Origin of the sequence: Paenibacillus sp. FSL P2-0089, from assembly GCF_038595095.1 — a bacterium.
GTDB lineage: Bacteria > Bacillota > Bacilli > Paenibacillales > Paenibacillaceae > Paenibacillus_AQ > Paenibacillus_AQ silagei.
Genome location: NZ_CP152006.1, coordinates 7,552,112 through 7,609,782 on the forward strand (window position 1 = coordinate 7,552,112; position 57,671 = coordinate 7,609,782).

Genomic DNA, 57,671 nt, shown 5'->3' on the forward strand with positions numbered 1-57,671 from the left:
TAAGCGTGCTGTCGTTACTGGAGGAGAAGCTGAAATCAAGCGCCCATTCCATCAGCCGTGACGTATTCCGGGCCCCGTTCACGAGGAGGGATTCCGAATGATCGCCGATTTCCTCCAGCAGTGTCTTGGAAGATTGCCCATAGAGTAGTACGAAGGATACGCCTAAGACCAGAACGTTCGCACTGACAAAGTAAAAAATAAGCTTCATGTAGGTAGGGTGCCGCTTCAGCGAGGCGAAGAACGGTTGTCTGAATTTCATGGCTCTGGAACCTCCGTAATCATAACTGTCCGGCTCATTATAAGTAGATTTATTATAGCACACCGAATATTTTCGTCTGCCGAATCGTTTGTTTTCGGAAGAGTGTTGTTTTTGGGAAGGCGGTAAATCTGCACTTGCGGGAAGGATTGGCGTTTCTCGGAATTGCTCAGGGCGCAAGGGCTTGATAAGGTGAGCGCATAGATAACGGGACGCTCTTGGGGCGATGACCGGTCTTGAGGAAGGGGGGATGTACAAATGAACTACCCGCTTAACGCAGGTAAACGTTCAAAATGGAGGCATATCACGCAGAATCCTTTTCTGTATGTGATGGCTGTACCGGGGCTGTTGTTTTTCCTCGTGTTCAGTTATTTTCCTATATACGGGATTATGATTGCCTTCAAAGATTATGATTTTGCCAAGGGGATCACGGGGAGTGACTGGGTAGGGTTTAGAAATTTCGATTACTTTTTTACATCAGATGACTTCTGGACAATTCTGCGGAACACACTGCTACTCAACGTGCTGTTTATTGTGTTCACGACAGCGGCGGCCGTTCTGATTGCGCTCATGTTCAATGAGATCCGCAATAAGTATTTCAAACGGATATCGCAATCGCTTATTTTCCTGCCTTATTTCATGTCCTGGATTGTGATCGGGATGATTGTCCAATCCTTATTCGGCGGGGAAGAGCCCATGATTAATGTCTGGCTGCAAAATATCGGCATGGAGCCGGTCAACTGGATGTTTGAGTCAAGTCTCTGGCCTTATATTCTGACGGTGATCCGGGTGTGGCAAGGGGCCGGTTATCTCTCGATTATTTTCCTGGCCGCCATTACGGGCATATCGGAGGATCTATATGAGGCGGCCCGCATCGACGGAGCTTCTAAACTGCAGATTGTGACGCGCATTACGCTGCCGCTGCTGGTTCCGACGATCATGATCATGACGCTGCTGGCCGTGGGCAAAATTTTCAACGGGGACTTTGCGATGATCTATGCCATCATTGGAGACAACTCGATGCTGTATCCGACTACCGACGTCATTGATACCTTTGTCTTCCGCTCCATGCGGCAGCTGCACGATTTTGGCATGTCTTCGGCAGTGGGCCTGTTCCAGTCCATTATGGGTCTGATTTTCGTCATTGCTGCCAACTGGGTAACCCGCAGGGTATCCAAAGAATCTGCTTTATTCTAGGAGAGGTACTATGATACAGAAACATAGCGCAGCGGACCGCACCTTTACGGCATTCGCCCATACGTTCATTTTGCTGTTTACTTTATTTTGTCTGTTCCCTTTTCTGCTGATGATTGCCGGTTCCTTTACGGATGAGGAGGAGCTGATAGCACACGGCTATACCTTATTCCCGCAAAAATTATCGCTGGCCGCCTATAAGGCGGTTTTGCAATCAGATGTATTGTTGGGCGGCTATGGGGTTACCCTGTTCATCACGGTTGTCGGGGCCTTAAGCGCCCTGTGCATTTCCGCCATGCTCGGCTATTCACTGGCGAATAAACGGAATGTTCTGCAAACGCCATTTCTGTTTTTTTGCTACTTGCCGATGCTCTTCTCGGGAGGGATCATTCCGTTCTATATTGTAGTCAGCCAGTGGCTGCATTTGCAGAATACGATCTGGGTGCTCATACTGACGATGTTATGCCAGCCATTCCTCGTCTTCCTGCTCGTCAGCTTCTTCCGCACCATACCTGAGGAGCTGGAGGAAGCCGCCAGGATCGACGGAGCGAATGAGATGAGAGTGTTCTTCCAGATTATGATTCCGATCTCGAAGCCAATTCTGGCTTCTGTCGGCCTCTTCTATGCGCTGAGCTTCTGGAATGACTGGTTCATGGGACTGATGTTCATCGATAATGAGAAGTTATTCCCGCTGCAATTAATCCTGCGCCGGATGGTCTCCAATATGGAAGCGGCCAGGAACCTGATCCCTTCCGGTGCTGCGATTTCGGTCACTCCACCGACGTACGGGGTGCGGATGGCGACCACGGTACTGACCATCGGCCCGATTGTGCTGCTGTATCCGATGCTTCAGAAATATTTTGTCAAAGGTCTAACGGTTGGTGCTGTCAAAGGGTAAGCCATTCAGATTGTCCATAGATACAGGAGGGTAACGAGATGAGGTTAAAAAAATGGTTTGGCACGGCAACAACAGCGGTATTGGTATCATCACTGGTGCTGGCAGGCTGCGGGGGAAATGCGAAGAATGAAGGCAATACGGCGAATTCTACGAATTCCCCGTCCAGTTCAGAGGGGGCAGCATCTGCTGCCAAAGAAGTAGTGACGCTGAAGGCTTATTTCCCGGGAGATAAACCTGCGGGGTTCGATGCTGTGCTGCAGGCGGTCAACGACAAGCTGAAAAAGGATAATATCGGAGCCGCGCTGAATATCAACTTCATGCCTTGGACCGACTACGGGAATGCGGTATCCGTGAAGATGTCTGCCGGGGAAGAGTTCGATATGTATCTGGATGCCCCTTGGCTATCCATGAACCAGATGATCGAGAGTAAATCGTTGACGGAGCTGGATGCGGCAGTGGCTGCACGGCCTGAGCTGAAGGCGTCCATTCCGGAGGAAATGTGGGAGTATAACAAATTCGGCGGCAAAATTATGGGGATTCCGCTCGGCACCACCCAAGGCCAGCTGTATGGCGTACTGATCCGTAAGGATTTACGCGAGAAATACGGGCTTCCCGAGCTGAAGACCCTCGATGATCTGGAGAAATTCCTGTATGCAGTCAAGGAAAATGAGAAAGACATTAAGCCTTTTGTCATTAACGGAATTAAGGCCGATAAGCTGCCATTCATCCTGAGTAACTCCGCGAATCTGGCGCAGGATGAAGTACTGGAGATTGGGGTCAACATGTTCTCGTATTCGATCAAGGATAAGAAGGTCATTGGCCAATGGGAGAGCCCGACAATTGCCGATGCTTATGATCGCGTTACCAAATACTACAAGGATGGAATTATCTCCAAAAATATTGCCCAGGAGCAAAATGCCGAGACGCTGTTCAAGCAAGGTAAATATGCGGCGACCTACTATGCAGCCGATGGGGTCGAAGGGCTGAAATATTCGGAAATGCTGAAGGACGGCAGCGACAAGCTGGAGATTTTCATACCGAACGGGGAGCAGGCTAAGCCTTATACGGCTTATCAGCAATGGAACTTCCTGTGTATCCCGACGACCTCCAAGCATTCCGATGTCACTATGGATGTAGTGAACTGGCTGTCGATTAAGGAAAACCATGATCTGATGGAATACGGCATTCAAGGAAAGGACTGGGAGCCTGTCGGCGATTCGAGCTATAAGGCGCTGTCCGGCTATACCTTCCCTGGTTATGTGCTGACCTGGCGGCCGACGCTAAATCGTACACCTGACACCATGATGCAAGATGACAAGAAGTGGTTCGACTTCTCGACCAAGACGTCCAATTTCACGCTTAGTCCAATCGCAGGCTTCAACTTCAACGCCGAGAAGGTAAAGACGGAATATGCCAAAATCACGCCGCTGCACGATTCGATCTTCCTGCCGCTAAGCCAAGGCCTGATCCCTGCGGCAGAAGGAAAGAAAACGATGGAGGATAAAATGGCCAGTCTCGGCGGGCAAAAAGTGATTGATGAAATTCAGGCCCAGATTGATGCCGTTACCTCCGGGAAATAACAACCGTACTTCAAACACAGAAAGAGGTCACTCCAATGAAAATAACACGCAGCGCGCATAATCCGCTGATTGAAGCCGGGGATGTTCCCCCCTCCCGTCCCGATTTCCGGGTGCTGGGCGCGTTCAATGCAGGCGTTGCGCAGTTACAGGATGAGACGATCCTCTTACTGCGCGTGGCCGAAGCGCCAATATCAGACCGGGCGGACGAGGTACTTGTTCCCCGGCTGAATGAAGCAGGAACGGAGGTGCAGGTTCAGCGGTACGACAAGAACGATCCGGACTACGATTTCGCGGACTCGCGCTTTGTCGCCAAGGATGGACAGACGGTGATGCTCACCTCCTTGTCCCATCTCCGGGTAGCGCGGAGCCGGGATGGCATTCATTTCGAGGTGGAGCCGCAGCCGGCTCTGTTTCCGGAGCATCCGCTGGAAGCCTGGGGGATTGAAGATCCGCGGGTGACCCGGATCGGGGACATCTATTACATCACTTACAGCGCAGCCTCCGCGCGCGGTGTCGGTGTCGGGCTGGCGGAGACCCGCGACTTCCGGACCTTCAAGCGGCGCGGGATGATGCTGCCTCCCGAGAATAAGGATGTTATGATTTTCCCTGAGAAAATTGGCGGCAAATACTACGCCCTGCATCGTCCGGTACCGAAGTCCTTCGGCGCGCCCGAGATGTGGATCGCGGAATCGCCGGATCTCGACCATTGGGGGAACCACCGCTTCCTGATGGGACTCGGCGAGCAGGGCTGGGACTCCGCCCGCATGGGCGGCGGAGCGGTTCCGATCCGCACACCGCAGGGCTGGCTTGCGCTGTATCATGGCGCGGACAGCAGCCACCGCTATTGTATGGGGGCGGTACTCCTTGATCTGGAGGACCCGTCCCGGGTCATTGCGAGATCGCGCGTCCCCGTATTGGAGCCGGAAGCTTCCTATGAGGTGAACGGATTCTTCGGCAAGGTCGTGTTCTCCTGCGGCGCACTGCTGCTGGACCAGACAGTCCGCATGTATTACGGCGCGGCGGACGAAGTGATGGCTGTAGCGGACATCCCGCTCCAGGATATAATGAATACCCTTGTATAAGGGGAGGGAGGCAGTGTGAGCTGCCTTCTCTAATTCCTATATAGATTGAACTTGAAAACATACAGAAAGGGAAAAGTGGCGGAGGGGAATTTTGGAACTGTAGGAGCGAAAGCGTCCGCCTTTGTCCCCGGATTTCTACCGCTAGAAGCGGTTCAAAATCAAGAAATCTGGGGACAACAGCGGCCGGAGGGCCAAACATTCTCTGGAGCCACGGCTATCCCATAGCAAAAAATTACAAGTACATTCTATATAGTTTAGAAAGCGCTAACAAATATCTGCTAGATAGACAAAGGAGCGTGTACATGACTGGCAACATGCAAAGCAGGATCAAGAGATGGATATGTCTCGTGATGGTTGGTTTGATGATCTCGACCCTCGGGTTCCAATATCCTGTATCGGCGGCGGATAGCTCGTCGCAGGAGCTGGCTGAAATGAAGCTGATGAAGCAGCGGGCGGTGGATTTCTATATCTCCAAAGACATCATCAATGACGGAACGAACGGCCGGGTCGAATGGACCTTCAAATCACAGGCCGTGACCTACTTATCTAGTCAAAAGGCGAATGGAAGCTGGGGCGATGTAGATTATACCAGTACGGCTTCCAGTGCCAACGGGCGGGCGTGGTCGCCTTACCTTGCGCTGGACCGGATGCAATCGATGGCTCAGGCTTTTGCAGACCCGAAGGGGCCTTACTATCACAATGAAGCTATGTTAGCCGGGATTCAGAAGGCGCTGGATCACTGGTTCACGGTCAAGCCGACCTCCACCAATTGGTGGGAGACCGGCATCGGCAAGCAACTGCGGCTTAGCAAAATCGCGCTGCTGTGTGAAGGCTATCTGACTGCGGAGCAGGCTGCGAGTATTATCGATACGTTAGACAAAGAGCCCAACACTATCGATGGAGCCAACTCGTCCTGGTACAATCAGAATTATATGATCCGCGGCTTATTGCTGGAGGATGCCCAGAATGTCCGTAGCGCTGTAGAGGCGTTTAACGTGCTCTCGGCAGTGACGGTGACGCTAACGGGAATCCAGTCTGATATGTCCTTTTTCATGCATGGGAAGACGAATTATACCACGGGCTACGGAAGAAGCTTCGCGAGAGATATGTCCTTCTGGGCTTATGTCGCCTCGGGCACAAGCTTCGCCTACAGCCAGGCGGCGATTGACTCGTTGTCCTCTTATGTGCTGGATGGGACCAGGTATCTGGTCAGAGGCGATGTTGCCGATCTCGGCATGGGGATGAATGGACCGGAGTGGCCGGATTATGAGAGCTCTGCGCTGACCTTCTATGAAGATCCGCTGGAGTGGATGCAGGCGGCTAACCCGAAGCGGGCGGATGAGTTCGCCGTTTTCCTGGATAATATCCGGGGTATTGGCACAGTCTCGGGCAATGGACTGGACACGAACAATATGACGCAGTGGCAGACCCTGGTCTCCTCTCATATGCGGAAGGATTACGGAATTACAGTCAAAATGTCCTCCAGCACGGTCAAGGGCGGTGAATGGAGAACCATTAACCCAAGCGGATACAACCTGCTCTACTGGACTCCGCAAGGTGCCACTGCCATCCAGAGAACCGGGGATGAGTACAGAACCGTGTACCCGTTGATGGACTGGGCTCATGTGCCGGGAACAACAGCTCCCTATGTGCTCACGAAGGATGGGAACTTCAACAATCCGAAGACGTTCGTAGGCGGCGTCACCAATGAGCGGTACGGAGCCACGGCGTTTGATTTCAACAAGCTGAGTACCAGCGGGAAAAAGGGCTACTTTTTCTTCGATGATGAAATGGTAGCGCTGGGCGCAGGCATCACTTCGACGAATGCTGCACCGGTCCATACCACGCTGAATCAGAGTCTGGCAGTAGGCGATGTGCTCGTTGACGGCAAAGCCATTGAAGACGCAACGTCGAAGGTGAACGGACGCTGGGCCTATAACGATCATACCGGTTATGTGTTCCCGGATAAGACGGACTTCCAGGTGAAGCAGGAGACGAAGACCGGGAAATGGAGCGATGTGGTTACTGGCAGTGCACCAGAACCGATCACGAAGCCGGTGTTCTCGATGTGGCTCGATCATGGCGTGAAGCCGGTCAATGCCTCCTATCAATACATCGTATTGCCAGGTAAAAGCCCTGAAGAGGTTGGCAGCTACGCGGAAGCAAGCCCAATAAGTATTCTCGCGAATACACCATCTGTGCAGGCGGTCCGGCACCGTTCGCTGGGCATTGCCGAATTGCTGTTCTATCAGCCGGGTACAGTGACGCTAAGAGAAGGCCTCAGCGTAACCGTAGATAAACCGTCGATGGTGATCGTCGATGAATCCGCAGACCCTGTCCGCATCTCGGTGGCGAATCCTGAAACACCGGGGATTACAGTCAATGTAACGTTGAACCGGAACGGGGATCAGACTACAACCACGTACAGACTCGGTAAAGATACGTTTACCGGCCGGAGTACGACGCTGAGCGAGGGAGCTTCTATCGACGATAGAGGGTATGATCTGGCTTACAGCAAAGGTACGGTTGCTTCGTCCAGCGTGGGCAAGCAATTTGCGTCGGGTGCTACGGATCTCTACAGAACCTCCAATTGGAGTTCGAACGCTTCAGGCGATGAATGGATTTACGTTGATCTGCAGGATCAATATATGATTAATAAGGTTAGACTGCATTGGGAGCAGGCATACGGCAAAAGCTATAAAATTCAAGTATCCGATGATGCGGCCACCTGGAAGGACGTTTATGCGACCTCGATGGGAGATGGGGGAATCGATGACATTTCGTTCGGTAAAACCAGTGCCAGATTCGTCCGCATGCAGGGCGTTCAGCAGGGAACCGGAGAGGGCTACTCGCTTGCTGAATTTAACGTGTATGAAGCGGTTGCCCTGAACCTTGCGGAAGGCAAAACCGTGATTGCAAGCTCATCCAAAGCCGCCGATGTGGCAGTGGGGAATGCGGTAGACGGCTCATTGACGACCCGCTGGGGGTCCAACTATGCCGATCCGCAGTGGATTTATGTCGATCTTGGCGAAAGTCAGCCTATTGCTAAGGTCATGCTGCACTGGGAAAGTTCGTATGGAAAGGAATACCGGATCGATGTCTCCGATACGCTGGACGACTGGAAGACAGTATATAGTACATCCAGCGGAGATGGGGATATCGACGAGATCTCTATCGATTCGGTGAATGCCAGATATGTCCGGATGTACGGAACTCAGAGAGCAAGCAAATACGGCTACTCGCTCTGGGAATTCAAAGTGTTCGGACCAGAGACTGAGGCCAGCGTTCCCTCCCGGGTTGAGCTTGCAGCATCGCCATCTTCGGTGGTGCCTGGAGGCAAAGTATCCGTTATGGGGGCCGTCTACGCTGACGGTGATCTTCCGTTGTCCGGTGTAGACGTTGAACTCATAGCAGCCGATGGCAGCCTTGAACCTGCTAAAGTAACTACAGATGTGTACGGCAAGTTCAGTACGATCTATACTGCAGCATCGGTTCCCGGTAAGGTATCCATCTCAGCCGTACTGCCGGCAAGTCCATCCGTGACAGGGGCGGTTACCGTATCCGTTGAAGAAGAGGCTGTGCCTGTATCCGCCCGGATTGAACTGCAGGCCACACCGTCCTCCGTATCCGCTGGAGGCAAAGTGTCCGTTACGGGAACCGTCTATGACGGTGAAGATCTTCCGTTAGCCGGTGCTGCGGTTAGTCTCATGGCAGCCTCGGGTAGTTTCGAGCCTGCACTTGCCGTAACGGATGAGAACGGAAGGTTCAGTACGGTGTTTACGGCACCATCCGCAGCCGGGGATATCGCAATTACGGCTGTACTGACCGGCAATCCTTCCGTGACGAATACGGTTGCCGTTTCGGTTAGTAAGGCGATACCGGTACCTGCTCTTATTGAACTACAGGCAGCACCGTCTGCTGTGAAGACCGGAGATGAAGTATCCATCACAGGAATCGTCTCGGGTAGTGACAATCTTCCGGCCTCCGGCCTGGAGGTCGAACTCGCGGCATCCTCGGGCATCCTGGAGCCAGCTCATGCCGTAACGGACGCAAACGGCCGGTTCAGCACGGTCTTTACGGCACCATCCACACCTGGAGAAGTGACGATTACGGCATTCTTGAGCGCTTATCCGTCCATTACGGGAAGAATTAACGTATCGGTCAATGAGCGTTCGGGCAGCGGAAACGGCGGCGATCCCGGAGGCGAAGCGCCAGTGACTCCGCCAGTAACAGTACCAGTCCCGCCGGTTATTGTTGGAACACCGAATAAGCCGGACGAGGGCCCTTCTGCACCGGCTACTCCGGTCCCTGGCCCATCCCTCACCGATATTGCCGGGCATTGGGCCGAAGCCAGTATCCTTGAAGCTGTTAAGCAAGGCATCATTACAGGTTATCCGAATGGCTCGTTCCAGCCTAACCGTAATGTGACCCGTGCTGAATTCACGGTGATGCTGGCGAAGGCGCTGAAGCTTCAGAACACAGAAGCAGCGTTGTCCTTCAAGGACAGTGACCGGATCGGTTCGTGGGCCAAGACAGCCGTTGCTCAGGCAGTAGCCCTGGGAATCATTCAGGGCGATAACCAGAGCAACTTCCGCCCGGATGCGCCTATGACCAGAGCGGAAATGGCCGTTATGCTGGCGAGAGCATTGCATCTTGCTCCCGTAGCCCGCTCAGCAGGATTCACGGATGACCGCGACATCCCCGCCTGGGCGGTTGGAGCGGCAGCCGAGATGAAGAAGTCAGGACTGATGCAAGGTAAGGGCAACAACAGCTTCTTCCCGAAGGATGCCGCAACGCGGGCAGAGACGGTTACGGTCCTGCTGCGGATGCTGGAAGCTAAGTAAGTATAGCCAACCTTTCATCGTTATACATTAGAACACAGCAAAGCAGCGATTCTCCTGTTAATAGGGAATCGCTGTTTTGTATTTTTGGGCATGTAAACGGCTATGATCATAAGGAGATCAATGACAACCAGTACACTTATGCTATAATTTAATAAAGTGTTTTTGTGCTTAGAGAAAATTGGATAAAGGATGCATTGACCAACCATGTATGAGAATCAGACTTCTATGCACCACAAGCTCTTTATTATCGGCGCAGGTGCTGCCGGACTAATGGCCGCTGTTACTGCGAGTGATATGGGGATCGATACTGCCATTCTGGAGAGTAACGACCGGATTGGCAAGAAGATCTTAATGACCGGCGATGGCCGCTGCAACATTACGAATGAATCCACTGTGACAGATACGGATGAAGCAGCCGCTTTATCGCGCAAGTATCACAGTAATCAACCCGAATTTCCGCTTGCGGTAGTGCAGCAATATGGCGTCGGCCAGACGATTGATTTTTTCTCCTTTCTTGGGCTTCCGCTTACAAGACTCAAGGGGGGCTTGATGTATCCGATGTCGCTGCAGGCAGCGGCGGTACTTGATATTTTCCAGCTGGCGCTAGAGGATCGGAATGTTCCCGTATACCTTAAGAATAAAGTGGTGGATGTTACTGCTTCGGCAGACCATCCTCGCTTCACGATAAAATGCCTAACTGAGACAGAGGAAGAGGTTGTGTATACTAGCGACTATCTGCTTCTGTCTACGGGTGGCAACACCGGTCCGAATGCAGGCAAAGAACCTCCGGGTTATACCCTTGCCGAACGTCTGGGGCACACCCTGATTGAGCCTTTTCCGGCCATCGTGCAATTGAAGCTGCAATATCCGAATATGAGGGCACTGTCCAGTATCAAATCTCAGGGACAAGCTCATATCATTGTAAAGGGTAAAGTCATCGGCAGTGAACAGGGTGAGATGGCCTTCACAGACTATGGTATTACCGGTCCGCCCATTCTCCAGCTAAGCAGGAAGGCTGCGTATCATCTGGCAAGAGGAGAACAGGTGAAATTATCGGTGGATCTGACGCCGGGCCGCACAGAGGAAGAGTTAATTGATTTTTTAGAAAAGCTCTGGGAGACCTTTGGGCACCGGACCGTGGCAGATTCCCTCGTGGGTATCTTCAACAAGAAGCTTGTTACGGTCCTGCTTAAGGAGACGGGCTTAGATCAACAGCCACAGCTTCTTTGCCAGAATCTGCCGCCCAAAACTAAAGAGAACTTTTATCGGCTCTTGAAGCGTTGGGAATTTAAAGTGACGGATACCAATGGCTTTACGAATGCGCAGGTGACAGCCGGCGGCATTGATACGTCGGAACTCACCCGGGGAACGCTGGAATCTAAGCTGGTGCCCGGGCTGTATTTAGCCGGCGAAGTGATGGATGTGGACGGAGATTTCGGCGGCTATAACCTGCAATGGGCCTGGAGTTCCGGATATGTGGCCGCCATGGCGATAGCTAAGTCCATTCAATAAATTTATTAGGAAAAGGGATGCATCAATTAACATGTATAAGGATCAGACTTCTAAGCACCACGAGCTGTTCATTATCGGTGGGGGTGCTGCAGGTCTAATGGCTGCAGTTACAGCGAGGGATCAAGGTATTGATACAGCCATCATTGAAAGCAACGACCGGCTCGGGAAGAAAATAATAACAACGGGTAACGGGCGTTGCAACATTACGAACCAATCCACCGCCACAGGTACGGATGAAGCGGCCGCTTTATCCGTCAAGTATCACAGCAATCAGGCAGGCTTCCCAATACATGTACTGCGGCAATTCGGTGTCCGCCAGACAATCGATTTTTTCTCCTCGCTCGGGCTTCCTTTTATGAGCTTAGAGAACGGCCGGATGTATCCGATGTCGCTGCAGGCGGCTTCGGTGCCGGGGGTGTTTAAGCTGGCGCTGGAGGACCGGAATGTTCCCGTCTATTATAAACATAAAGTGCTCGATGTGGCCGTATCGGCGGGACATCCGCGGTTCGCGATAACCTGCCAGACGGATACAGAGGAACAGGTTGTGTATACCAGCAACTATCTTTTTCTATGTACCGGAGGCCTTACCGCTCCCAAAACCGGAACAGACGGCTCCGGTTATACGCTTGTGGAGCGTCTGGGGCACACCATGATCCACCCGGTGCCAGGCATTGTACAATTGAAGCTGGATTATCCGTATTTGAAGGAACTATCGGGCATCAAATTTGAGGGAGAGGCCCATGTTATCGTAAATAATGAAGTCATCCGCACGGAGTCTGGCGAGATTCTTTTTACGGACTATGGCATCTCGGGCCCGCCCATACTTCAGCTAAGCAGAAAGGCTGCGTATAATCTCGGCATCGGAGAATCCGTGACCCTGTCGGTGGATTTGATGCCGGAACGCACGGAGGAAGAGTTAATTGATTTCCTGGAGATCCACTGGGGGATCTTCGGACACCGGACAGTTGCCGATTCCTTCGTGGGCATCGTCAGCAAGAAGCTGATTCCCGTGCTGCTGAAGGAGGCTGGAATTGATCAACAGTTGCATCTGCTGTGTCAGGATCTAACCTGGAAAACCAAGAAAATATTCTATAAACTATTGAAGCGTTGGGAATTTAAGATCACCGATACCAACAGCTTCACGAACGCCCAAACCACAGCCGGTGGCATCGATACGACGGAGCTGATCGAAGGAACGCTCGAATCTAAGCTAGTGCCGGGCCTCTATTTAGCCGGTGAGGTAATGGATGTGGACGGCGATTGCGGCGGCTATAACCTGCAATGGGCCTGGAGCTCCGGATACGTCGCCGCGATGGCGCTTGCGGACCGGCGTGCCCGGACCACTTAAGAGGCTGGAACGTTGCGGACTCGTGGCGGGGGAACCAAACAAGACCATCTGGGAAGATGGTCTTTTCCATATCATTTCTAAAGGGATAAATAAAAATGAATGGTGGGGTCAATGTGACGAAGGATCAATCGAAGGTGACTCGTTATTTCCACGAGATTGGGCGAATGGGGAATAGCTTGCCTGAACAGGTTCGGCCTCAGGTCTTGGAGGCGTTCTTCGATGTGTTTGAAGAGGATCTGGACATTCTTGAAGATCTAAGGGATCGTTGATAGGACTAGATAAAGGTAAGGTGTCCAAGCGGAAGTGTCCAAGATCCTCACAGAGAGTACGGCTTCTTTCACACCTCTCGTTCTGAGGTTGTGGTTGGGAACGATTTTTGGGAATTCGAGGCCCAAGATGAAATAAGTGTAAATAGAATGAAATAGAGATTATTAAGAGAGTGCCTTAATCGGGCGCTCTTTTTTATGCTTCAAGAGGATCAGATCAACCTACAAATATGCACTGAAATAAATGATTTTAGCGAAAAATATCAACTTATAAGTTTAATTGAACCTATGTGTCAAAAAGTGTATGATGAGGAAGAAAACTAGATGCGTCTTTGGAATTAACGGAATAGGACTTCAGTAGCGGAACGGGAGGGCCCCGATGAATTCATTCGTCCGGTATTTGGATCAATTTAACGTCCTGTCTCCTAACCATGCCAAGATTTATGATGAGTACTCAGGGCAAGGGGATAGCTATTCATTCTCGATTGAAACAAAGATTGAAAATTTTTTATTAACAGCGTATGCGAAGGCACCTTGTAGCATTATTATGACCGGTAATGCTGGTGATGGGAAAACACGTCTTTGTCGTGCGGTTTACGAATCATTGACAGACAGTAAACTGTCCCAATGGCCGAATAATGGCATTAAGGAAGTCCCGTTTCATGGGGGGACAATTATCCTTGTAAAAGATTTGTCGGAATTAAAGGAAGCTGACATTTTTGAAGTGCTGAGCCTGTTGCAGGCTTACCTTCAGGACGGCCATGAGCAGAAACGGTATTATTTGATTGCTGCTAACGAAGGCAAATTAACGAAGTCCCTGTCCATGCATCCTGAATTAGACAAATTGGCAAATTGGGTTAAAGAGCGGTTTTGGGACCCTAGAAAAAATGATACACAGCTTCACCTTGTTAATTTACAAGACGTAACTTCCTCGATTTATGCCGATCGAATCATGGAGGAATGGAACAAGGAGGATTATTGGTCCGAGTGCCAATCCTGCAACAAGGCGGGGAATTGCATTATTTTGCTCAATCATCAGCGGATGTCTCGGAAGCGGGTCAGAAACAGGCTTGCCGAGCAATATCGGCTGCTTGATTGTCTGGGGATACATCTGACCATGAGAGAGATGTTGATTCATATCAGCTATACTCTGACAGGTGGATTAACCTGCTCCGATGTGAAGCGTGCAGGATATCAGGATATTGAAGAACATGCCAAACGAGTCTACTATAACAATTTCTATGGTGTTGGTATGTTGGGACTAGAATCTGTAGAACAAGGCGCAGTACGAAATTTATGGGAACTCGACCCCGGCCAAGTCTCCATATCTGTTATTGACGATTATCTTCTGCATGGTGATATCAGCGGAGAAAACAGCATCGTGGAGCGGCATGCAAACTTGTTTAATGAAGAATTGGATCTATTGTTCGGCTATTACCGCAAGCGTATAGAAGCATATCGTAGCCAAGGAAGTGGCGGAGAGAGTGACATCGCACAGCTGATGAGCGGTTTTCGCAGGAAGTACTTTTTTGAATCGGAAGAACAAGGAGAAATGCAGCACAAGCTGATTCCTTATATTCACTTTTATACTTTTATGGAAAGTCTGGAGAGCCGTCAGCGTCAGGCACAAGTCCGTCGAGATTTGATTCGTGGTTTAAACTATGCTTTTACGAAAAAACTGGTGGATGGGTCAGAGACACAATTATTTGCTGTAAATGATAATTTACTCGTGCATCAAGCTTACTCTATGGGGCAGGTTACCATTTCGGCTGATACGTCCCGTGAGGATATAGACCACTTGCCGTCGAGGCTGTTGTTAACCATCAATCATGAGACGACGCTGGAGATGAAGCTACCGGTATTCGAGTATTTAATGAGATTGGCCGCTGGCGGCTTAAACTGTACGTTAAAGCAAGAGGTGGATATTCTGCTTAGCACGTTCCGTAACGAACTAATCAGCCACAGCGAGCTAGATGAGTTTCTGCTTGTAGTGTTTGCGCTTGATGCGAGCAAGGGTGTATATGTGCGACGTGAAATCAATATGTAGAAATGGAGGGCTGTGAGATGACATTAGTCGAAGAAAAGGACAAACGGGATGATTTCACTTCTCAGCTATCGGCGGATATATGGGGACATCGTTTTAAGGATGGTCAGCGTGGTCCGGAGTATGTGCTGGAATTTTTGAATGTGTTGAGCGGGGCCGGCTATTCCTTTACAAGCGACTATTATTACCGTCGTCGTTCCATAGGCCTCCGTGAGTTTATTTTTGAAGGTGTGAAGGAAGGCAGAGGAGCGGGTAGTACTCTTGTGTTAGACGAAGCCAAGAAGGAGAAGCTGGTTCAGGCGGTACAGGAAAACAATGTGCCTGTACTGAAGCAGTTTCTGAGAAATCTGGAAGTTGTGCTCTATGATACGGACGGCAAGGAAGCCGACCGATCCTGGTTTGCACGTTCACTGTATCCGCTACATGAATCGCTACTTTATGTGGAGCTTCGCAAGAAAAATGGAAGCTATGGAATAGAACGTAACTTTTTTGCGCGTGGCGGGGAGCTTTACTTCCTAATGCTGGGACATGGTACGGAGAATTGTGGGGAACGGCGTTCATTCATCGAATGGAGATTTCAGCAACTGCTAACACGAAATAAGATTATAGAGAAGGTGGTTGGCAAAATATCGGCTGTATTTGAGGATTCTGAGCCTCCGGCGGAGCGAAATGCGGGACAGCTTCGCGCGGGTGGCCAGGATGCCCATACTCCGATGTTGCCACATCGTGCAGAAATCGACAATCGAGAATTGTTCGAGCAATTTGGAGCCGAGATGGAGAACTTGCTGTTAATAGATATGGACGTTCACGAGATGTTCCACTTGTTAACTTCGCTGGTCTGCTTCCAGTTGAATCGTTATATGCATGCCCGTTCTCAGCCAGATGTGAAGTCTTTAACCTATTTCTTCGATTGCATGGATGGAACGAATATTCATATCTATCGTCAAGCAGCGAAGAGTCTAGAGCAGCATGAAGCGATGCTGAAGGAAAGGTATTTGGTTGAGTTTGAGAGAAAGTCGGATGGAGTATTGGGCAGTATAGATCAGATTGAGCAATTATTGCCACTGTGGCAAGAGAAGCCCGATTTGTTCTATAACAGCATGGGACTGACCAAATTACGTAGCCGTAAAGAAGCGGTTACGCGGATTTTGCTGAGATGCCAGACGGCGGATGACGTACAGACGACGCTCAAGAGCAGTGTTCGCGAAGTAGTTACATCTCAGCTTGATCAGATACAGGTAACCCGCGTCATTGCAAGGGATGGGGGATTTGCTACGTTTCGCCGGGGTTCGGCGTCTAATTATCGCTATACTATATCAGATAGCTTCTTACAAACACTGGTATTCACAACAGTACAGCCGGGAGACAAGATGGAGTTCCATGAATTCTTGAATCGACTATGTAACGCTTACGGTATTGTTATAGGTGAGCAACAGGCCAAGGAAACCGGGATATATGAAAAGTCAGGATTCAATATTCGATACTTCCAGGATAATGAGCGTGCGCTTCGGAAGAAGTTGCGGCATAACGGTCTGCTGATTGAATTTTCCGATGCGACAGCGATGATTCAGAATCCTTATGACCACTGTAGCCGGGAGGTAGGTCTCCATGTTTAACACCACTGGCAAGTTGCTGGGCGCCTGGATTGTAGAATTGTTACTGGGTTACTTTGAATCGCAGAAGCAGTCCGGGGGAGACAAGCTATTCGCACGCGTAGCCGGTATGGATGAGCAGGCCTGGGCTGAAGTGCTGGAAATATTTCGTGGCGCGGAGGAACGTTTAGCTGCGCACTACATACCTATTCTTCGAACGTTGGCCAGTGTAGAAGGTTATCAGGAGTACGAATGCCAAAAGCATGAGACTAGCACTTGGCTGCGAAACAATAATCCATCCGGCAGCGCGCTTGTCATTTTCATGAATGACCGGGCATCCGAGGCACAGAGTCTGGAGAATATATTTACTATTGATGAGGCCCGCCTGCTTGACACGGGGGGATTGGAAGTATTATATCGGCTACTTGCAGATCGCTATCGTCTTTTTGGTACCGAGATGGAGTCGCTCAAGGTGTTCATGTCGATGTACAGGGATCTTGCTGAACCGCAGCTCCGTAACGTGTTGGCATTTTTATTAGCCATTATGAAAGAGCCTTCATTGTCCATGCTTGATAGCATCCCGCGCAATCTGGATAAGCTGCTCTTGTTCCGCGACAGCAAGCTGCCCTTCAAGGCAGCGGAAGGCAAAGCAAAGTTGAGGCGGAACTATCAGCTCTCCCGGTTGGAGCGGGAGGGGCGTGCAGTAAGCAAAGAAGATTTCGTGAATAATCTGTATTCATATATGGAGCGAACAACCGATGACAATGCAATGAATGAGCTATGGGAGCAAGTAGACCCTAACAGGTTCCGTAAACAGGCACTGGATTTTATTCATCATCGATCATTGGAGCTGCTTCAATATGAATTTGACAGCGTTGCTGCTGCACTGCATTTCAGACCTGGAAGAAAAAAGTGGAATGAAAAGATTAATGACTTCAAAGCTCATATTGAAACCAAGAAAAAGCTTGATGATCAACAGGAGCTTCTCATCCGAGATACGCTTGAAGCAATTGAGGTAGCAGCTGATCCAGAGGTCATCCAAAATTTTATAGATGAGTTCGTAATAGAGCTTCAGGAAGAGCCAAAGCTGCGCAGGGAGTTAGAGCGGACAATGGTTCGCCAGCGGCAACATACGGAGTATACAGAGTTGACGGACGCTTTGATTCGTGAAAGCATCATGCTGCTTGAAGAGCTTGAAGAAGAGCGGCCCGTGGGAGTCAGCTTCATACTTCGACTAGATGAGGCGAGTCTAAATGAGCAGCAGGCCAGTGCGTTACGCTTTCATCTGAACGGGCTTGAGAAGCTAACGGAATTTATAACTGCAGAGGTTGAGGAGTGGCCAGAGCCAAGCAGTAAACCGAAGAACGAAGTGACTTTCAGGCTTGTACTGTGTGTTGAAAGACTAGAGCTGGCGAACAGTAAATTCAAGCTTGTAAAAGCGTTCGATGGCGAGCTGGGGGGGATGCTGGAGAAGCTGACTACGGAGAAGCGTATTCCATATCTGCAGCGTTTTGAGGGCGACGATATGCGGTCGGTGGATATCCTGGGTATTATTAAGACCAATGCAGAATCGTATGCTTTGCAAGGACAGCGTGAAGTCGTAGGAGCGGCAGAGTTATTCTGTAACGTAATGGAGGAATTCCGTTCAGAGCTTGAAGAGGCAGCTCTTCAAGGTCTCAGCAGCATTGACTTCGCTCATTTGGAGAATAGACTGGAGCAGGTTTTGAAGAACGCAAGACAATCTCCGTTAATTGTAAATCATGTCCACCGTTATTTGAACCTTTTTGGCAGTTGCGACAGCTACGATTGCAAAGCCGTGGAACGTGTGGGCTGCACTCAGGAGAGAATTGTGACATTACTTAACCCCATCCGACTGTTAGGCTACTCGAAGCGGCTTGCCAATGTTCGTGAAGTGCTTTACAAATGGCTGGTGCAAGACAGTGTTGTTGTCGAGGAATTAAGCGACTTAGATACGTATTTCAGACAGCAGAAGGAAAAAACCGCTATGCTGGCCCCGCATTATACTGCCAATTATGGGGAGACAGATCAGTTTTTGGTGGAGCGGCAAGAACGTATGGGAGAAGGAATCTTTACGCCCAATGGTCGCAGCAGCGGAGAGACGCATTTAGTCGGAACGTTTGGCGAAGAATTTCTACCAACGGTTAAGACTTATTTGGAGGTATATCCCTATGCAAGGGATGGTTTAGACCTTATTTTTCTGTACTGTACGCATAGCGATTACGTTAAGAGGGCTATTGACACCATTTTCCGTTCAACTACTGTCCGTAAGGTTAGGGTCATCATACACAGCGAGAGTCGTGGCGCAGCGATCTATGAGGAGCTTAATGCCTGGATGACCCAAGAGGAACGGTATTCAGAGAAGCATTACGCATTTCCTAAAGTTGAAATTAGTGTTATCGCCGAGAGTTCAGTCAATAAGCTGATGAGTACGCTAGAACGGACACTTATGGACGCCGACATCGGTGTGTTGGTCAATTATTTCGGCCAATCGTCGAGTGTACAATACAAGCTGGAGAAAGCCATGGTTCAGGATTCAGATGATTGGTTCAGCGCGGTTTATCGGGAGCCACTTTATCGAAACGACAATATTAAGCGGGTAAATTTAATCAGCGATAGCTTGCCCAGAATGATGCAGTATTTTTACCAGATGCAGTGCATGTTGAATAACGGAGGCATGTTAGCGGCTGATGAGCACTATTTGTTGAGGAACGTAATCGCGCTTAATCGCTGGGCAGACAGAGAACTGCTTGATTATATGCACCAGAAGTTCAATTGGTCTCTTATTATTGATCGGCATCTAGACAAGTCTCTGCTTAAGTATGTGTCTCCCCAAGCACAAATTATTAAGTATAAGTCGAATGCGGGCAAGAACAAGGGGCTGCGTACGTTGGTGTCATCGTCGAAATATATTCGAAGATTAGTAAATGAACAAAGCGATCACGAATATTTCGACCGCCTCTATCAGAAGTTTGCAGGATTGCTCAAAAACAATCAATTGGATCGTTCTATCATCCATAATGCTATTGAACAGGTCAAAGTGATTTCGGGCGGCATAGTATTAAGAGCGATAGGTCCCGGAAAATTTGCACATGAGCTGTTAGCAATTTACCTATCTACACAGGCCAGAGCATCAGAAGATGGGGAGCTTGTGGTCTGGGCCGTATGTGACGAGTTACCTTGGTTCAGCGAGGCTGGGCGTAGACCTGATCTTGTACGCACCTCGGTAAGACGTGCAGGGGAGAAGCTGGAGTTGCGATTTGAACTAGTGGAATTAAAGTTTATTGCCCATACCATTTTTGAAAAAGAGCGTTATGATGCGATTAAGCAAGTGCAGGCTGGACTAGATTTATACCGCAATCGTTTTGACTTCTCCCGCAACACGGCCAGCGCAGAGCTTTGGCGTAAGGAGTTGCTCTATTATTTACTCGAATACAATGCTTATGAATTGGACGAAGGGGAGCTTTTGAAAGAGCTACAGAGAATTCCAATGGACAGGATTGAGCTTTCCTTCAGCGGCTCTATCGATACATTTGTTTATACCTCCAATCTTCTGGAATTGAGCATTATGGAAGGAAATGTAGGCGGTTATCAGACAGAACAGCTCCACCAGGGATTCGTTAACCACATTTACAATCGTTCATATATTTTAAAAGCTCTAGGAGCAATGCAAGAAGCAGAAGTTCCATATTTTTCAGAACCGCAAGAAATGATGGAGTATGTATCATCCAAATTAGGGCTGGAGCCTGAGGGACTGCTGAAGAACGCAGACTTGCCGCTCAATGATACCGAAGCCAGGGAAGCTTCGCAAGCGGCGCTTGACAGCACAAAAACTTCCCTGGAATGGATTTACCTGTATAAGGAGCCCTCAAAGGGGGTAGCGCTCTCGGCTGAACATGCTACAGCGTACGAGTCGGAGGAGGTTGCCTCTACCTTGCCGCTGATCGCCGTTTCTCTGGAACATGCTGAGGAGGCCACCACCCGTTATCCGGAGGAGGTAGCTCTACAGGCATTAGCTAGGACCGAGGAGCCTAAGGCTGAGGATGATGTGGCTCAACTGGTCGAGGATTATAAGAAAAAACTCCGTTATAGCTTTAATTTGATAGGGATTGATATTCGCGTAGTGAATTCGTTTGTTGGCGTTAGCGTCATTCGGCTTGTGTTAGAGATTCCGCTGGACAAGCCGTTTCGCAGCGTTGAAAGCCGTGCTGAGGATATCTATCTATGGTTAAAGTTATCCTCCATACCGCTCATTGCATTACGCGATGGCCGCATCAATATTGACATTAATCGTGATTCGCCGGAAACGGTTTATTTTGAGCGCTTCATGGAGCATGTCAGAGAAAAATTCCCACCTGCTCGCTTGAAGGGGAAGCTCGTTACACCGATTGGAGTCGGACAGCTACGTGAATTAATCACGATGGACTTTTCCAGTTCAAATACGCCACATCTGTTAATCGCGGGTACCACTGGCAGTGGCAAAAGCGTGACAATGAATGCGATCATTCTAGGGCTAATGTGCTTGTATGGCTCTGAGGAGGTGCAGTTCATCTTCATTGATCCCAAAAAGGTGGAATTCATGCCTTATGAGGAGCGTAGCCATACACGTCAGGTTATTACAGAAATTGAAGAAGCGATTGTGGGACTAGAGCAACTGGTCGAAGAGATGGAGCAGCGATATCGGACGTTTGCCCGGGAAGGTGTATCCAGCATTGATGATTACGTGGAGTTGACTGGCGGACATATGCCTCGCTTGGTCGTGGTGTTCGATGAATTTGCTGACTTCATGGAACGGGAGAAGGCGTTAAGTGGACGTGTGGAAAGCGCCATTCTCAGGCTGGGCGCCAAGGCCCGTGCTGCTGGAATCCATCTCCTCATCTGTACACAAAATCCGAAGGCAGATGTTGTGCCAACTAATATCCGCAATAATCTGCCTGCCCGTCTTGCGCTTAAGGCAGCAGATCATCATGCTTCCAAAATCATCATTAACGAAGAAGGGGCAGAAACGTTGGGCGGCAAAGGCGATTTCCTGATGAAGCTGGATGCCTTGGAAACGCTAAGAGGGAAAAGTCCGTTTCTAACACCGGCGGTTAAACAGGCATTACTGCGGCACTTTCGTAAAACTGGAGGTCAAGCATGAAATTTGGACATCATCAGAGCTTCTATCTCCGGGTCAACTGGTTAGCTAAAGCTTTCAAAATGTGTGACGAGGATTCAAGGTTCTTCTATAGCGATCTTGGCTTCGAGAGAATCGGTTTAGGTAAAAACATGGTCAAGGCATTACGGTATTGGGTTGTGGCAACGACTGTCATGCAGGAGGTCAAGGATAATGAGCTGGGGCCAGTGCATGCGCTGACTCCATTCGGAGAAATCGTTAAAGCGAATGACCGGTTCATCCGTCTGCCCCTTACGTCCACAGCCCTGCATTGTCTGCTGGCATCCAATCGCGAACAAGCAACAACCTGGTATTGGTTCTTCAATGAATATGGAAATCGTTCAAGTACGAATGAGGCCTTGCTTCATGATCTGGAGGAATGGGTGAAGCATCATCATCATCGTGCAGTGTCTCTAACTACATTGAAAAGAGATCTGGATTGTCTGAAACTAATGTATACAGCACAGGCCAGAGTGGAGGATGATCCAGAAGAGGTGGTAGCCAGCCCGTTGTCCGCTTTGAATTTACTTCATAACACACGGGAGCAATTCGTAAAGCGCAGCCCTGGACTGACAGAAATGGATCTGGATGGTCTCTACTTCAATTTATTGCATTATTGTGAGGAACGCAATGTAAACAGTGTGACGCTGGAGGAACTGCTCGTCCAACCAGGACTGTGGGGCAAATTGTTTCATCTATCTTCCAATCAAATATTGGAGGTGCTGGATCGACTGCAGGAGCTGCCCTTCTACCCTGTTCGCTTCGTGCGCACCAACCAGCTCTATAGCCTAAGCCTCGAAACTGAAGATGCCTATGGTTTTCTGCGAAGAGCGTATACACGGAAGGCGGATAATTAATGCAAGGATTTCGTGCGAGTATCAATTTACAGTTTGATATTTATGATGAAAATCTTTTGAATAGTTATGTGCTGACTCCCTCCCATGCAGAAGTTCTGCACGGCGTTATGGAGGGAGTAGCGGGAGAAGGGGCTAACGCCCACCTGATGATTGGCCCCTACGGAACCGGCAAGTCTCTGCTTGCCGCCATTCTGTGTCAATTTCTTGCTAAGTCGTTTGGATACGATTGGAGCAATTCCCTACTTACACAGGCACAGCAGATTGACGGGAGACTTGCGGTACGACTGAGCGAGACGTTCCACACCCCAATAACTTATCTTCCTGTCGCTATCAATGGTAGAACGGGAAGTTTGCGCAATATTGTGAATTTTGCAATTCACAGAGCGTTGCTGGATCAAGGGATTAATGTCAGGACTCCAAACGAAGCCCAAAGCATATTAGACACAGTGGATAGGTGGAGACGGGAATATCCGGATACCTATGCTATGTTTCTTTCTCATTTGCTTAACCGCAATTGGACAGAATCAGAGTGGAGTGAGCTAATCAGCCATTATGAAGAAGAGGCGCTTCGTGATTTTATTGCATTTTATCCTACCGTTACAGCAGGAACGGCTTGGTCTGTAAATCATGAAGCCTTTTTTCTCGAGAATCTGGAGCAAATTGCCCACAAATTACAAGAACACAAGCTTGGATTATTTATTGTCTATGATGAGTTTGGCCGTTTTTTGCAATCATTCGACGGCTTGGATGCCATCGTTAATATGAGAGATTTGCAGGATTTGGCCGAATTTGTTGGAAGAATGGATAATATGCAGCTGCTGGTCATCGGACACAAGCATATTCGCCAATATGCTGCTAATAGCAGAGAGGGTGTCCGAGGAGAATTTGAAAAAGTCGAAAAGAGATTCCGGTTCTATAGCCTGGAGACTAATGCTACAACCTTCTTGCGTCTCGCTCAAGAAGCGATTGCACCAATTAACCAAGAGCAACTGAACCTTAAGGCCATTCAGAATTTACCTGCCCAAGCCGCGGAATTCCCACTTTTTTCAGAATTGACTAACTATCAATTGGAGCAGGGTGTGGTGAGGATGCTGTATCCCTTACATCCTGTGGCTGTCATGCTCTTGCCGCAATTATCTAATAGTTTTGGACAGAATGAAAGAACCTTGTATTCTTTTCTAACCGATAATGAGCGTTACAGTCTGATGGATCATGTACACCGCTCTGCTGAGTATTATTATGCCGATCAACTTTTTGATTTCTTTCAGTTGGAGTTGGCCGATGACGATGAGCAGCCTGGTCTTCAGCTCTATCATACGATAGCTACTTATCTAGCAGAACAGCAGCCGTTACAGCGTCGGATTGCCAAACTATTGACCTTGTGGACAGCAGGACGTATGACTCAAAGGCAACCAACTACCTTGTCGTTCATTGCGTTTGCGCTGGGCCTTTCAGAGGAAGAGGTGCATTCTGGGCTGGATGGGCTAATACATTCTAAGCTGGTAAGGCATAATGCCATTCGAGACCTGTGGGAGCTGTGTGACGGTAGTTCCATCGACATTCATGAAGTGGTTGCAACACGGATGACGACTACCTTACTGAATGACAGAGAAAGCATGGCTCTGCTACAGCGTCATTTACCTCTTTCGTACGTGATGCCTTTTGAATATAACGATGAAGTGGATATGTTGCGTTATGCCGATGTAATGTTTGCGACGATAAGTGAACTTAAGGAAGCAATTAACGTAGAGCCTTTTACGGCTGATGATCGATTATGGTTGGTCGTATATAGGGAGACTAAGGATGTTAAGAACCCTGATGCTGTCATGGAGGAGTTGGCTGCTCCATACCTAATCGGCTTTCCGAACTTCACACTGGAGAGCATCAGGCCATCGTTGCTGCATTATAGAATTCTAGAGGATTTACTTAATGATTCAGGATTTCTTGCGCAGGATACTCGAGTGAAAAATGAACTAACGTATATGCTGCACGAGACGGGGCTACGAATTCGAACATTCACGGAGCAGTACTTAGCATTTGAAGAGATGGATTGGCGAAGCGGTAGAGAGCGAAAACGGATTAAGGATCTCAGGGGACTTGAAGCAATTGTCACCCAGAGGCTGCGGCAGACCTATCAAAATACACCGATCATTCGAAATGAGTCGTTTAACCGGAATCGTATCTCCGCTATTCAACGGCGAGCATTGATCGATGTAATTGATCGGTTGATTCGGGAGCCGGAGAAGGACAATCTTGGAATAACCGGCTATGGTCCCAATTATCTGATCTATGCCAGTGCTCTTAAGAACAATCAATATAGTTACAACGCAGCAGTGGGTGAGATCATATGCAACGATAGGCTGGCGGATGTGCGGAATGAACTGCTTCGGCGCCTGGAGGAGTCACCCACAGGCAGGCTGTCCGAACTTATCGGAATGATGGAGCAGCCTCCTTATGGTATTCGATCGGCTGTGGTCCCGCTTCTCTTTGTTGCACTTCTACGTGATCGTTGGAATCAGTTGTTTTTCTATGCGCATGATATGCTAACAACGCATTTAAACGGTTCCTCTCTTCTTGAAATTGTTGATATGTCTGATGGGTATGAGTATCGATATTATGAGTGGACACTGGAGGAACAGCAACGGCTGGCCCGGCTTGGACAAATCTTCAGCTTGCCAGAGGAGGCTGGAGTCAGCTTTGTGCATACCTCGGATGAGTTGCTGAAATGGCTGCGGGCACTCCCAAAATATACGCAGATTAGCAACAGCCATACACCTTCAGCCAGAACGGTGCGTGATCATATCCGGGCCTCGGAAAGCGATCCCTACCTTTATATGAAGCTGCTTGCCAGTGATGACATAGAGCTTGAAGCAGTGCGTGTAGAACTTGAATCATTTATTGCTCGCAATGCAGTCAAGCTGGAGCGGGATATACTTGATGTCACCGGGGTAAGTTCGTTACCCCAGCTATTAGAACATTTGACTGGTCTGCAACGTGAGGCAATCGGCAGAAATAGCAAGCTGATAACCTTCACACCGGATGTAACTGCTGATACAGCACTGTTAGACTCGCTTGCAGAGCATATGGTGGGTGTGCCGCGTACAGAATGGTCAGACGCAACAGAGGAGCTTTTTGTGAACCAAATGAAGTATGAGTGGCAGTTATTAGATTTGCAAGGAGCAACTGCCGCCGCTTTTGAGGGATACATTAACACGGCCCCCATTGAACTATCCAAGAAGTCGCATACGCTTTACGCCAACGTTAAGAACCTGCTGAAATATGCGGGTAAAGACATTGCGCCTCAAGAAATTCAAGGAATATTACTCAAGCTTCTTCAAGAGTTGAATGAAATGCCTGAGAGAGGAGAACCTTTATGACGAGAAAACCGGTTCATGTTGCTATGTACAGCGGAGGGGCCTCTTCTGCTTACGTGGCTTATCATATGGTTCAGACTTACGGTCGAGAGAACAGCATTCTTTTTTTTACTAACACTCTATGGGAGCATGAAGACAACTATCGCTTTATGCATGAAGTGGCAGATTACTTAGGTCTAGAGATTACCTATCGAACTGATGGCAGGACACCTGAGCAAGTCTTTTACGATTATCGGTTTATGGGCAATTCACGGTTAGCTAAATGCTCGGAGGAATTGAAGGTTAGACAGACTGTCATTTTCTTAGAAGAACTTCGGAGTGAGCAGGGGCTGGAGCCGATTCTGTATTTCGGTATCGGCAGACATGAGCAGCATCGTGCCGAGAATCTGAAGGAGTTTTATGCACATGTACCAATCGAGCCTGTAGAAACAAGGTTTCCGCTCATTTCAACATTTCGGGAGGAGGTCGATGCTAAGCAGATCATAGAAGAGAAGTGGGGGATTCGGCTACCGATCATGTACGAGCTCGGTTTCTCTCATGCCAATTGCGGTGGCAGATGTGTCAGAGGCGGATTTCAGCATTATGCCCAGTTATATCGGACATGGCCGGATGTGTACCATGAGCAAGAGGAGATGGAAGAGGAATTCAGGCGTCACTTTGACAAGAATGTCTCAATTCTCAAGCGTAATGGAGGACCTTATACCCTTCGGGAGTATCGGGAAGTGCTGGAGCGGGAAGGTGTACAATCCTATCTGCTTCAAGAGGACGATACTGTTCCTTGTGTTTGTGCCATATAATAAACCTATTTTAGGAAGACATGGTTTTAAAACTGCAAATGCTTCGCATAATGATTAGTAATATCGATAGATAGGACTGAACATAATGCGAAGCGAAGCGAGATTATTAAATTTGGATAATGGTCAACAAGTGATGATTGCGCTTCATCTGTACAAAAAGTGTTTCTCGGTACGACATGCAACCACTCGCAGAGTTTTGGGTTATACGGAAAGGATCGTTGTTCGCAATGTCAGCTTTCCAATTTTCGCTTCTGGACGTCTTCGTGTTTTACGTGAGAGGCAAAAGAATGTTCATGCCTTTGTGCGAGGAATATATGATGAGGAATTACAAGAAATGAAAATCGGAAAATACAGGGAGGCTTATTATAATCCTTATGAGGTCTCTGCGTTTGTAGACAGGGAAAGTCTTGAAGTAATCGGTAGGGCTGACATTGTCTTATGTGAGGAAGGTAAAGTCTATTACTGGAAAAGTGGCTTAGCCTGACAACCAACATGAACCTATGGGTTCATGTTATTTTTTGGTTTATGTATTCAGATGGTTATCTCTGGTATATTTGGGCTGGGTGATTATAGTGCAATTAACAGAGTATGAGCTGAAAGAGCGGATCAATAACCTGAACATATGGAAAAAGAAAGAGCAGAGGGCGCCGCATAAGCCGCTGTTGCTTCTGCTCGCGTTGTCTAGGCTTCAAGGCGGAATGAAACGTATGACCTATGAAGAGACGCGCGGCGCGCTGAAAGAATTGTTAATGGAATTTGGGCCACCGAGACAATGCTACCATCCGGAGGAGCCTTTTGTAAGACTGACCTCAGATGGGCTATGGGTACTGAACAGACCCGTGGACAAGAAGAAAATTCAGGATAAGCTGCTGGTCGAGCAACAAGTTGCGGGAGGTTTCGAACCGGAGGTGCTTGCTTTGCTGGAGGGGAGGCCTGCATTGTGCCATGAAATTGCTGAACAGCTGCTGTATGCTCACTTTCCCGAGACGGTGCATTCGGATATATTGGAGGCGGTTGGATTTGAGCTGGCACCCGTACCCCGGAGAAAACGTGACCCGAAATTCCGCAACCGTATTTTGAAGGCCTACGAATATAGCTGTGCTGTCTGCGGCTTTAATGTCAGACTGGGGAATCAGCTGATAGCCATTGATGCGGCGCATATCCAGTGGCATCTGGCAGGTGGTCCCGATCAAGAGGAGAATGGTATTGCGCTCTGCACTTTACATCATAAGTTGTTTGATCGAGGCGTATTTACTATTACTAATGAACGCAAGCTGCTCGTCGCCGAGGAGGCAAACGGTACAAGAGGCTTGGAGGAATGGCTGATGCGTTACCATGGTTCAGAAATTCGTAGCCCCATCAACCCTGTGTATCAGCCGAAACGGGTCTTTTTGGAATGGCATGTTCGTGAGGTATTCAAAGGGCCTGCCAGATACATTTATGGATAATCACATGTCTAACCAGACAAAAACAACCGTCACAGTATACTTAGTCGGTTGTTTTTGTTGTTCCTTATTGGTCTTGTTCATAACGCTACTTCTCCGGATAATCAATAATTGGCTTGATAATTTGGGCTATCAGCCTAATCTTCTCTGGGGAGCAGCCTTCCAACATAGTCATGATCTCGTTACGCAAATAATCATCAGAAGCGTTGTTGGAGCCTCGTAACATGTATTCGGGCGATTCTTCCAAAACGCGGCATAGATCAGACAAACGGTCTAGGCTTATTGGAGTTTTCCCTCGTTCAATTTTACTGATATAGGCATTCGAAACGTCCAGTTCCTCAGCTAAGTTCTCCTGGGTCATTCCTTTTCCTTCGCGTGCGGACTTGATGCGGCGTCCTATGATTCCATAATCGTAGCTCAAGTTTATCACCCACTCTGAATATAGCAAGTCATTGTCTGGGAATACATGAACGTCAAGTTGAATTAAACTTATTGGTCCAATGTTAAAGTGACGGCGCTGCTCACGAAATTAGGATTATTCTGAGGAATCACCTTAAATTAATCTTGACCCTACTGCTGAAAGTGTAAACCCTTAAGATCAAAAATGCATATTTTAAAGGAAGATGAGATAATGTAACGAACTGCTAATTTTTTTCGTCGATAAGCCTGGTTTGCGCTATCAAAGGCATACATCCATGGATTGTACCTGAATTAGGGCTAAAGGAAGGTCAGGAAGTGCCTAAATGTATACGAAAAATTGAATACATTATGCTAAGAGAGGGTGAGGGGGCCAGATGTATGCGAAACACCGAATAGAATATGGTGACGAGAGGGTATGCTGGCCAAATGTATGTGAAAAACCGAATACAATGTGTTGGCGAAGGGTGAGCGGGTCAAATGTATGCGAAAAACCGAATACAATTTAATGGAGAGTATTGATACTCCTCATGGCTAAGGCAGTATGCCATCGGCAAACAGGCGGACGGAGAAAGGTAGGAGCCGCATAGAAGTAGTATAGGCAGCATGAAAGGTAACAAAAAGAAAAAGAGCACCCCGCCCACAGATGCTCCCTTGCTCCAGCCTTGTTACACCTGCCCCAGCCACTCCCGCTTCAATATAGCGAATTGCTGGGTATTCTCGTACTTCGGGGTTCCGTCTTCGTTCTTGGTGAAGGAGATGAATTCCATGAAGCAGCCTTCCCGGCGCATGCCTAGCTTCTCGCACAGCTTCTGCGATCTGGAGTTGTCGTCCTCGACGTAGGCGTAGATGCGCCTGGCTTCCTGCTGAAGAAATAGGTAGCGCAAGAGGGCGCGGGCACTTTCGCTGGCATAGCCGACGCCCTCGTAGGCCGGGTTGAAGTGCCAGCCTACGCTGTAGGTATCGGGCTCTTCTTTCATGCAGAATAATTCGCCAATGATTGAGTCGGTATCCTTCAGGCAGACGGCGAGATGGGAGTCGTCCTGACTCTTTGTAGTAGCGGTGGTGATGGCTTCCTCTAACGTGGAGAGGCGTTCGCTCAGGAAACAGTTCACCCGCGGATTTGCCAGATACTCCAGCATTCCCGGTGCATCCGTCTCCCGGAAGTTTCTGATGATTAAGCGGTCGGTAGTGAATTTTTGCATGATGATCCTCCCTAAATTAAGTGAGCGTGTTATTTACCGGCAAGCGGATGTGAACGGAATACCTGCCGCCAGTGCTTGTGAATGTGATTTCGCCCTTATGCTGGCTGATGATTTTGTGGCAGGTCTTGAGGCCGATTCCGGTGCTATGGACCTCATGGGCCTCCTTTTTTATAACATTCGTGATATCTATCAACAGCCAGCGGTCTTCGATTCTATACGCAATCGTTACGGCCGCAGACGTATCGGCATACTTCGTAATGTTGGAGAAAAGGTTGTCGAATACCCGCCTGAAGGAGATCAGGTGAAGCTCCACGCGGAAAGGGACAGGGGACGGCACCCATGCTACCCGGAAGCCGTGATTCTCCAGCAACATCGACTGCTCATCGATTAACTGATCCATGAGCTGAATCCCATCGTAGGACTCGAACTCCAGATCATTCTCCTCTGTGTTATACACGGTGAAGTACTCGAATAGCTTGTCGGACAGATGCTTGATCTGATAGGCTTTTTCCCTGCTGCTGTGAATGTATTTCGCTAACGCCTCCTGATCCTGATATTTCTTGTATTCGATGATGTCCAGGTAGCCGACCAATGCGGTGAGCGGTGTCCGCAGATCGTGGGACATGGCGGTGACCAGCTCGCTGTTGGCGACTCTGGCCTGCTCCTCGCTCTCCAGACGCTCGATGAACGATTTCCTCATCTCATTAATGCTCTGGGCCAGAGACGACAGCTCATCCTTCCCCTTCAGCGTAATCGGATAATCCAGATTCCCGCCCTCCAGAATTTTAATCTCCTTCTCCAGCACGCCAATATAAGAGGTCTTCTTGTTTATGAAGAACAGGACCAGGACGATGAAGAATAAGAACGACAGAATCACACCCAGAATCGTAATGAGGTTGTAATACTTGTATTCAAAAAAATACTCCATATAGACCTGAGCAGTCGTATCCGCAAAGGTAACCGTGGAATATTGGGATTTGCTGAAAATGTTAGGGTCGGGCAGAAACCTCGTATTCTCGGTCTTGATCGTGTACCCGTCCGTAGAGTAGAGAAATTGGTTGTCCTTATAGAGATAGAGATTTACGTACTTGGTTTTCCTGACCCATTCAGCTATTTGTGCGTCATCCTTAAGCGACAGATGCTGCCCGGAGACATATTCCTCAAGTGCCGGAAGAGCTTGTTGTTCTTGCTTGTCAATGAACGAGCTTCTAGTCCGGTAATGCTCCAGCAGATCTTCGCCTGTGGACTGCAGCAGCAAGAACAGTGCCGCTGAAGCCAGGAACGAACCGATTAGGCACAGGATTAATTTGAGTTTCAGCCTGCTCCACCGCAGCTTGTTATTCAATCCGGTACCCCTTTCCCCAGACGGTTTTGATGAACTTGGGATTCTGCGGGTCCTTCTCCAGCTTCATCCGCAGATTGCGGATATGAACCATCACCGTATTATTACAGCTGTAGAAATAAGGCTCGCCCCACACACTCTCATACAGATTCTGTGCCGAGAAAATCTTATTGCGGTTGCCGGCCATCAGCGCCAGCAGCTTGTACTCAATTTCGGTCAGGGTCAGCTCCTTCTCATTCATTCTTACCTCGTTGACGGTAGTATTCACGCTTAGCCCGTTGAAGGTAATCACATCTGAGGGGGCGGAGGTATCCTCCTTGCCTTTGTATACATAATACCGCCTAAGCAAGGCCTTCACCCGGGACACCAATTCGGTGTAGGAGAAGGGCTTGGACAGGTAGTCGTCACTTCCGGCCGAGAAGGCCAAGGTTTTATCAGAATCTTGAGTCTTAGCTGTAAGAAATAGGATAGGCGCGCTGGTCATCTCACGTATCTCCACGCAGGCCTTAATTCCCGACTTCCGGGGCATCATCATGTCCAGAATGATCAGGTCAATGGTATCGTCTACTTTATTCACGGCATCTTCCCCGTCAACAGCCTCAACGACATGGTATTGCTCACTCTCCAGCAGCACCCGGACAATCTCACGAATCTCGTGGTTGTCGTCGGCTATAAGTATGGTCTTGGCAGGATTCATCATTTGTCCATCCCCCTCCCTTCCTGAGCACTCATTGTGCTTCCATTATAGATTGTCTATAGCGCGTAAACCACCGGATGACAGGCGACTTAAGAATTGTTAAGGAAGTTCATGCCCGGATCTTAAGAATATTCACCTAAGCTGGAGATATTATAAGCCAGTGAAGAGAGGGATCGTAAATGGATTGGTTATTACACAAAAAGCGGGTCAGCAAGGTTCTCCTCGCTTGCGTGGGCCTTGTGACAATTATAGTATTCATCAGATACCTGCCGGAGCTTCTGCGGCTGACGATGTCGCTGGACGGCTTCCGCGATTATATCCTCTCCACGGGGAAATTAGGGCCGTTTATGCTGGTGCTCTTCCAGATTCTCCAGACGGTAATCGCCCCGATACCGGGGGAGGTCGTTCAAATTGCCGGGGGATACATCTATGGGACAACTCTAGGGGCGGTCTTCGTGACTGGGGGGATGCTGCTGGGGGCAATGATTGCCTTCTACTTTACCAGATTCCTGGGCGGTTCTTTTATTGATAGTTTGCTTCAGAGGGACAAGTTCAAGTGGATGAGAGGAATGATGGATAATAACAAGTTCTCGGTGTTCCTGTTCATTATCTTCATTATTCCCGGACTTCCCAAGGATATGTTCATCTATGCAGCGGGTTTGACGACGATGAAGCCCTTAAGATTCTTTACGATCCTGCTCATCGCCAGATTTCCGTGGCTGCTGGCCTCCGTAAGCATTGGGGCTAATATCTACGATAAGAATTATGGTCCCACCATCGTCATCTCCGCGATCTCTGTTCTGGCCTTTATCTTCGGATTAATCTATAAAGACAAACTGATTGACAAATTATCTTCCTTCAAAGGTGGTAAAAGCGGGCTGTAGCCGCAACTGTTGGAATGTTGTCTGTATCTTGGACATAGAGTGGAACTACAGGAGGCGTTGCATATGTTAATTCAGCTTAGTGTTGCTTTTGCTGCGGCCGCTTTTATTGCTCTGGCGGTGTTCTTAATTCTTACGCTGCGCAAGGGAATGACCACGCTCGGGGAGACTAACAAGACGCTGGGCGAGGTGAGAAATGCCATACATGGATTGACGGGAGAAGCGACTCAGCTCATTCACACGGCGAATCAGGTCACCCGGGATGTGAAGGGGAAGATCAAGACCATTGATCCGATCTTTGAATCTGCGCACAATGTAGGGGAAGTTATTCAGACGGTGACCGAGACCTTCAAGAAGAATGCTACCGACATCGGCCAGAGCTTGAACCCAGAGCCGGAGAAGGCTGCGGTCAAAAGTAAAAGCGGCCAGATCCGCGTTAATACGAAGTTTCAGTGACCTTTGTGTCATCGATAAGAAGCGTCAGTTCAAGGCACCCCGGGCGGGTGTCTTTTTGTATGCAGGTATCATTTCGCTGCAAAATAATCATTTTCTCATAATAGTGCATAATTAGAGGTGATATGAGCAAATGATTGTTTCAGCACTAATTCGGCTTCTGCTATGCTCGGGGTATCCGACAGGTTCATTTCCGTCTACTTCAAGGGTTCGGATCACCCGGTACAAGAGGAGGGCAGACACCGAAATTCCACAGGTATATTGCAAGCGGTTACAACTGTATTCTGCAACAAATTTAAATCGGGAGGCAAATCAATGAATAGAATCGTTGCGAAGGTAACCAGTATAGGATTGTTGTTTTCTCTTGGACTCACTCTGTTATTCAGCGGGTGGGGGACTGCAGTAGTACATGCTGCGGGGCTTACGGTAACAGGCAGTGGAGGCGGAAATGAAGCTGCCTACGTGGAGTGGTCACCTGTCAGTAATGCATCGGGATATAAGGTATTCATCAAAGCGGCAAGCGCCGCAGATTCCCAGTATCAGCAGCTTCATAATGAACTGATCCGCAAATATGCCTCTTACTGGAGAGCAGATGCCGTAGGCCTTGCGGCCGGAAGCTATGTGATGAAGGTGGAAGCCGTGCTGTCAGGCGGGGGAACGGCGAGTGCAGTGACGGGTACGCTGGCCGCTGCGCCATATGACCGGTCAGGGTTTGCTTTTTCCACAGCTTCACCTTATGGTACAGGCTCTGGTGCTTATAATGACAATGGAACGCTGAAGAGCGGGGCACAGGTGCTGTATGTCACCTCTCAGAATGCGCAGACCGTAACACTTCCCGTTGTTGTCAGCAGTTCGGGTACAGTGCAGACGGGAGTTGGTCTTGGCGGCATTCTTACTCTTCGGCAAAAAGGCTATGATACCACCCCGCTTGCCATCCGGTTCATCGGAAAGGTGACAGCCGCCGACCTCAGTGGACAGCTGAACAGCAGCGGGTATCTTGAGCTCAAAGGCAAAAATAATTATACGGAAATGAATATTACCCTCGAAGGAATAGGGAAAGATGCGACTGCCTACGGCTGGGGAATGCTGCTCAGGTATACCGGAAATGTAGAGGTAAGGAACCTGGGCCTGATGTTATTCCCGGATGACGGCATTTCCATGGATACAGGCAATGCGAATGTGTGGGTGCATAATAACGATATTTTCTATGGATCAGCGGGAAGTGATGCCGACCAGGTCAAGGGGGACGGTTCTACGGACCTCAAGAAGGGATCAACGTATATCACTATCTCGTACAACCACTATTTTGATTCCGGAAAAGCATCACTGGTCGGACTTAGCGAGTCTGCAGAATTCTTCGTCACCTTCCACCACAACTGGTTCGATCATTCCGACTCGCGTCACCCGCGGATCAGAGTAGCCTCGGTCCATGTGTATAATAACTTCTATGACGGCGTGTCAAAATATGGTGTGGGTGTAACTACCGGCGCTTCAGCCTTCGTGGAAAGTAATGTGTTCCGTAATGCCAAGTACCCGATGCTAAGCTCCCTGCAAGGGACGGATGCTCTGGGCGAGGGCACATTCTCCGGGGAAAATGGCGGGATGATCAAGGCCTTCAATAATAGTGTGGTTGGGGCGGCAAGTCTGATCTATGCGAACTCCGGTGCAGGAACGGCACCGGCGAATGCGACTTCATCGGATGCATATCTCGCCTCATCCAGAAGCGAAGCCGTTCCCGGCTCGTACAAAGCACTTGTCGGTGGAACAGCATATAACAACTTCGATACGTTAGTCGATACAGGTGTTAGCGCAGCAGCTGTCGATAACGTAAGCGCAGTAGAGCAGAAAGTTACAGCGGGAGCAGGACGCCAGGGCGGCGGTGACTTTAGCTGGAGCTTCAATAACGCTGTAGATGACACCGCCTATGCCCTCAACGCACCATTAATGTCAGCCATTCGAAGCTACACCTCGGGGCTGGTATCTGTGGGAGGCAACGCTAACCCGGGAGGCCCATCGCCGACTCCGGCAGCAACGCCTGTGCCGACGGTAACTCCGGTGCCGACAGCGACTCCAGTGCCAACAGCGACTCCGGTGCCGACAACAACTCCCGCGCCGACAGCAGCGCCAACGTCAACACCAGCCCCGGGAGCAGCGGTTCACAATTTTACAGTGTCAGGAACTTCGAGCAGCTTCTTTACCATTCAAGGCAATCTCTCCACCAGCAAGGGAACAGTGATCTACAACGGTCTGACCTTAACCCAATGCCTCAAAATCGAAAGCGCCACCAGCATCCAGTTCACCACAGCCAAGGCTTCAACGCTAACACTGGTGTTCAATTCAGAGGGGACCAAAATCAAAGTCGATGGGACAAGCTATCCCATAACGAACGGTGTGGCCACCGTCTCCCTTGCAGCGGGTGCGCATACGATTACGAAGGATAGTACGGCTAATTTGTATTATTTGGTGGTGGAGTAGATAGGGGGATTTCTTTCACTGAACCGAATTAAGGCGACCTGCAGAGGTCGCCTTTTACTCTATTAGTGAGTATTTCAATGCTCATTATTTACTATACACTTACAAACTTCGTATTATGTAGTAACCTGTTTTTTAAAAAAGGATTTAATTCCATCATATATAACGACTAATCCAATAATTAATGCCAAACTTCTTACAACAAACTCAGCAACATAGAGGCTCCCCTGGTATTGTGTTGAACTAAAGGTATGCCCAGTGATAAATCCTGGCGACACCATTACAAGTACGCCTATAACAACACTTGAAATTAAAAGTACGACTTTACTCATATATATTCCCCCTGTTTTTTAATCTTTAAATGTAAAATCAATTATTTTCTTTACTGTCAACCAAATCAATAATCTCCCGTATGTCCTGAATGTCTAAAGCTTCTGCTATTCTAACGATATGACTAAAATTAATGCTTTCTCGTTTACCATTGGCCAGCTCGCTCAATGCAGCATGGCGGACCTTGGAGATTCTGGACAACTCTCTTACAGAAATTTTATGCTTAGCGGTCAATTCTGATATTTTCACTACAATAATTTTACCCACTGCAATTTCACTCCTGAGCAAAAAAAATTTAAGATAGATACGCGTATACGTACCAAGTTGCCTCTGTAATTATGCTACGCTGATTTATATCATAAATCTATAATGTAGCTTATGAAGGATGCCCCAATGCCCAACATTCTTGAATCGCTATATCATGGAAGTCTATTTCCTAATGAAGATATAATCTCCAAGGACCCCAATTATCGTCCGCTTAACAGTCAGATTACCGAATCTCTCGAAGCTTGGAAGCAGAAGCTGTCTGCGAGCGAGTTCGAGGAGCTGGAGTCTTTATTGGAGCTATATTCACAAGTGCAGGGAATGGATATGACGGCTGCATTTGTGTCAGGGTTCAAGGCCGGGGCTATGACGATGATCGAAGTGCTAATAGAGTAAGAGACCTGGCTATTCCTCCCCATACCGCCCAACCGCCATCTCCGCTGACTTCAGCATACGCTGCTTCAGCTGCTCGCCCTCAGTGATCTTCACGCGCAGGCCCAGGAAGCGGATGCGGGAGAGCAGGAACTCGCTGTCGTCTCTCATGTAGTGGACGGTGATGCGGTAGATCCCGGTAGCTTCATCGAAGGCCACGGACTTATCGAAGCAGGAGAACGTGGACAAGATCCGCGACAGCTCGGCATTGTAGACAGGGATGACCTGAATACAGGCCGATTCTCTCAGACCGTCTAGAAGACGTGAGATCCGGGCCTTGAGGCCTTCTATACGGTAGGCGGGGATGGGAGCGGGATCGGCAGACACGATGTTCCGTAGCTTCGTGGACATGAGTGAGCGCTGCCGGGTGCTATACCACTGTAAGTACCACTCCCGCTTATACATATTGTACTCCAGCTTGTGAGGGAAGCCGGACAGATCGGTCCGTTCCCCGCCATGCTTGATCGCATACGTGAGCTGAATTCCCTGATTCTGCATGATGATGCGGCGCAGGGGGCGGAGCAGCGGATGATAGACCTGGCGCTCCTTGCTGCGGGCCTTCTCGATGATGATCTCTCCTACTTCAATAGAAGCTTCAGGCTCCAGCAGGGAGTTCAGTTTACGTAAGGTTTCTGTTGAAAAAGCTTCAGCCGCCGCCGGATGCCCCAGCATCGTCTTCAGCCAGGAACGCTCCTGTGAGGTTAGCGCCAAGGAGCCGGCCTCTTCCAGGCGGGAGATGATCTGGAAGTTGAATATTTTCTCAAAGGGATTCATAGTAGCTCTTAATCTCCTTCCATTCCTCCATGAACTGCTTGCGCAGCCAGCGGGGCTCCAGAATCTCGCAGCTGGAGCCGAAGCTCCGCAGCCACGGCTTGATCTCAAAGATCTCGTTCACTGTAATCTCGTACAGGAAGGTCGTATCGGACTCCTCCGTAATGGTTCCCCACTGCCCCTGCGCCTCGACCCGCTCCCGGATGAAGTTGGCGCCGGACCGGCTGGGGTTATAGAATCTGACGGCGACCTTCACCGCACGGTTGGTATCCGTCACCCAGCTATACTCCAGCTGAGCCTCCAATTGCTGAAGTCTCTGCGCAAACTCCTCTTCTTCTACAGGCTCGCCCTCCTCAACCTGGGTCAGGCCGTCCATCCGTAATTTCTTAATCCCGGTCCGGCTGTGATAGCCGATCAGATACCAGCGCCCATACTGATGATCGTAGATGACACGCAGCGGAAGCAGACTGTCCGTAATCCCTGCCGATTCCCGCTCGAAGAGGGGATTGGTGTTCTGGGAGGTGTAGTTCATGCCTTTTTTGGGCGACAGATAGAGGAATTTGATTCTCCGGCGCTGCTGAATCGCCCCGAAGATCGTATAGAGATGAGCCTCATCCAGAATCCGTGAATGGTAATGGTATTTGTACCGGTGGGTCTCCGTGGCTTCGGGGAGAATGTCCCTTATCCGCAGTGCCTTCTTCAAGGTGTCACGCAGGAGGTAACCCTGGACAGACGGAATCTGCGTATTGGCAATGACATCTACATAATCGAACAGGTCGAGCAGCTCGTCATCCGTAAGCTGGTCCAGCAGTTCGTTGGCTGCCTTGTACCGGTAGGGACGCTTCTCATTCACTCTTACAATCACGCCGACCTCCTCCAGGTATTTCAGGTCTCCCCGGATGGTCTTCTCGTCCGGCAGCGGTGAATCGGCGGGCATCTGGTCACAACAGCCGTCATGCAGTTCCTTGGCCGTCAGTTCCTCGCTCTGAAGTGCGGTTAACAGCAGCGTCAGCCGGATACTCTCCGTCTCCTTCAGCGATTTCGCCCGGAACAGGAACAGGAGCAGCGGATCGGCAGATTCATAGTAATTATAGCGGAGCCATTCGGACAGCTCGGTGCCTTGTTCTGCGGTCAGATCCTGCTGCAGGACGGTCACCATCTCCTTGAGATTGCGCAGCGTTTTGTCATAGGTATGTACGGAAATGCCGAGCCGCTCGGCGAATTGCTGCCTGCTGTAAGCTCCCCCGGCTAGTGACAGCATACGGAGAAACTGTATTTCTTTATCGAAGCTTTCCTTGGCCATATGTATACCTCCAGCCTGTAACGCATTCATGAGTTGTAATAGTTAATACCTCTATTAAGCACCAGAGTTGCTTGAAATGGAAGATTTTTGTCCGCCGCCATACTTACACCCTGTTCCACATTGGCAAAATGAGGGAAGATAAGGCCAGTGAAACCGACTTGGAACGGAGGGATGGAATGAATCCTATACATACGCTCATCCATGAGCAATTGAAGCAGATTGAACAAGAGGAGCAAGTGACGATCCTCTATGCCTGTGAATCGGGCAGCCGGGCGTGGGGGTTCCCCTCGCAGGACAGCGATTACGATGTGCGGTTCATCTACCTGCATCGGCCGGAGTGGTATTTATCCATATGGGATGCACGAGATGTCATAGAGCGTCCTATTAACAATATGCTGGATTTTAGCGGCTGGGATCTGCGCAAAGCCCTCAAGCTGTTCCACAAATCCAACCCGCCGCTGCTGGAGTGGCTGCAATCCCCGATCCAGTATGCTGAGAAGTTCAGCGTGGCGGAGCAGCTTAGGGGGATTTCACCGTATACCTTTTCGCCGAAATCCTGTATGTACCATTACCTGAACATGGCCAAAGGCAACTACCGGGATTACCTGCAAGGGGAGCAGGTCAATATCAAAAAGTATTTCTATGTGCTGCGCCCGGTGCTGGCCTGTGAGTGGATTCACCGGTACGGTGAGATGCCGCCGATGGCATTCGATGTGCTGGTAGAACGGTTGATCCCGCAGGACGGCCCGTTGTGGCCGGTTGTGCAGCAACTGCTGGTCCGGAAGCGGTCAGGTGAGGAGCTGGACCTGGAGCCGCGGCTGAGTGTGATTAACGAGTATCTGGAGGAGCAACTGCAAGAGCTGGAGAAGACAGCGGTGGCATACCTCAGTGCCAAGACGGACAATCGGGACGGGCAGCTTGATGCTCTGTTCCGGGAGGCCTTGCAGGAAGTGTGGGGACTGAATTTGTAGAGGAGGAACACAATCATGGCTATTATACAACTGAGATCAACGAACCCGCAGCTGAGCTTCATCATCCGCAAGAATCCGCAGAGCGGCATGCAGCTTCGCCCGGTCCGCCAGGGGATCGCTTACGGCTGGTATTCGGATGAAGCTACTTATAATGTGTATTTCAAGGATGCTGACAATGAGGTCTCCTATAAAAAGAACGATGGCGAGAGCTTCGAGTACCTCAATGTCTCCCGCTATAACACCCCGTTATTCCCGCTGAATGCGGTGAATGAGTTCTTCTCTACCCCGTTTAAGGCGCGGGATGAGCGGGATGCGGAAGGGTTTGAGCACTCTTTTACCATCCAGATGATTCATGTCGAGCGCCTGCATTACATCCGGTTCTTCGAGCAGCATCTGAAGGATTATACGTTCATCCTGGAGCATCAGGCGCATAAGAGCTATTCCCTGACCATTACTACGCAGCTAAGCTTATACCACCTTCTGCATGTAGTCAGTGTGCTGTCCTTATTCTTATCGATCTTCGGGGATGAATATATCGATATTTCGGACCGGATTCTGGACAAATATATCCGCAGTCTGAACGTGATGGACGCCCCCTTCTATATCCGCAGCCTGTTCGCCCGGAATCTCCTGAAGACCCGGGAGCAGTTCAAGCGGTACAAGGCGGCGGTCGAGCAAACGGAGCTGTATCCGATTAGTCTGGAATATGGCAGTACGGCGATGCAGCGGCGAACGTTCATCTCAGGTGTGCTTCCGTTCGATAAGCCCATTCTGGATATCGGCTGCGGGGAAGGCTTCTACGCCATTCCGTATGCCGGCAAGATTGAAGGTACTTATTATGCGGTGGACATCAACGAGGAGCTGCTGGAGGTCGTGAACCGGAAGGCAAAGGCCAAGGAGCTCGATAACATCGTCACCTTCCGCTCGCTGGAGCATTTCCTGGAGCTGTACAACGGAGAGCAGGTGGATATCATACTGACTGAGGTTGTGGAGCATATGAGTGAGACGGAAGCGGCTGCGCTGATCCGGCAGATCATCCGCCATGTGGATTTCGGGCAGCTGATTGTGACTACGCCGAATGCGGATTTCAATCCTTACTATCAGCTGGAGGGCTTCCGGCATGAGGATCACAAGTGGGAAAAGGGTCAGGCGGCGTTCGAAGAGTGGCTGACTGCCTCACTTCAAGGGCTGGGCGTAGAAGCCGAGTTCTCACTCGTGGGCGACCGGGTGGGCGACATTCGTACCACACAGAGCGCGGTTGTGCGCAGACAGGAGGGTTAGACCATGGACATTCAGACGAAGGTACACACCATATTCATGCTGGTGGGAGCGACGGAGTGCGGGAAGTCTACTTTTGCCAAAAAAGTTCTGATCCCGCAGCTCAGGCTTGAGGACAGCACTACAGGTCTGCGCACGAATGTGCAGTACCTCTCCTCGGACCTGATCCGTCAGGAGCTCTTGGGCTACGATTACGATAAATACGACCAGGTCATGCTGGAGGCCAGCTCGCATACTTTCGCGCTGTTGTTCGAGCGGCTGAAGCGGGTCACCTCCTGGCCGATTAATGCAGAGTTTGTCATTATGGATACGATAGGTCTCGCGGAGGATTACCGCAGCAAGGTGCGGGCGATTGCCCAGGAGAACCAGTATAATCTGGAGGTCATTCTGTTCGATTACCGCAAACGGGAGGATTATTATGCCTCGGAGCGCTCGAAGAAGCTGATCTCGGGTCACCTGAACCGGCTGCGCCGGGAAGTGCTGCCAGTGCTGTCCCGTGAGGGCTACCACAGTATTCATAAGGTGCGGGCCAAGGATTTTCTGCTGGAAGGTCTGGAAGGTACTGATGATTCGGAGGAAAAGCGGCCGAACCCGGATTACCGGGTGCACATTCAGGACTGGGAGGCGTATGCCGCTGCGGTGCTTCCACAGGAGCAGGAATACATTGTGGTCGGGGACGTACACGAGTGTGTTCAAGAGCTGCAAGGGCTGCTGCGCAGCTACGGCTACCGGATTGAAGAAGGGAAGCTAAGCGCTACGGATAAGCTGAAGAATACACGGATCATCCTGGCGGGCGACTGGATCGATAAGGGCAAGCAGACCCGGGAGATCACCCGGTTCTTGTATAGCAATCAGGAGCATTTCTTGTTCGTAATGGGTAACCATGAGAATTTCGTTTACAAGTACCTGCGGGGGGAGATCAAGGGGACTGAGCCGGAGCTGCTGAGAACCTATTTCGATTCCACTCAGGTATTACAGGAAGATGAGGAGCTGTTCCGTCAATTCTCCGTGCTGGTGGAGAGTGCGAAGCCGTTTTACCGCTATATCGGGAATCGGGGGCCTTCCTTCTATGTGACGCATGCCCCTTGCCGCAACAAGTATATCGGGAAGCTGGATGCGAACTCGCTGCGCCATCAGCGCAACTTCCGGCTGGACCGTGAGTCTGCGTACGAGCAGCAGCTGGACTTCTTGAAGGAGGAGGCGGAGGGGAACCATCCGTTCCATCTGTTCGGACATATTGCCGCCAAACAGACGTTCCGCATCAAGAACAAGCTTCATCTCGACACAGGAGCCGTGCATGGGAACGGGCTAACTTCTGTCCATATAACCTTCAAGCCGTTCTACAAAAGCCATAAATCCCGCCAGCAGCTATTGCCGGAAGAATTGCCGGTTCTCTTCCGCGAAGTGAGCACGGTCTCTGTGGAGGAGCTGGATGCGGAGTCCATGCGCAGGCTGCACTATTCCTCGCAGAATAAGGTCAACTTCATCTCCGGGACGATGTCGCCAGCGGATAAGGATGATGTAGCAGGCGAGCTGGAGTCACTGCGCAAGGGTCTGGATTATTTTGCCGGACGCGGGGTGTCTGAAGTGGTCCTTCAGCCCAAGTATATGGGATCACGCTGCACGGTGTATCTGTACCGGGACGTAGATCATTGCTACGCGGTTAGCCGCAACGGTTATAAGGTCAAAGCTGTCGATCTGACGCTGGTTTATGAAGGCCTGCTAGACCGGTTCGGAACGTATATGGCGGAGCAAGGCATTCGTGTGCTGCTGCTGGACGGGGAACTTCTACCCTGGAAGGCGCTCGGGGAAGGGCTGATTGAACGCCAGTTCCAGCCGATTGGGCGGGCGCTGGAGAATGAGCTAGCGTTCTTGAGAGAGCACGGGTTCGAGGAGTCGCTCAGTGAGCTGATCCGGGAATATGAAGCCAGCGGGTTCGAGCAGGACCAGCATCATCTGACCAAAGATGCGCTTAACACCAGCTACGGCGCCCATGTATACCAGACATATAAGCATGTCCGCAGTATCCGGGATGCCTATGTGGGGCTTGACCAGCGGGACGAGGCGTACCGGGTGTATAAGCAGCAGCTGGAGCTGTATGCCGGAGATGCGGAGCTTGCGTATAAGCCGTTTGCCATCTTGAAGGAGGTGCTGGAGAGCGGGGAGGAACGGGTGCCTGAAGGGGCGACCTCAGAGCAATACCGCTTCCTGAATGATGATGAGATTCTGGTGCTGGATCTGAAGGACCCGGAAGCGTACCGCAGCGCAGAGGCGTTCTTCGCCACAATTACCGTAGAGCAGCAGATGGAAGGCATCGTCATCAAGCCGGAGCAAGAGCAACCGGGAGTGGTCCCTTACCTGAAGGTCCGCAATCCGGGGTACCTGTCCATTATTTACGGCTACGACTACAGATTCCCGCACAAGTATTCCAAGCTGATGAAGCAGAAGAATATCGCACCTAAGCTGCGTACTTCCCTGGCCGAGCATCGGCTGGGTAAGCAGCTGCTGGAGATTAAGCTGGAGGATATTTCGGCGGACAACAGCACCTACAAGCAGATTGCCGCGAACCTGTTGTTCGAGGTGACGAAGGAGAAGGAGATCGATCCGAGGTTATAAAAGATAGTCAGGCAGGCTGCCGGGAAGCTCCCGGCGGCCTGCCTTTGTTTTGCTATAGAGGGGACGATAGTTTCAGGCTATGGAGAGGACATGGGCAGGCCGAATGTAATCGGAAAACCGATCACAATGGGGCAGAAGGAGGCGCGCGGACCGAATGTAATCGGAAAACCGATCACAATGGGGCAGGAGGAGGCGTGCGGACCGAATGTAATCGTAAAACCGATCACAATGGGCCAGGTGGGGGCGCACGGACCAATGTAATCGGAAAACCGATCACAATCAAGCGCAGGGTATCTGTGTAATGCCAAGTTAACGTCGAATGTTTTGTTCCACGGCTAGTAGTTGCTCTTTAGGGGGAATTGAATAAGATTTTGAAGTAGCATATACGGATATGAGTATAAAAAAGCCGCCAAACCAAGGCGGCTTCTTAACGTTTATCGGGCAGGAAACTAACACCTCCGGTCTACCCCATCACAACCAGCACTTCGTTCTCTGCCGCCATCCGGGACACAGGAATCAGGTTGCCTTCGATCTCCTCGCCGTTGATGACGATGCGGGAGACGCCCTTCTGGACGCCGTTCTTGTTCTCCACCTGGATGTTCAGCTTCTTCCCGCGGAATTCGCGCACCATGGAGAAGTCGGTCCAGTCCGAAGGGACACACGGGTCCAGACGGAGGCCGTCCTTCTGCGGCTGAACGCCCATAATGCCCTCTGCCAGTGAGACCATGACGGTGGAGGCCGTGCCGGTCAGCCAGTGGACATGGGCCCGGCCCTGATACGGGCTGTCCTTGGACTCCACGAATTGGCCGTGGACGTAAGGCTCCAGCTTACGGACCTCCGCACTGTCGTTCATGGTGGCCGGGCTGCAGTTCAGGAAGTACTCGAACGCGCGTTCACCGTTACCGATCATCGTCTCCGCCAGGATAAGCCAGCCCTGTGGCTGGCTGAAGATGCCGCCGTTCTCCTTGGTCGAAGCGTTGAACAGCGCCATGAGTGCTACCGGCAAGCCGTATTTGCGGAATGGAGGGTAGAACAGCATCGTGCCGTAATCGGTCCGCAGATTGTCATAGACCTTGTCCATGGCGAGTTTGGCCTGTTCCGGGCGGGCCGCGCCGCTGAGCACCGACCAGCTCTGCGGATTGAGCCAGATCCGGCCCTCATCGTTCTCCCACGAGCCGATGGTATAGTTGTCCTCGGTGAAGCCGCGGACGAACTGGTCGTTCTCCCAGGCATACTTCTGGATATTACCGTCCAGCTCCTCCAGCAGACCTTGCGCCCATGCGGCATCCTCCGGCTTGTTCTTGTTCTCCGCGATGCCCGTGAAAACCTTGAAGCCCATGTACAGCTGGAAGGCCACGAACAGTGATTCACCCTTGGCGCCGAGCCGCAGGCAATCGTTCCAGTCGGCATGAAGTCCAACCGGCATGCCGTGGGCACCCATCCGGTCGAGACTGAATTGAAGCGCCTGCCGCAGATGCTCATACACCGTTGCTTCGCCTTGATCTGAATAAGGAATGACCTCATCCGTGAAGTCCCAGTTCCCGCTCTCATTCAGGTACTTGATAACCGTCGGGAACAGCCACAGGGCATCGTCGGCCCGGTAGTAGGGATGTCCCGTCTCCCGTACATATTCAGGGTCGTCCGGTGTTCCTTCATGACCCGGATTATGGTCGAATTTCACCAACGGCAGCCCGCCGCCGTTGGATACCTGGGCAGAGATCATCAGCCGCAGGCGTTCAAGAGCCATCTCATGGTCCAGATGGATAATGCCCTGGATGTCCTGCACCGTATCCCGGTAGCCGAGCCCGTTGCGCAGGCCGGAGTACTGGAAGGAGGCAGCACGCGACCAGATGAAGGTAATGAAGCACTGGTAAGCATTCCACGTGTTGATCATATGGTTCAGATTGCTGCTTGGGGTCTGCACCTGGAAGCGGTTAAGCTTGCTGTGCCAGAAGGTCTTCAGCTCTTCAAGCTCCCGGTCTACCACGGACAAATCCTGGTAGTGGCTAAGAATGCCGGAGGCTCCCTCTTCATCATATTGTCCCAGCAGGAAGGCGACTTCCTTCTCTTCTCCCGGCTGCAGCTCCACATTGAGCTGCAGGGCACCGCAGGCATTGGTATTATAGTTCAGCGAATTGGAGCATTGACCGTTCTCCACGGAGAGCGGATTCCCGTAGCTGCGGTAATCTCCAAGGAATGTATCGCGGTCCCCGTCATAACCGGCCACCTCTGCTCCAGCCGCGCCGAAGAATCTCCAGGTTTGCTCTCCCGCGATGTTTTCATTGATGACTTGAAGAATTTTATCGTGCTTGAAGTAGGTCCGGGAAATAAACAGCGTGTATTGCAGGTTCACGGTATCTTGCTCATAGTTGTTGTCATTGGTGAATTCGGCGAAGCCGAAGAGGGCCAGCTTGCGAGCCGCAGTACCGTCATTGCGGATCTTCATGCGCCATACTTCATAGGTCTTGTTCAGCGGTACGTAGTATAAGGACTCGGTATGAATATTGTCATAATCTGAGACGATGTTCGTGTAACCGGTTCCATGATGGCAGACGGACTTGTATTGCTCCAGATCCTTGCCTACCGGCTGCCAGGAGCCGGACCAATAATCCCCGTTCTCCAGGTCTTTGACATAAATGTAGCGCCCAGGCTCGTCCTTGGAGTTGAAGTGATAGCGGATATGCCGTCCGTTGGCCCCGGATTTCACGAAGCTGTAGCCCCCGGCGTTACCTGAGATAATCGCACCGTATTCCGGCGAGCCGAGATAGTTGGCCCAAGGAGCAGGCGTATTCGGCTTCGTAATCAGGTACTCTTTGTTTTTGTCGTCAAAATGACCATATTGCATAACCATTCCTCCTCATGATAGATGACAGGCAGGGCTATGAACGCGCGTTCATAAATGACCGAAGAATCCCGCCCAATTCCATTATAAGACAGTTGCGGTCTGACAATATAGCCTATATTTGAGAAAAAAACAAACAGTAGAGTCTTTTTATAGCAGTTTCCTATATTTGAATGGGCACATGGCCTTGTTAAGATCAAAAAGAAGGTCTATGTGAGTGCAGCCGGATGGCTAGAGGTATAAGGAGGAGTGCACGATGAGTGTAAAGCAATGGTCTGAAGATACGATATCCTACGATTTAAATGGTGAATCGACTATCCGGAGAGCAGAGCCCGAGGAGTGGGGAGTATATTGCTCCGTCTATTATAACATGGAGTATAACGGCTTTTTTAGAGAAGAAGTTTATGCGAATCCGCGCAGGAATGCCTTTTGGATATACAAGGGGGAGAGTAGAATCGGCGGAGTCCGGATGTCACCGAATGTGATCTACCATCTCTTTGTAATCCCTCCGTTTAACGATTCATTCGGAATATTGAAGCAGCTTAAAAAGTTGTTGATTCAGTGGTCTGACCGGAAGGAACCGATACGGACCTATGAGGTTCTGCCGGATCAGGTTCAGCTATACGCACGGGCAGGCTTCTGGCCGGATGAATTCAGATGCCGCTGGATGCAGCGGCCTACAGAACTATTCCAAGTGGACTGGGAGGATGATCTGCGGATTGAAAGTCCCGAAGTAGAGGAGAATGAGGCCGGGGATAAGCGGTTTATTCTCACAGAAGAGATTGCCCGCTGTGATTTTGAGAGTTTTAGAGGCGGACTGGATGCAACCCGGCGGAAGCAAACGGTTGTGAAAGATTTCCTGCCTACTGATCCTAGTTACTCTAATGAGAAATTAACACAGGCCTCCACGCTGGTATTCGATAAGGCGACGGGACAGCTCATTGCCAATTGCCGGCTGTGTCTCCAGGATGATGTGGCCGCAGTCTATAGCATTGGCGTTAATCCGGCCTATCGTGGGAGAAGACTGGCTACACGTATGCTGCAAAGAGCCCTTACCACTCTGAAGGGGGCTTATCCGCTGCTGAGATTGTATGTAATGGAGGGAAATGATGCGGAATCTGTGTACTATAATCTCGGGTTTAAGCCCGGGGTGCAGGAGGTTCAGAAGATGTATATCCCGGTGAATTAACGAAAATAAGCGATCCGTAGGATCAACCAGGGCACCCTTAGGGTGTCTTTTTTAACTTTTCAAATGAACCGCAACACAAGGTTGAGAGGAGATTCGCAATTATGCAATGATCTTTGTCACAAAAAAGGGGATTTGTAGAGTTAATGTAGAGGACTGTCGGATAGTATTAGAAACTAAGAGATTATTATACACAACCTGTCGGTATCCCGTTAGTACGATTTGGTGAACGCCTGCATAGGAAGGGAGGAATTTACAGGTAACAGGCAAGCGGTCTATGAACAATAGGAAGTGTCGGCTGATCCAATAAAAGTCCCTTTAGATGAGGAGAACAAAAAAAGATGACAACATCGAAGAAATGGAATAAAAGAGGTTCCCGCGCTCTGGCAGCCTCGTTGTCGATTGCGCTGGTTGCTGCCAACTTTGCGCTGGCCGGACCCGTGGCCCATGCGGCTGTAGCGGATGATAATGATGGTACAGAACAAATTATTACTTCAGAAGAGTACCGGAACTTCACCAAAGATGGCGGGGGTGCTGTAAGCTTAACCTTCCCGGAGCTCTCTATCACCGCAGAAGCGGGTGAAATGATGTCAGGGGCTACGGTTGTCATTAACGGGTATAAAACGGGCGATCAGATGACATTCGCTACATCCGGCACTGGAATTACAGTTGCGACTAGCGGGGGCAACGGGGCCTACATCTTAACAGGCAATGCGCCAGTCGAAGTCTACCAGCAGGTATTGGAGAATGCCAAATTTACGATGACCACGCCGGGTGAACGCAGCCTGACCTTCGGTCTCGGACCTGTACTCGCTTTTAATAAGAATGGCCATTTCTATGAATATGTGACAAATGGTGCAAACATCAAGTGGCCGGATGCCTTAGCGAAGGCTGAAGAGCGGACCTATTATGGACGCCAAGGGTATCTAGCGACGATTACCGACCCGGATGAGAACGCTTTTATTGCGGAGAAGGCTAGAGGAATTGGTTGGGTTGGCGGGAAAGATGTAGCTCGTTCCGAGACGAACGGAAGGGCCAATACACGTGTGTTCGCCTTGCAGAACAACAAATATAATGGTTATGGTGATTGGCGCTGGGTAACCGGACCCGAAGGAAAGCTGCAGTACGAAGGCAAATCGGGACTTCCTTTCTATAAGGGTTACAATGCTAGTGGTGCTAATGGAGGAAAAAATGATTCTGCCACGGTGACGGATACCACTTATGGTCTCGGCAGCGAGCATACCATGCACAATAACTGGGATACGGGGGAGCCCAATGACTCTACCTTTGAACATGTAGTGCATATCTTTGCCAGCGGGAAATGGAACGACTACGCAATTGACAACGCAGTAAATGCCTACCTCGTAGAATACGGTGGCATGCCAGGCGATTCCACCACCAGCATTAACACAACCATTACACTGCTGGACAAAACACAGCTGAAAACGGATGCTACTACAGCGCAGGGCTATCTGAATACTGCTCCGCAGATCTATACAAAGGAGTCTCTGGCCGTTCTTCAAAAGGCAGTGGATGATGCCAACACTGTCCTTGAAAATGACCATGCTTCCCCGGAAGAGATTGAAGCCGCCCGTAAGGGACTGGAGGATGCCATTGCCGGACTGGTTAAGCAACCGCCTGTAGCTGACAGCGCAAGCTATACCGAGGGCAGCAACAATCAGGTATCCATTAAGTTCGACAAGCCGGTTAAGTTCAATGAAGGCGATGCCGACCCTACGGATGACTTCAGAGTGACACTGGACGGAAAAGTGGTGGATCTTACGAATGCTGTAGTATCCGACCAAGATCCTAGTGTCATTATTCTGACCCTGGCCAGCCCGCTGGTTAATGACCCTGTGGTTAGAATCGAATATGATGCCGCAGAGTCGGCAATCCAGGCTCAGACACCCGGGAAAGAGCCAGTGTCCGACTTTACGCTCATTGCGAACGGACCGTTCGGTGATTCCTTGGAAATTCAGACGCCTGCTAAGGGAACAGAGGTATATGGAGCAGACTTCCCGCTCCCGGTAACCGGACAAGCTGCACTCGATTCGGTGGTTACGGCTGCTGTGTATAAAGTGGATGTCCACCCGAATGCGCATCTGTTCGACCTTGAGGTAGGGATTACCGTAACCGATGATGTCTATAAGTGGGACACCAAGCTGCCGGGTCCGCTGGCACCGGGCTCCTACCATGTGGCGGTGACTTCGACCAAGACATTCGGCGATGAAGTAAGAACAGAAACGAAGCTGGTGCCGTTCACGGTACCGCAGCTGGAATTGACCCATGTGGCGGTAAACGAAGGCCAGCCGGATCACGCGGTATTGACGTTCAACCAGCCTGTAGGCTCTGCGTTGACTGATGCTGATCTCACCGGACTGACCATTGATGGCCGGAAGGTTATTGCTGTGAAGTCCGTACAGGGCGACAAAGTGGAAGTCGTTCTGGAGGAAGCGCTTGGTCCTGATGATGCGCTGATCGTAGGGTACGATCCCGCTGCCGGTAATGTTACGGCTGAAGGCAACGTTCTGAACGAATTGAAGCCGATCCAGGCCGGCGAGCAGTCAGGCATCACGAAGAATAACAATGTGATTCCGCTTCAGCTCGTTGCTGCTTATCCCGAAGCGGGGCAGCTCAAGCTGGTGTTCAATAAGCCGATCAACGATCTGACCGATCTGGCCGGATTCACTTACGGCGGCGTGCCGCTTCAGGCACCTTTTGAGATTAACGGCAATGAACTGATCGTTTCAATTCCCGCTGATCATAACGGTGGCATGTTGAGCTACGATCCAGAGCTTGGCAATGTTACGGAGAACGGCAACAAGAATAACCCGCTTACGGGATTGCAGCCGGGCATTGACCTAGGCGGGGATGGCAAATATATCGCCGACGGCGGCAAGCTGCCGGAGAACGGTCTGGGATTAACGGCAGGGGATAAGCCGGTATCGCTGAGTCCAGCCTTCCAGCCGGATGTACCAAGCGGCTATCAGGCGACCGTGCCTAATGAGACGGGGACTATTGCGCTGAATCTTGCCCCGGCAGGAGATAACGATACGCTGCGCAAGGTTAGCTTGAACGGTGTAGAGGTTCCTGACGGAGACTGGAGCAAGCTGCCGCTTCAGGAAGGGCTGAACATCATCCAGGTAGATATTGTGGATGCGAAGCGTCCGGGCGTTAAGCTGGGGCAATACCAAATTCAGGTTATCCGCGCAAGCGGGAAGCTCGTATCGCTTGATCCTTCGAGCGGCACACTGCAGCCTGAGTTCAAGCCTGAAACTGCAAGCTATGATGTATCCGTAGCGAACAGTGTATATGAAATGTCATTTAAGCCGGTTACACTTGATCCTGGTGCTGTGGTAACACTCAGTATTGCCGGTGAAGCTCCGGTAGAGGTTACAAACGGTCAATGGAGCAAAGCGCTCCCTCTAAAAGTAGGCAAGAATGAAGTTCTGGTTACCGTCAAGGATTCCGCAGGCGGAACGAATACGTATACAATGATCATTACCAGACAAGAGCCTGTATCTTCAGGCGGAGGCGGAGGTTCCGCTCCGGCTCCAGCAGCTCCTGAAACATCCAAGACCGAAGTGATTCAGGTGGATGTGGCCATCGGCGGAGCCAATGCGGCTGGCATCACGAAAGTGCCTGTACAGCGTACCACTCAGAGCAATGGCATGATCACTGATCTGGTCCGCTTCACCAAGGATAAGGCTGAAGAAGCGGTGAAGATGGCGAAAGAGACGGGACAAAGCATTGCCCGTGTAATCATCCCGGATGCGGCGGACAATGTCAGCGAAGTGAATGTCCAGATTCCGGCGGAAACCGCCAAATTGCTGAAAGAGAACGGCATTGTACTGGAAATCTATACGGAGAACGCAATTGTGCGTGTTCCGAATGAATCGCTGGAAGGCATCGGACAAGACTTCTATTTCCGGCTGGTGCCGGTGAGAAGTGCAGCAGAGCGGAGTGAAATCGAGAAGAGAGCCACGCTTGAAGCTGTGGTCCGCGAAGTGGCCAAGGATAACAAAATCGAAGTGGTCGCCAGACCGATGACCATTGAGACGAACCTGTCCAGCAGGGCGGTAACCCTGATCCTGCCGCTAAGAGATGTGAAGCTGCCTGCGAATGAAGCGGCGCGTAATGCATTCCTCGCACAGCTCGGTATTTTCATTGAACATACCGACGGCACGAAAGAGGTTGTCAAAGGCAAAGCGGTTACCTATAAAGAGGGACTGCTTGGACTGGAATTCTCGGTAAGCAAATTCAGTACCTTTACGATTATCAACTTCAATAATCAGTCGCCTGCTACACATGTATCCTATATCGTTGGCTTCCCGGATGGTCAATTCAAGCCGGACGAACGGGTAACGCGCTCGCAGATGGCACTCATGATTGCCCGGAATCTGGGCTATGATGCTAATGCGGCTGTAGGCACTCCTCCCTTCCCGGATGTGGCTGTCCGCCATTATGCGGCAGCAGCCATTGCCTTTGTGAATGCACAGGGCGTGATGAAGGGGGATCCGGCCGGAAAATTCCGGGGCAATGCACCGATTACGAGAGCAGAGATGGCCGCTGCTGCTGCCAACTACCTGAAGCTTGCCGTACCGGCTGACGGAAAATCAGGCTTCAGCGATACCACTGGACATTGGGCTCAGGCGGTAATTGAAGCCAACGTGTCGGCAGACCTGCTTAAGGGCTATCCGGACGGCAGCTTCAAGCCGAATGCTTATCTGACCCGGGCGGAAGCAGTAGTCATTGTTAATCAGATGTTTAACCGCGGCCCGCTCCATGGAGCAGATGCGGTGAAATTCCCGGATGTCTCCAAGAATCATTGGGCCTACCTGGACATCCAGGAGGCTGTCATCGACCATCAGTACCGGATCGACAGTGAACAGAAGGAACAACGGGTTACAGAATAAATGGATAGGGGTTGGAGGAGAGATCATTTCTCCTCCAGCCCCTAAATCATTAAATTTAAAGTATAATGGTTATAAAACCGTACCGATTTCCAGTTGCGAAGGAGATCCGAATGAGAGCAATCCTGATTGACGATGAAGAATTGGCACTAAAGGCTTTGGAACGCCAATTGCATGCGCTTGGGTGTTTTGAGATTATCGGCAAATATACCGATCCGCTGCAAGGGCAGCAAAAGGTAGAGGAGACCGAGACCGATATTGTGTTTCTCGATATTCATTTACCGGAGCTGAGCGGGATTGAGCTGGCGGAAAGGCTGCTGGAACGCAGACCCGATCTGCAGGTTGTATTCGTAACGGCATATGATAAGTATGCGATCAAGGCTTTTGAGCTGAATGCCCTGGATTATTTGCTTAAGCCGATTCATACGGACCGTCTGAAGCTTACAGTCCAGAGATTGAATGCTCAGCAGAAGCCTGGCCTGGCAGCCCGGGCAGCGTCAGCGCAGACAAGCTGGAGAATGCTGATGCTCGATGCCTTCCGGATCTACGAAGGGAGTCAGGAGCTTCCGTCACTGCAATGGAGAACGGCGAAGGCGCAGGAAATCTTTTTTTATCTGCTGCATCATCGCGGCAAAGTGGTCAGTAAAGCCACTCTGATTGAATTGCTGTGGGCTGATTTTGATCCGAACAGGGCCTATCCGCAGCTATACACCGCTGTGTATCATATCCGCAAGATGCTGGAGCCCTTCAGCAGAGAACGGATTCTCCTGCAAAATACGGCGGACGGCTATTTGCTCAAGCTGAATGGAATCTGCCTGGACGTTGATGAGTTTGACCGCTTTATCCAAGCGGGGTTAGAGCTCTCGAATGACACACTGCCCGAATACGAACGAATCCTGAAGCTGTTCAAGAGCGAATATCTGGAGGGGTACGATTATGTGTGGGCGGAGCTTGAGCGGCAGAGATTCCAGCTGCAGTGGATTCGGCTGAAGCTGAATCTGGTCCGCTGGTATATGGGGAATGCAGAATATGAACAGGCCTTCAAGCACATTGAACAGGTCTGCACCCGCTATCCGTTAGAGGAGCAGGCGCAATTATTGTACATGCAAATATCGGATAGAATGGGCTTTCATTTTCTGGTGCAAAGACAGTATGTATTGCTGGAAACGGTCATGGAAGCAGAGGTTGCGGAGAAACCGAGCCGGGAGATTGTCAAATGGTATAGGGATTGGGATAACAAGCGTCAAAAAGGGTGAATCCGTGGATTCATCCTTTTTGCCCTATCTAAATTATGATATATTTAATCTTGAATGAACTTGTTCTGCAAAGATCCGGCGAAGGAGCATCCCATGACCCAATTTGTCTACAAGCAGATTATTGCTGACCTCAAAACGAAGATCTTTGCCGGGCAGTACGCCGATATGAAGCTGCCGGATGAGCGCAGTCTCAGCGAGGCGTATCAGGTTAGCCGCAGTACCATTAAGCGTGCGCTGATGAAGATGGAGAGCTCGGGCATTATTTTCAAGAAACGCGGCTCCGGCACCTTCATCAATCCGTTATACATAAAGAACGATTCGATCTTCAATTACGAAGGCTCTAATCTGGGGGTGTCGGATAACTTCCAGATGCACGGCAAGAAGCCGGAGATCAAGGTGCTGAGCTTCGAGGTCATCCGGCCTACGGAGGAGCTTCAGCGGGATTTGTTCCTGATGCCCCATGATTTCGTGTATAAGATCGTGCGTCTGCGCCTGTTTGAAGGTGCGCCCTTCATGATTGAGACGGGATATATTCCGATCAAAATTGTGCAAAATCTCGACCAGACGATTATCGAAGGGTCGATTTTTCATTATCTGGAGGAATCGCGCAATCTGGCGGTGACCAAGTCCTTTTTGTCTATTTTTGCCGAGCCTTCAATGCCGAATGACCAGGAGCTGCTCCATCTGAAGGAGAATGAACCCGTAGGAATTATGGAGGGGATCTTCTTCCTGGATAACGGCACGCCGTTCGAATTCTCGCATATGCGCTTCCATTATGAGTATCTGAAGTTTAACACGTTCGTATCTGTGCATTGAGGATGGACGGTGTAAATAGCATAACTGAGGTATAGCAGGCCGGGAGGAATCCCGGTCTTTTCAGTGTTTTTTTAGTATAACAAATTAATCCATAATTATAAAAATAAACATCTTTTTGTGCGTGATTTGCAGAGGAATTCATACTATGTTCAAAATTTCACAATATTGGACCGTATTAATTTCTAAAAAGATTGAATTTCTGAAATGCCGATGTATGATGTAAATGTAGAAGTGATACATTCAATTTACAAAGAAAAATTTAGGGAGTGGAAGACATGGGATTAACAATCGAACAGGTGGATTATTCCTCGAAAACGTATCTGGCAAAGCTTGACGCTTACTGGCGTGCAACGAACTACATCTCCGTAGGTCAGCTTTATTTGAAGGATAATCCGTTGTTAAGAGAACCGTTGAAGTATGCAGACGTCAAAGTGAAGCCGATCGGACACTGGGGCACGATCCCTGGGCAGAACTTTATCTATGCGCACCTGAACCGCGTAATCACTAAATACGATCTCAACATGTTCTATATTGAAGGCCCGGGCCATGGCGGTCAGGTGATGGTATCGAACTCTTATCTTGACGGAACCTACACCGAAATCTACCCGCAGATCACTCAGGACATCCCTGGTCTGAAAAAGCTGTTCAAGCAGTTCTCCTTCCCTGGCGGTGTTGCCTCCCATGCAGCTCCTGAAACACCCGGATCGATTCATGAAGGCGGCGAGCTGGGTTACTCCCTGTCGCACAGCGTGGGTTCGATTCTGGATAACCCTGACCTGATCTCCGCTGTAGTTGTAGGTGACGGCGAAGCAGAGACCGGTCCTCTGGCTGCTTCCTGGCTGTCCAACCGGTTCATTAACCCGATTACAGACGGTGCTGTATTGCCGATTCTGCATCTGAACGGCTTCAAGATCAGCAACCCGACCATCCTCTCCCGGATGAGCAGAGAAGAATTAACCGCCTATTTTGCCGGAAACGGCTGGGAGGCATTCTTCGTAGAAGGCGAGAACCCGGATCTGATGCACCCGGAAATGGCGAAGGTGCTGGATACAATCGTAGAGAGAATTGCCGCCATCCAGAAGAATGCCCGTGAAAATAACGATACTACACGCCCTGTATGGCCGATGCTGGTCTTCCGCTCCCCTAAAGGCTGGACCGGTCCGAAATCGTGGGATGGCGTGCCGAACGAAGGCTCCTTCCGTGCCCACCAGGTGCCGATTCCGGTCGATCAGAAGAACATGAAGCATGCTCCGGCATTGCTTGAATGGCTGAACAGCTACAGACCTGAGGAACTGTTCGATGAGAATGGCCGTCTGAACGCAGATCTGGCTGAAATTCTGCCAACCGGCGACAGACGTATGGGCATGAACCCGGTAACCAATGCCGGCAAACTGATCAAGGATCTGCACAAGCCGAATTTCCGCAACTATACTCTCGATAATTCCGCCCCAGGCCAAGTAATTGCACAGGATATGGCCGTACTGGGCAAATATCTGAAAGAGGTTGTAACCCTCAACGAAGAGAACCGCAACTTCCGTATTTTCGGACCGGATGAGACTATGTCTAACCGTCTGGGACCGGTATTCGAAGTGACCAAGCGTCAATGGATGGATGCCATTCAGGAACCGCAGGATGAATTCCTCGCTCCCTATGGCCGTGTCATTGACTCCCAATTGTCTGAGCATCAGGCAGAAGGAATTCTGGAAGGGTATGTACTGACCGGCCGCCACGGATTCTTCGCCAGCTATGAAGCGTTCCTGCGCGTGGTCGATTCGATGATCACCCAGCACTTCAAGTGGCTGCGTAAGGCTACAGATCAGACCTGGAGAGAAGATATTCCTTCTCTCAACGTGATCGCCACATCGACAGTGTTCCAGCAGGACCATAACGGTTATACTCACCAAGATCCGGGTCTGCTCGGCCATCTGGCTGACAAGAAGCCTGAATTCATCCGTGAGTATCTGCCGTCCGATGCGAACAGCTTGCTGGCTGTGTTCGACAAGATCCTGAATGACCGCCAGAAGATCAACCTGATCGTATCCTCCAAGCATCCGCGTCCGCAGTGGTTCTCGGCTGACGAAGCTCAGGAGCTGGTGGACAAAGGCCTCAAGATCATTGACTGGGCCAGCACCGACAAAGGCGGAGAGCCGGATCTCGTTATCGCTTCTTCGGGTACCGAACCAACTATGGAAGCCTTGGCTGCCATCTCGATCCTGCATGAGAAGCTGCCTGAGTTGAAAATCCGTTACATTAACGTAGTCGATCTGCTGAAGCTGAGAAGCCAGAAGCTCGATCCGCGCGGCTTGTCTGACGAAGAGTTTGATCAATTTTTCACAAAGGATAAACCGGTCATCTTCGCCTTCCACGGCTATGAAGGCCTGATCAAAGACCTGTTCTTCGACCGCCACAACCACAACCTGCATGTGCACGGCTACCGCGAGAATGGCGATATCACTACACCGTTCGATATGCGTGTACTGAACCAGATGGACCGCTTCGATCTTACGAAGGAAGCTGTGCTGAGCCTGCCGGAAGCAAACAAATACCAGGCCATCGCTGACGAGATGGACGCCATGGTGCAGAAGCATCACGCGTACATCCGTGAAGAAGGCATCGACCTTCCAGAGGTTGAGAGCTGGGTATGGAAGGCTTTGAACTAAGCTCTAGATGATCGTGTTATTTCATTAATAATATAGTAGGCTTCAATTAAGGAGCGCTCCGGTAGTCATGTTGATGGCTGCGGAGCGCTCTTTTTGTCCAATGATTGGAGCTGGATTATGGTCTCCGGGACCTCCGGCTGCAATGCCTTCTTCCGCTGCGCTGCGGTGAGTACAGGCACACCATTACTGCCGTTCATCTCCACCATGTGCTTCCAGTAGCGCTTCGGCATCTTCGAGGAACGCAGCCGGTCATTGCGGCGCTCCTTGATGCCGATGGCATGATAGAAGCCGGTCCATAAGCGGC

At 50.2% G+C, this 57,671-nt stretch carries 39 protein-coding genes (2 of these 39 running past the window's edge); 28 read left to right on the forward strand and 11 right to left on the reverse strand.

The features are described from left to right. A protein-coding gene (locus tag NST69_RS32410; protein ID WP_342548082.1) for a helix-turn-helix domain-containing protein crosses the window boundary here: on the reverse strand, positions 1-259 show its beginning. The gene continues 2,072 nt to the left of window position 1, outside the view; only the first 259 of its 2,331 coding nucleotides appear in the window; its start codon is at positions 257-259; its stop codon lies off the left edge, out of view. A gap of 255 nt (positions 260-514) precedes the next feature. On the opposite strand from NST69_RS32410, the gene NST69_RS32415 reads away from it, so the two are divergent. From NST69_RS32415 to NST69_RS32485, 15 genes are all read left to right on the forward strand, one after another. After that, the gene (locus NST69_RS32415) at positions 515-1,453 is read left to right on the forward strand and encodes an ABC transporter permease subunit (protein ID WP_339252824.1); all 939 of its coding nucleotides are present in this window, start codon (positions 515-517) and stop codon (positions 1,451-1,453) included. 10 nt (positions 1,454-1,463) lie between these two features. Next, positions 1,464-2,348 carry a carbohydrate ABC transporter permease gene (locus NST69_RS32420; RefSeq protein WP_342548083.1) on the forward strand — a complete coding sequence of 295 codons (885 nt, stop codon included), beginning with the start codon at positions 1,464-1,466 and terminating at the stop codon, positions 2,346-2,348. 38 nt (positions 2,349-2,386) lie between these two features. Beyond that, the gene (locus NST69_RS32425; protein ID WP_342548084.1) at positions 2,387-3,928 is read left to right on the forward strand and encodes a DUF3502 domain-containing protein; all 1,542 of its coding nucleotides are present in this window, start codon (positions 2,387-2,389) and stop codon (positions 3,926-3,928) included. A gap of 35 nt (positions 3,929-3,963) precedes the next feature. Next, a complete protein-coding gene (locus tag NST69_RS32430; RefSeq protein ID WP_342548085.1) occupies positions 3,964-5,010 on the forward strand; it encodes a glycoside hydrolase family 130 protein in 1,047 nt (348 codons plus the stop codon). Positions 5,011-5,312: 302 nt separating this feature from the next. After that, a complete protein-coding gene (locus NST69_RS32435) occupies positions 5,313-9,854 on the forward strand; it encodes a polysaccharide lyase family 8 super-sandwich domain-containing protein (protein WP_342548086.1) in 4,542 nt (1,513 codons plus the stop codon). Positions 9,855-10,058: 204 nt separating this feature from the next. After that, positions 10,059-11,366: an NAD(P)/FAD-dependent oxidoreductase gene (locus NST69_RS32440; protein ID WP_342548087.1), complete on the forward strand. Its 1,308-nt coding sequence runs from the start codon at positions 10,059-10,061 to the stop codon at positions 11,364-11,366. A 31-nt stretch (positions 11,367-11,397) separates the two neighbouring features. Continuing rightward, positions 11,398-12,714, forward strand: a complete 1,317-nt coding sequence (locus tag NST69_RS32445; protein ID WP_342548088.1) for an NAD(P)/FAD-dependent oxidoreductase — start codon at positions 11,398-11,400, stop codon at positions 12,712-12,714. 645 nt (positions 12,715-13,359) lie between these two features. After that, on the forward strand, positions 13,360-15,027 hold the full coding sequence (locus NST69_RS32450; RefSeq protein ID WP_342548089.1) for a hypothetical protein: 1,668 nt from the start codon (positions 13,360-13,362) through the stop codon (positions 15,025-15,027). A 17-nt stretch (positions 15,028-15,044) separates the two neighbouring features. Continuing rightward, positions 15,045-16,640: a hypothetical protein gene (locus NST69_RS32455; RefSeq protein WP_342548090.1), complete on the forward strand. Its 1,596-nt coding sequence runs from the start codon at positions 15,045-15,047 to the stop codon at positions 16,638-16,640. Next, positions 16,633-21,774, forward strand: a complete 5,142-nt coding sequence (locus NST69_RS32460) for an FtsK/SpoIIIE domain-containing protein (RefSeq protein WP_342548091.1) — start codon at positions 16,633-16,635, stop codon at positions 21,772-21,774. The genes NST69_RS32455 and NST69_RS32460 overlap by 8 nt, the downstream gene beginning before the upstream one ends. Then, entirely contained in the window at positions 21,771-22,646 is an 876-nt protein-coding gene (locus tag NST69_RS32465) for a DUF4007 family protein (RefSeq protein ID WP_342548092.1), read from the forward strand. The genes NST69_RS32460 and NST69_RS32465 overlap by 4 nt, the downstream gene beginning before the upstream one ends. Further along, positions 22,646-26,023 (forward strand): hypothetical protein, encoded by a 3,378-nt coding sequence (locus NST69_RS32470; protein WP_342548093.1) that lies wholly within the window; start codon positions 22,646-22,648, stop codon positions 26,021-26,023. Before NST69_RS32465 ends, NST69_RS32470 begins: the two co-directional genes overlap by 1 nt. Then, positions 26,020-26,817: a phosphoadenosine phosphosulfate reductase family protein gene (locus NST69_RS32475; RefSeq protein ID WP_342548094.1), complete on the forward strand. Its 798-nt coding sequence runs from the start codon at positions 26,020-26,022 to the stop codon at positions 26,815-26,817. Before NST69_RS32470 ends, NST69_RS32475 begins: the two co-directional genes overlap by 4 nt. A gap of 85 nt (positions 26,818-26,902) precedes the next feature. Beyond that, positions 26,903-27,301, forward strand: coding sequence for a hypothetical protein (locus NST69_RS32480; RefSeq protein ID WP_342548095.1), 399 nt, complete (start codon positions 26,903-26,905; stop codon positions 27,299-27,301). Positions 27,302-27,389: 88 nt separating this feature from the next. Continuing rightward, entirely contained in the window at positions 27,390-28,265 is an 876-nt protein-coding gene (locus NST69_RS32485; protein WP_342548096.1) for a phosphorothioated DNA-binding restriction endonuclease, read from the forward strand. 85 nt (positions 28,266-28,350) lie between these two features. Here NST69_RS32485 and NST69_RS32490 read toward each other — a convergent pair whose 3' ends face one another. From NST69_RS32490 to NST69_RS32505, 4 genes are all read right to left on the reverse strand, one after another. Next, positions 28,351-28,683 (reverse strand): helix-turn-helix transcriptional regulator, encoded by a 333-nt coding sequence (locus tag NST69_RS32490; RefSeq protein ID WP_342548097.1) that lies wholly within the window; start codon positions 28,681-28,683, stop codon positions 28,351-28,353. Positions 28,684-29,347: 664 nt separating this feature from the next. After that, positions 29,348-29,884 (reverse strand): GNAT family N-acetyltransferase, encoded by a 537-nt coding sequence (locus NST69_RS32495; protein ID WP_342548098.1) that lies wholly within the window; start codon positions 29,882-29,884, stop codon positions 29,348-29,350. A 16-nt stretch (positions 29,885-29,900) separates the two neighbouring features. After that, positions 29,901-31,229 (reverse strand): HAMP domain-containing sensor histidine kinase, encoded by a 1,329-nt coding sequence (locus NST69_RS32500; protein WP_342548099.1) that lies wholly within the window; start codon positions 31,227-31,229, stop codon positions 29,901-29,903. Next, a complete protein-coding gene (locus NST69_RS32505; RefSeq protein ID WP_281068278.1) occupies positions 31,222-31,926 on the reverse strand; it encodes a response regulator transcription factor in 705 nt (234 codons plus the stop codon). Before NST69_RS32505 ends, NST69_RS32500 begins: the two co-directional genes overlap by 8 nt. A 176-nt stretch (positions 31,927-32,102) precedes the next feature. On the opposite strand from NST69_RS32505, the gene NST69_RS32510 reads away from it, so the two are divergent. The 3 genes from NST69_RS32510 to NST69_RS32520 all read left to right on the forward strand — a co-directional run bounded on the left by NST69_RS32510 (position 32,103) and on the right by NST69_RS32520 (position 35,732). Beyond that, entirely contained in the window at positions 32,103-32,807 is a 705-nt protein-coding gene (locus NST69_RS32510; protein ID WP_342548100.1) for a VTT domain-containing protein, read from the forward strand. A gap of 63 nt (positions 32,808-32,870) precedes the next feature. Next, on the forward strand, positions 32,871-33,260 hold the full coding sequence (locus NST69_RS32515) for a DUF948 domain-containing protein (protein WP_051478088.1): 390 nt from the start codon (positions 32,871-32,873) through the stop codon (positions 33,258-33,260). Between the two features lie 312 nt (positions 33,261-33,572). Next, entirely contained in the window at positions 33,573-35,732 is a 2,160-nt protein-coding gene (locus tag NST69_RS32520) for a pectate lyase (protein WP_342548101.1), read from the forward strand. 113 nt (positions 35,733-35,845) lie between these two features. On the opposite strand, the gene NST69_RS32525 is transcribed toward NST69_RS32520, so the two are convergent. Both NST69_RS32525 and NST69_RS32530 read right to left on the reverse strand, forming a co-directional pair. Next, complete coding sequence (locus tag NST69_RS32525) at positions 35,846-36,061, reverse strand: hypothetical protein (RefSeq protein WP_339312274.1); 216 nt, start codon at positions 36,059-36,061, stop codon at positions 35,846-35,848. A 37-nt stretch (positions 36,062-36,098) separates the two neighbouring features. Then, entirely contained in the window at positions 36,099-36,326 is a 228-nt protein-coding gene (locus tag NST69_RS32530; protein ID WP_342548102.1) for a helix-turn-helix transcriptional regulator, read from the reverse strand. Positions 36,327-36,452: 126 nt separating this feature from the next. Here NST69_RS32530 and NST69_RS32535 point away from each other — a divergent pair, with 126 nt between their 5' ends. Beyond that, complete coding sequence (locus tag NST69_RS32535; RefSeq protein WP_342548103.1) at positions 36,453-36,719, forward strand: DUF6809 family protein; 267 nt, start codon at positions 36,453-36,455, stop codon at positions 36,717-36,719. A 9-nt stretch (positions 36,720-36,728) separates the two neighbouring features. Here the strand turns inward: NST69_RS32535 and NST69_RS32540 are convergent, their stop codons facing one another. Further along, a complete protein-coding gene (locus NST69_RS32540) occupies positions 36,729-37,529 on the reverse strand; it encodes a WYL domain-containing protein (RefSeq protein WP_342548104.1) in 801 nt (266 codons plus the stop codon). After that, on the reverse strand, positions 37,516-38,829 hold the full coding sequence (locus NST69_RS32545) for a WYL domain-containing protein (protein WP_340956788.1): 1,314 nt from the start codon (positions 38,827-38,829) through the stop codon (positions 37,516-37,518). Before NST69_RS32545 ends, NST69_RS32540 begins: the two co-directional genes overlap by 14 nt. A gap of 176 nt (positions 38,830-39,005) precedes the next feature. Between NST69_RS32545 and NST69_RS32550 the strand changes: the two genes are divergently transcribed. The 4 genes from NST69_RS32550 (at position 39,006) to NST69_RS32565 (ending at position 43,955) form a co-directional block, all read left to right on the forward strand. Then, the gene (locus tag NST69_RS32550) at positions 39,006-39,800 is read left to right on the forward strand and encodes a nucleotidyltransferase domain-containing protein (protein ID WP_342548105.1); all 795 of its coding nucleotides are present in this window, start codon (positions 39,006-39,008) and stop codon (positions 39,798-39,800) included. A gap of 15 nt (positions 39,801-39,815) precedes the next feature. Next, positions 39,816-41,081 (forward strand): class I SAM-dependent methyltransferase, encoded by a 1,266-nt coding sequence (locus NST69_RS32555; protein ID WP_342548106.1) that lies wholly within the window; start codon positions 39,816-39,818, stop codon positions 41,079-41,081. A 3-nt stretch (positions 41,082-41,084) separates the two neighbouring features. Further along, on the forward strand, positions 41,085-43,694 hold the full coding sequence (locus NST69_RS32560) for a metallophosphoesterase (protein ID WP_342548107.1): 2,610 nt from the start codon (positions 41,085-41,087) through the stop codon (positions 43,692-43,694). A gap of 90 nt (positions 43,695-43,784) precedes the next feature. Next, positions 43,785-43,955, forward strand: a complete 171-nt coding sequence (locus NST69_RS32565) for a hypothetical protein (RefSeq protein ID WP_342548108.1) — start codon at positions 43,785-43,787, stop codon at positions 43,953-43,955. Positions 43,956-44,157: 202 nt separating this feature from the next. Here NST69_RS32565 and NST69_RS32570 read toward each other — a convergent pair whose 3' ends face one another. Next, entirely contained in the window at positions 44,158-46,539 is a 2,382-nt protein-coding gene (locus NST69_RS32570) for a N,N'-diacetylchitobiose phosphorylase (protein WP_342548109.1), read from the reverse strand. 253 nt (positions 46,540-46,792) lie between these two features. Between NST69_RS32570 and NST69_RS32575 the strand changes: the two genes are divergently transcribed. The 5 genes from NST69_RS32575 (at position 46,793) to NST69_RS32595 (ending at position 57,367) form a co-directional block, all read left to right on the forward strand. Next, positions 46,793-47,725, forward strand: a complete 933-nt coding sequence (locus tag NST69_RS32575) for a GNAT family N-acetyltransferase (RefSeq protein ID WP_342548110.1) — start codon at positions 46,793-46,795, stop codon at positions 47,723-47,725. 338 nt (positions 47,726-48,063) lie between these two features. Then, positions 48,064-52,638, forward strand: coding sequence for an S-layer homology domain-containing protein (locus NST69_RS32580; protein ID WP_342548111.1), 4,575 nt, complete (start codon positions 48,064-48,066; stop codon positions 52,636-52,638). A 110-nt stretch (positions 52,639-52,748) separates the two neighbouring features. Beyond that, entirely contained in the window at positions 52,749-53,891 is a 1,143-nt protein-coding gene (locus NST69_RS32585; RefSeq protein ID WP_342548112.1) for a response regulator, read from the forward strand. 93 nt (positions 53,892-53,984) lie between these two features. Beyond that, entirely contained in the window at positions 53,985-54,707 is a 723-nt protein-coding gene (locus tag NST69_RS32590) for a GntR family transcriptional regulator (protein ID WP_340995331.1), read from the forward strand. Between the two features lie 275 nt (positions 54,708-54,982). Beyond that, positions 54,983-57,367, forward strand: coding sequence for a phosphoketolase family protein (locus NST69_RS32595; protein WP_342548113.1), 2,385 nt, complete (start codon positions 54,983-54,985; stop codon positions 57,365-57,367). A gap of 65 nt (positions 57,368-57,432) precedes the next feature. Here the strand turns inward: NST69_RS32595 and NST69_RS32600 are convergent, their stop codons facing one another. After that, a protein-coding gene (locus tag NST69_RS32600) for a TIGR03915 family putative DNA repair protein (protein WP_342548114.1) crosses the window boundary here: on the reverse strand, positions 57,433-57,671 show its 3' portion. Its footprint extends 631 nt past the window's final position; the window shows 239 of its 870 coding nt (coding positions 632-870); its start codon lies off the right edge, out of view; it ends in the stop codon at positions 57,433-57,435.

Bases quoted from the DNA above. Each gene is read 5' to 3' on its own strand.
- NST69_RS32535 (WP_342548103.1), top strand. From the start codon at position 36,453: ATGCCCAACATTCTTGAATCGCTATATCATGGAAGTCTATTTCCTAAT.
- NST69_RS32570 (WP_342548109.1), bottom strand. From the start codon at position 46,539: ATGCAATATGGTCATTTTGACGACAAAAACAAAGAGTACCTGATTACG.
- NST69_RS32505 (WP_281068278.1), bottom strand. From the start codon at position 31,926: ATGATGAATCCTGCCAAGACCATACTTATAGCCGACGACAACCACGAG.
- NST69_RS32510 (WP_342548100.1), top strand. From the start codon at position 32,103: ATGGATTGGTTATTACACAAAAAGCGGGTCAGCAAGGTTCTCCTCGCT.
- NST69_RS32480 (WP_342548095.1), top strand. From the start codon at position 26,903: ATGCGAAGCGAAGCGAGATTATTAAATTTGGATAATGGTCAACAAGTG.
- NST69_RS32580 (WP_342548111.1), top strand. From the start codon at position 48,064: ATGACAACATCGAAGAAATGGAATAAAAGAGGTTCCCGCGCTCTGGCA.
- NST69_RS32585 (WP_342548112.1), top strand. From the start codon at position 52,749: ATGAGAGCAATCCTGATTGACGATGAAGAATTGGCACTAAAGGCTTTG.
- NST69_RS32525 (WP_339312274.1), bottom strand. From the start codon at position 36,061: ATGAGTAAAGTCGTACTTTTAATTTCAAGTGTTGTTATAGGCGTACTT.
- NST69_RS32545 (WP_340956788.1), bottom strand. From the start codon at position 38,829: ATGGCCAAGGAAAGCTTCGATAAAGAAATACAGTTTCTCCGTATGCTG.
- NST69_RS32415 (WP_339252824.1), top strand. From the start codon at position 515: ATGAACTACCCGCTTAACGCAGGTAAACGTTCAAAATGGAGGCATATC.
- NST69_RS32440 (WP_342548087.1), top strand. From the start codon at position 10,059: ATGTATGAGAATCAGACTTCTATGCACCACAAGCTCTTTATTATCGGC.
- NST69_RS32465 (WP_342548092.1), top strand. From the start codon at position 21,771: ATGAAATTTGGACATCATCAGAGCTTCTATCTCCGGGTCAACTGGTTA.
- NST69_RS32450 (WP_342548089.1), top strand. From the start codon at position 13,360: ATGAATTCATTCGTCCGGTATTTGGATCAATTTAACGTCCTGTCTCCT.
- NST69_RS32425 (WP_342548084.1), top strand. From the start codon at position 2,387: ATGAGGTTAAAAAAATGGTTTGGCACGGCAACAACAGCGGTATTGGTA.
- NST69_RS32475 (WP_342548094.1), top strand. From the start codon at position 26,020: ATGACGAGAAAACCGGTTCATGTTGCTATGTACAGCGGAGGGGCCTCT.
- NST69_RS32495 (WP_342548098.1), bottom strand. From the start codon at position 29,884: ATGCAAAAATTCACTACCGACCGCTTAATCATCAGAAACTTCCGGGAG.
- NST69_RS32460 (WP_342548091.1), top strand. From the start codon at position 16,633: ATGTTTAACACCACTGGCAAGTTGCTGGGCGCCTGGATTGTAGAATTG.
- NST69_RS32455 (WP_342548090.1), top strand. From the start codon at position 15,045: ATGACATTAGTCGAAGAAAAGGACAAACGGGATGATTTCACTTCTCAG.
- NST69_RS32420 (WP_342548083.1), top strand. From the start codon at position 1,464: ATGATACAGAAACATAGCGCAGCGGACCGCACCTTTACGGCATTCGCC.
- NST69_RS32550 (WP_342548105.1), top strand. From the start codon at position 39,006: ATGAATCCTATACATACGCTCATCCATGAGCAATTGAAGCAGATTGAA.
- NST69_RS32520 (WP_342548101.1), top strand. From the start codon at position 33,573: ATGAATAGAATCGTTGCGAAGGTAACCAGTATAGGATTGTTGTTTTCT.
- NST69_RS32470 (WP_342548093.1), top strand. From the start codon at position 22,646: ATGCAAGGATTTCGTGCGAGTATCAATTTACAGTTTGATATTTATGAT.
- NST69_RS32560 (WP_342548107.1), top strand. From the start codon at position 41,085: ATGGACATTCAGACGAAGGTACACACCATATTCATGCTGGTGGGAGCG.
- NST69_RS32555 (WP_342548106.1), top strand. From the start codon at position 39,816: ATGGCTATTATACAACTGAGATCAACGAACCCGCAGCTGAGCTTCATC.
- NST69_RS32435 (WP_342548086.1), top strand. From the start codon at position 5,313: ATGACTGGCAACATGCAAAGCAGGATCAAGAGATGGATATGTCTCGTG.
- NST69_RS32445 (WP_342548088.1), top strand. From the start codon at position 11,398: ATGTATAAGGATCAGACTTCTAAGCACCACGAGCTGTTCATTATCGGT.
- NST69_RS32565 (WP_342548108.1), top strand. From the start codon at position 43,785: ATGGGCAGGCCGAATGTAATCGGAAAACCGATCACAATGGGGCAGAAG.
- NST69_RS32515 (WP_051478088.1), top strand. From the start codon at position 32,871: ATGTTAATTCAGCTTAGTGTTGCTTTTGCTGCGGCCGCTTTTATTGCT.
- NST69_RS32430 (WP_342548085.1), top strand. From the start codon at position 3,964: ATGAAAATAACACGCAGCGCGCATAATCCGCTGATTGAAGCCGGGGAT.
- NST69_RS32540 (WP_342548104.1), bottom strand. From the start codon at position 37,529: ATGAATCCCTTTGAGAAAATATTCAACTTCCAGATCATCTCCCGCCTG.
- NST69_RS32575 (WP_342548110.1), top strand. From the start codon at position 46,793: ATGAGTGTAAAGCAATGGTCTGAAGATACGATATCCTACGATTTAAAT.
- NST69_RS32590 (WP_340995331.1), top strand. From the start codon at position 53,985: ATGACCCAATTTGTCTACAAGCAGATTATTGCTGACCTCAAAACGAAG.
- NST69_RS32595 (WP_342548113.1), top strand. From the start codon at position 54,983: ATGGGATTAACAATCGAACAGGTGGATTATTCCTCGAAAACGTATCTG.